This is a genomic window from Gemella sp. (assembly GCF_057272915.1).
Genome location: NZ_DBHIUF010000007.1, coordinates 57672 through 105811, shown reverse-complemented (window position 1 = coordinate 105811; position 48140 = coordinate 57672). Strand labels below are relative to the sequence as shown.

The following is a 48140-nucleotide window of genomic DNA, read 5'->3' as shown; positions in this document are numbered from 1 at the left end:
AAGAGGGAATTGAATACGGAATGGCACAAGGAATAGAACGAGGACGAGCAGAAGGATGAACTGAGGATATGAGACTGGGAATTCAACAAGCCATTATTAATTTACTACTTCCTAAGAATATGGAAAATTTAGATTTTTATAATTAGAAAATAAGAAAATATTATTAATGTGTTACGAAGTTTATGATAATAGATATGGTTAAGTGTTTATATTTGTGATAAAATATAATCGAAGGATTATAAAATAGGGGGGAGATATTTATGGAAAGGTACATATTTATTGTTATTGTAAGTCTTATTTTTGCTAGTGCGATAAAATGTTTGGTCGATAGTGAGAATAAGAAAGAGTTTCTATTTAGAAGAAGTTATTGTGCTAGTTGTCATCAAGAATTAAAAGCAGGCGACTTAATTCCAATCTTTAGCTATTTATATAAAAAAGGTCGATGCAGTTACTGTAATCAAAAAATTCCATTAGATGTATTTTTATACGAAATTTTTACTTTTATTACTATAGTATTATTTATTATTTTCCAAAATCATTTTATTTTTATTAGTTATATTGAAGTCAGTATATTTATTATTCTTATTTTTTTAGGAATAGAAGATGCGAAATCATTTGAAGTTAATGATGAGTTGTTTTATCTTCTAATTATTTTAAATTTATATTCTATATATATACACTATTATTTATTCAATTTTTTAGATTTTATTTGTCTTATTGTTATTTTTCATATATTATATATTTTCACAAGAGGTGGTTTAGGTTATGGCGATATAAAAGTTTTTTGTGTATTAGCTCTAAATTTAAACTTATTTGAAGGAGTGTATTTGTTAGTTTTCACATTTTTATATGCAGGATTCTTCGCTATTTGGTTAATTATTTTGAAAAAAGTTAAAAGAAAAACGAAACTACCGTTAGTGCCATTCATAGCGCTTAGCTATTTAACAATCATATTAATAAGGGAGGGATTATTATGGTAGTAGGCTACACTATTAAAGAGTTTAGTGAAGAAGATCGTCCAAGGGAGAAATTCAAAAAATTAGGAGCTCTAGCTCTCAGTGATAAAGAGATTCTAGCAATATTATTAAGAACAGGTACAAAAAATCAAAATGTGATTGAGCTTTCCGATATAATTCTAAAAGATATGGGAGGTATTACAAAGTTAAGAGATGCAACTTTAACAGAACTTATGAAACATAAAGGGATAGGTCAGGAAAAGGCGATACACATTCTGGCAAATATAGAGTTTGCAAGAAGAATATACGCAACAAATGTTCTAGATGTGAAGTGTGATAGCCCGCAGTCAATAGCAAATTATCTAAAATCATCTCTAGAGAATTTAACACAAGAAGTTTTCGTAGTATTAGATATTGATACGAAAGGTAATATAATCGAAAAAAGAGAAGTATTTAAAGGTAGCTTATCTATGTCAGTAGTCCACCCAAGAGAAGTATTTAAAGTAGCGATAAAAAACAGTGCTTCAAGCATTGTCTGTGTGCATAATCACCCAAGTGGAGATGCAACACCTTCTATAGAAGATATTAAAACTACTATTAATCTAATGGAAGTTGGAGAGATAGTTGGTATAGAAATGCTAGATCATATTGTAGTGGCTAAAAAAGGATATGTCAGTATTAGAAAAGTATTGAATTATTTAGCAGTAGAAAATATAGATTATAAATACGAAGATGTTACAGGTGAACAATTAAAATATATACTGAGAAAATATAAGGTTGTAGGGGAGTATTAAAAGGAGGAAGTGTAGAGAGTTTTTATTTTGTCTAAACTGATTGATTTTGACTAGTTAAAAAAGAAAAACCGTCAGTAATTAGTTACCAACGGTTACGATCACTAAGTTCTAGTTAAGATTTGCGATAGATATAATTAAGTATCTATGTTAGTAACTTAATTATAATATAAAATATCAAGTGGATCAACTTTTTAGTTATAAAAAAGAAAAGAGTACCTCGTATTGAGATACTCTTAATATGATATTGATGCTGATGTTTCACAGCGAATAATGATATTGTTGTGGATGTTTCACCACTAATTTATATTAATAGTATCTCATTTTTTTATTTATTTGTCAAATGTTAAAGTAAATCTTTCTTATTCTGTTTTCTATAAGATTCATTGATTCTTCTGAAATTGTAATATTTCCAGCACTTTCAAATTTTGAAACTGGTGTCAGTTTTCTTTTGTCTATAGTTTGTATCATATTCACACAAGCATAACTATCTTTATTTTTATATTTCTTATATTTTTCTATACCTTTAAAGTGTTGGTCTTTAGATTCTAAGAATTCTTTATTTCCTTTTTTTAATTTATATAATGCCTTGGTTATTAATTCTTCGGAATAGTTGTTTATATTTTTTTGAATATCGTCAGTCATAATTCCATCATTTGCTATTAATAATTTCGTTACATAATTTTTAAAATCATTAAGATTGTTAGGTCTTGAAGCATCGATTTCAGAAATATATTCCTTGGATTTTACTTCCCATTTAGATATCAACTCATCGATTTTATTAAGGTGATACTTAGAATTTTTAAAATAAATATTATCATAAGGATTTAGTTCTTGATAATATTTATTGTTTTTTGAAGACAGTGGAACTACTGTGATTGTACTCTTTGTAACCTTATCGTATTTATCTAATACAATAGCAAAATGGTTACCACTCAATTCAGAACCAATATTAACTCCAAATTTCACATACACAATTGTTCCTCGTTTAAACTTTGGAAAGAACTTAGTATTTTTCCCTTGAGCCTCTTTATAAAATTGTTTAGCTTTAAATAAAACTGATTCTGGAAGATATTTGAATTTATACTGATGATATTCCATGACACTTACAAATATTCTTTGAGCTTCTTTAAATATTGATTTCATTATTCCTTCCTTTCTAAAACTTCCTTCTTAACTCAACAACTCGTCCTAAAATTACTACTGGTTTTGTTACTACTTCTTCATTTGAAAAGTACATAGGTGAGTATTCTGAGTTATTAGATATTAGTATTATTCCATTATCAAGCTTTTCAAACTTCTTACAAGTGACCTCATCCCCATTTACTAGAGTGATCACCACATCTCCATTGTTAGCTGTTGATTGTTTCCTTACTATAACAGTATCTCCATGATTTATATCTGGTTTCATGCTGTCACCTTTAATTCTAAGTCCAAAGAATTCACCTTGGTTTTTCCACGATTGAGGTACTTCCTCATAGTCTAGGATTTCTTCAACAGCTGAAATAGGTATTCCTGCTGCAACTGTTCCTAATACTGGAATCTTTAGGCCTTGTGGGGTTTGAGGTCCAGTATTTTCTATTCTTTCATATCTAGGTACATTGTATCCTAATAACCATGCTTCTGTAATGCCAAATACTTTTGATAATAAGAAGATTTTTTTGTTATCTGGATTCGATTTACCATTTACATATTGAGATAAGTGACTTTTAGAAAATTTTATATTATATTTCTGTTGAAATGGTTTAGCTAAATTAAGAACATCTATTTGTCTTAATTTTTTTTCTTTCATTATTTGATTTATTCTTTCAGTAGAAGTCGCCATAAACTTCACCTCCTGTTAGATTCATAATATCATGATTTTAATAAAAGTTCAAAGAAATTGAACTTTCTTGTTAGAAATTAGAAAATGTTAGTATATAATAAAATTAAGTTCGAGTATTTGAACTTACAAAATAGAAAGAAGACAAAATGAAATTCAATTATATAAAATAATAAGTATAGATTTATTAATATGATAATTTTTTAAAACAAAATATAAAAATTGATTTTCTAGTAGAAATATAGTAGTATAAAGGAAGGTGATTCACTACCTATATTTCAAATGTGAACGTTAAGCTAGGAATTTTTCCTAGCTTTTTTGTATGGAATATTTTTAATGGGTGAAGAATTCTAGAATAAGGGTATTTGAGGTGCAAACAATTTGAAAAATTATAGAAAGATTAATATTTCAAAATCTTTGCTTTTCTACTTCATCTATGTTAAAATATAATCATAAAAGAGAGAGCCGTTTTAAAGACGGTGGCTTGTAAAATAGTTTTAAATAACCATCTAACCAACCAAAGCTAAAGATGGTTATTTTTTATTGTCTTTTTTTAACGCTACAATACAAACACTAACTACTGAAACAATCAATAGATTTATTCCAATAATCGTCTGTACAATTTCGTAAGCTGACAACTTGCTACTCCTTTCTTCAAGATTTTAGTGTATGCGAGCATAGCACCATCCCCTTTCATATTGAAGTAGCCACCACCTTTAATGAGAATTTTTAAACTCTCTAACTTCTCTCTCCAATTTTGATTATATCAAATTAAACGGTGATTATCAATAACTTATAAATATACGTAATATAATAAATTTAAAGGATAAATATAGTGTTACAGTGAATGTTAAAAAAATTCATTTACTATAGTTTTACTGAAGTTATTATATCAAAAAAGTGGTTTTGATGAGAAAATAATTTTGTAAATGTATATAGGTATAGAAAAGAGAAGACATGTATTTTTTTAGTTTCAGTTAAACGATTAGTTTTAGGTTAAATTCTTTTATATTTGAACTGGAATTTAATTTAAGAATTAATAAATTCTAAAAACAACCTTGAATTTTCAGAAAAAACATTGACTAGCAATTTTTTATTTGATATAATTTCTATAATTTAACAAACGTTAATTGGATTTTATGTTGAGTGGAAAGTTAATCTATAGATTGAATTATTTTAGAATATCAAATATTAAGAAAGAAATTGATTGGCTTCTATGAGCAATTGATTTCTTTTTATTGTATTTAGATTTTTAAAGGATATTTATAAAATGAAAACTGAACATTTAAATAGAAGGACTCAACTAAGGAGTGGGAAATATGAGGAAATTATTATTTGCGGTAGTTTTATTTCTTATTACAGTAGTCTCAGGGATTAATATTTATTTTTCATATCAAATTAAATATGTTGTTGATGCCCTTACTACTAAAAATGAGCAATTATTCTACAATCAAATTATATATTTATCTGTAATTATAATACTAATGCTTATATGTGAATATTTACGTCAAATTTTAGATACTATTTATCTAAATAAAGTTGGGTTTAATATTCATAGAACACTTGCGGGTAGTTTACTTAGTAACAAACTAGATACAAAGAGTAAAAATTTATTATCTACTGTAAATAATGATATTGAAATGGTAAAAGATCAATATTATAATACGATTTTTTCTTTGTATCAAGGAATGGTTTATTTTATTTTTGCTACAATAGCGTTGTTCAAATTAGATGTAACAACAGCATTTTGGGTTATAGGATTGTCACTATTTCCGATTGTAATTCCTAACCTATTCAAATCATATTTGAAAAATGTTCAAAACAGTATTTCTATACAAAAGGCTAGTTATAACGATAAACTTGAAGATTTTTTAGAAGGGTTATTAGTTATTAAGAATAGTGATTCGGCTAATATATTTTATGAAAAATTACTTAATGAATATAAAAAAATAAATAAACTTGTTAATAGAAAGAATATTTTAGCATCACTTGTAAATGTCTTAACAGGATTAGTATTTTATGCTACTATTATTGCTATTTTATATATAGGAGGTCGTCAAGCTCTGTTAGAAAATACTAGTGTAGGGGATATAGTATCTATTTTTACTATTTCTGCAGAGTTAGTAATGCCTGTTAATTTGATAACAGCTTCTATAGCTAATATAACATCGGTAAAAGATATAAAGAGGGAATTAGATTCTAAAGAGAAGTTTGAATATATAGATAGTCATAAAATTATCGATTTTAAAAATATAGAAGTTCGAAATGAAAGTTATAAATTTAATAATAGAGAAATTTTTAGTAATTTTTCAGCTAGGTTTGAAAAGGGTAAAAAGTATTTAATTCAAGGAGATAGTGGAAGCGGAAAATCGACGTTAGCATTACTATTAACGAAAAACCTTGAAGGATGCAACATATTTTTAAACGGAAAAAATATTAATAGTTATGAATATAACACAATTCAGAAAATAATAACTTATGTTCCTCAAGATAGCTTTATATTTGTAGGTACGATTATCGATAATCTTACTTTTTATAAAAATATAGAAGCGGATAAAATAATGACTTTAATAAAAGAAACTAGATTAGATGACAAAATTAAAGAAGCTTCTGATTTGATTAATACTACGTACGATAAGAAAAAATCAAATTTATCTGGTGGGCAAAAACAAAGACTAGCATTAATTAGGGCTATATTACAGGAAAAACAGGTTATAGTTTTAGATGAAACATTATCAGGATTGGATAAAGATACATACATCTTAGTTGAAAAATTACTATTAAGCATGAAAGATAAGACTTTAATTCATATTTCACACAGATCTTATCCAGAAACTTTGAGAATGTATGATGAGGTGTATGTAATGGGGGAAAGGGACTGAACTAAAAGTCCTAAATTCTAAAAAAGTTTATATGAGAACTCATAGACGCAGTGGTTTATTGATATTTAAATTTGCTTTATAAAAGCTTTTTAGATATCTAATAAACTTTTCGGAGATGACTCGATAAAATCTCTTTCTCCGAAATCACAATTTTTGAGTCACTCCCATAATATTTTAAAATATAGATATAGGAGAGTCTAATATGCTAAATAGAAATTTTAAGTTATTATGGTTATCACAGATAGTTAGTTCAATTGGAAATAAATTGACTATATTTGGATTTCCATTAGTAGGAATATTCATTTATGATACTACGGTATTAGAAACTTCTATGATTACAGTAATGTCGTTTTTACCGAGCTTACTTTTTGGAACAATAATAGGTGTTGTTGTAGATAGGGGGGATAAAAGGAAAATAGGGATTTTTACAAATATAATTTGTTTTGTTATTTCTATAATATTATTTGTATTTTCTATTTTTAAAATATTACCACTGTGGGGGTTTTACATTTTAATTTTCTTATTGAATACATTCTTATTATTTGGGAGTATATCTTTTTATAGTCAAATTCCTATGGTAGTAGAGAAAGAAAATCTAAAGAAAGCAAACTATAAAATGGAATTAAGTAATAGTATTATTGATACTGCTGCTCCAAGTGTTGGGGGAATTATATTTGGTTTATTTTCTGCTCCATTTATTTTTATAATAGATGGGATAACATTTGTGCTAGCAAGTTTTTGTCAGATATTACTTCCAGGTAATATAGAGAAAGATAGAGTAAAAACAAAAAAGAAATCGATAGTTCACATAAGAGAAGCATATAATTATGTTTTTAATAATCAAATATTATTTAAATTGGCGATGAGTTACTTTGTATTGGTATTCGGTATAGGTATTTTTCAGTCGATTCAGTTTTATTACTTAAGTAAGGTTTTAAATGTTGCTCCATATACAATTGGGATGATTATAAGCGTAGGGAATATAGGTCTTGTAGTAGCATCGATAAGTTCTTTAAAAATATCTGATACTATAGGAATGGGGAAAACTATAATATTATCATTTATTTTATATGCAGTGGGTTTCACTCTTTATTATTTAAGCAGTGAAGAGAGTACATTATCTTTATTTATTGCAACTATGTGTATAGGAGCAGCGATGCCTTTATATAATGTGAATGCTACCACAATAAGACAAAGCAATGTTGATTTATCAATGTTGGGAAGTGTTTCTGCTATTTGGAGAATTTTTGGAAGAGGACTTATTCCACTAGGAGCGACAATAGGTGGAGGTATTTCAACATATTTTTCGGTAGAAATTGCGATATTAATATCGGTTATTATAGTTTTATTAGGTTTGTGTATAGTATTATTTTCTGATGAATTAAAAAAATACACGTAACATTACATCACAAATATTTTGAATGTGTTTTATAAAATGGTATAATATAATCGAATAAGTATAAGTAATTATATTGTATTAGTTAATAAAATAATTTTAAAAGGGAGGAGGAGAAAAATGAATAAGCTTAAAGATTTAGGTTTGGTGGTATTGCAAGTTGAAGTAGTAGGCTTCTTATTTATAGCGATGAATAAATATTTAACTAACACTACAAGCTTTTTACCTGAAGCTTTCACTCAAGATAAAACAGATATTAAGGCATATAGTTTAGCTGCATTGGCGTTTATGATATTAGGTATTGCTCAATATTATGTAGTTGACTTATATGACAAAATCAACTGGAAAAAAGCGAGTGTAATTGAATACTTGGTAGAGGTAGCAGGAGTTTTACTAGTATTTATCTATTTACAATTTATAGATAATCTAGTTAAGTTTGCATTTCTATTTGTGTTAGTTTCATTTCTATTTATAATGAGATATTTATACTTTTATAAGAAATTTGCATAAGTTTATACTTTTGAGCAAAGTCTGGAGGAAAACACTGTTCAAAGTGTAGAAATTTTTAGTTTAAAATTTTAATTTGGAATGTAGGTATTCAATATAATTGTTGTGCTATTGTTGCTAGATTTTATAGGGGAAAATAAAAAAGCGGGGGTGACTTAAAAATCTTGATTTTTGAGTCACTCCCATTTTGTTTAATCTATTTAATAAATCATATTACTGTACTTTTAATTCTACACATTCTGTTAGTTGTTTTTTGATTTCTTCTTGTATATGGTGAGAAATCATTATTAAGGTTAACTTGTTGTCAGCTAAGATATTGTTTTCTATCTGTACTGCTGTTCTTTCATCTAATGCTGAGGTTGCTTCATCAAGAATTAAAATTGGATAATTTCTAATTAAAACTCTCGCAAGAACTAGTCTTTGCTTTTCCCCTCCTGATAGGATTTCTCCCATATTAGCTAGGTTGTGATTTAAGCCGTCAGGTAAAGCTTTAACTCTATCAGCTAAACAAACTTTTTCCAATATTCTCCATATTTCTTCATCTGAATAACTATCATCTAAAGTGATGTTATATCGAATTGAACCGCTGAAAATAGATGTTTGTTGACTCACATATCCAATCTCTTTTGAGAAGTTAATATCATCTTGTATTTCAAGAGGATTTCCATCGATTAATACTTTATCTTGGTTGGATTGTAATTTTCCTAGTAGCAACTTGATTATAGTAGATTTTCCAGAACCACTTTTACCGATTACGGCATATTTTCCACCTTTATTTATATTAAAGTTGAAATTTTTAATGACATGGTTATCTCCGAAACTATAATTAAAGTTTTTAAATTCAATATTTTCTTCAACGTGTGGATAAAGTGTTTCTTTAGCAGTTGATTTAGTTATAACGCTATTTAATATTTCTTTTGTACCGATTACCTTAATATACAGATCAACCAATTGATTGATAGAAGTAAGGTATATGCCTAGTATAGTAGATACCGAAGCTATCGTTCCTATAGTTAATTCATTTTTTAAAACTAAGTAAATCGCAAATATAAAAATTAATAATTCAAGTAACTTCTCGATACTTTGTAAAGTTAACTCAGCAAATGCCATTAATTTAGAAATACTATACTGTTGATCTTCTTTTTGAATTTGACTAGCTTTAACATTTTTTGAGAATAAATTTATCTTACCGATATTTTTTAAATCTTCATAACCTGTTAAATATTCCTTTAAAACTCCAGAGAATTTCCCTGATAAAATTGATAAATTTGTATATCCTACACTAATTTTATTACCGAACTTACCGCTTATTAAAAACATAGCGATTGATGATAATAGGGCGAATACAACAAATTTCCAGTTAATAAGCCATAAAAATACTACTGATGAGATAAATAATACAATAGCACTAAGTAAACCAGTTAATGGTGAGAATAAATACGCAGATAATAATTCAAGTTGATAAGTGTATTTAGTCATATGCTCACCAGAATCAACCTTATTAAATTCTGATTGAGACATAGTTTCTATGTTTTTACTAATTCTATCACCTAGATATATTTTCCATTGTTTAACTAATTGTGCAATTATAATTTTTAACCACGATCTAAGTAATTCTACTATTATTAAAATACAAATAATAACGCCAACTTTTGTCCATAGAGATCCTGTTTTGTATATTACAGAATCAACAATATCAACACGAGCGTATACAACATAAACAGTCCCTATTGATACTATTAGTGTTAAAATAAACATAATGGATAACTTTAATTTGTTCAATGTTATAACTTCTAAAATATTTTTAATCATATTGCTCTCCTTTGTATAGATTATATTTCTATAGAAGTTATTCAAAAATAGTGACTACCGAGACATCGATTTGTCAATTTCTCCATGAAGTTTCTTAGATCTCTAAAAGCTTTTATAAGGTGAGTTTAGACTACGAATACGAGTTCTCATATAAACTTTTTTAAGATTTAGTTATTTTTGAATCCCCTATAGTATTTATGTAACTTTAATTATACTGACTTTTTTTTTTGTGTCAAGATAATTAGAGTAAGTTTTCTGAAAAATACAATTAATTAAAATACAAAAAAAGATAAGAAATTTTATTGCTAATATAGAAAGAAATATTATATAAGAAAAAGAGATGGGAAATATTATTGTATTTAAATCAATTTTTAAATAAAAAAATGTCGATTTCATAATGTATAAGTATGGGATATTGATTCTTTAAATAAGAAAAATATTTTTATTTGGTAAAAATAAGTTTTATATGTGAAAATATTCACTTTCTATGTTCATTGTGATAAAATACAATTAAAGTAAACGGTTACTTTTGTTTTTTAAAAAAATTCAAATATCAAAGATAAAACAAAAGTACGGTTACATAAATAGTATAATAAAGGGAAGACCAATATATTTTATAAAGTTTAGTTTTATATGTGATGTGAAATATATGGAAGTAATTAATAGGTGAAAAATATGATAAATTTATTGAATATTAACAAAGAAATTAATAACAGAAAAATTATAGATAACTTAAATTTATTCGTGGAAAAAGGTGAATTTATTGTTATTATGGGGAAGAGTGGATCAGGGAAAAGTACCTTATTAAAAATTATTGCAGGTTTGTTAAAGCTAGATAGTGGTAAAGTAGTAATTGATAATAAAAATATTACTAGTCTTAACAATGAGAAACTAGCAGAATATAGATTAAAGAATATAGGGATAGTTTTTCAAGATTATCAACTCCTAGATATTTTTACTGCTTACGAAAACATTATTTTTCCTGCTAGAGTACTAAAAAAGGAAGATACAAAAACAATTAGAAATAAAGCAAATTATTTTATAAAAATGGCGAATTTGGAGAATGAAAAGGATAAAAATATAACTGAATTATCAGGAGGAGAAAAACAAAGAGTAGCATTTGCTAGGGCATTTATGAATACCCCTAAAGTTATCTTAGCAGATGAACCTACAGGAGCATTAGATTCAAAAAACGCAGCTAATTTGATAAAATTTATTCGTGAATCTATAAAAAAAATAGGACAGACGATGATAATGGTTAGTCATGATTCTTATGTTGCTGCATATGCGGATAAAGTATATTTTTTAAAAGATGGAAACATTATTTCAAATTTATCTTTTGACAAGACTAATATAGATATTGATTTAAGTAATCGAGTAGATTTAATACAAAGAGAGTTATTAAAAATTAACATTTAGTTTATGGGGGAGAAGATATGATAAAGAAATATATTTTAAATTCAATAAAATTTAATAGAAATAAAAGCAAAATTCTATTAATATCTTCATGTATAAGTCTAGTATTATTACTAGTTTTTACTCTTATATTCTTCAGTGTGAGTACTGGATTAAAAAATAAAAATAATCAGAAATTTGGAGAATATGATTTACAATTTGGGTACATCGAAAGAAATGTGTTTTTTGATAATGATAAGATAAGGGAGATTCCTATTCCATATGAAAAGTTTAATAAATTATTAGTTTTAGAATTAGAGGATAAATCAACAATTTATGGGCTTGAAAATAATTCTATGGAACTTGCAAAATATCAAACATTAAATGGAAATAAAGAGTTAAATAGTGGTGAAATAGTTATTAATAAAAATTATGCTGATAAGTATAAATTAGAAGTAGGAGATACTATGACTATATATAATAATAGTTATAAAATATCTGCAATTGTTTCTAGTAATATTCAGGATAGTTTATCGTTGAAAATATTTATTAATTTATCTGATTTACAGAAAAATAATAATTATAAAGATAAAGTTAATTTGCTTCAGTTAAAAACAAAAGCAAATAAAGAAGCTATAAAACAAATGTTAGAACAATATTTTAATGATAAAAAATTAAAATATGATAGTATGAAAGGTAAAGAATTAGATTATAAAAAAATAAGAATATATACTCCTTTATTTTATATTATGATAACAGGAATGTTTCTGACATATATAATATCATTATTTGGAATTTTTAAAATGAGAATAAGATCTCGTTTTTTTGAAATGACAGTCTTAAAGAGAATGGGAATTAGTCATAAGTATCTAAATAAAATATTTATAGGTGAAAACTTAATCTTAGCAACAGTAGGATCGGTATTAGGAATATTCTTATCAGGTGGTATATATTTACTTTCTAATAGTATTTTTAAGAAGTTAGATGTATCTTTTGAAATACTTTCATTTTCAACATTTGTTTTTTGTGCAGTTGTATATTTACTGTTAAATCAACTAATAGTTTTCTTAGTAACATATCTGTTGCTAAGAAAAGAGAAAAATAAATATGTAGACGATATTGAGGTTATTCATAAAAAAGATAGTATTATCAATACAAAATTAAGAAGAAAAATTTTATCCTTATTAATAATAAATTTATTATTCTTTGTAATGTCTAATGTATTAGATAATGAAAATTTTAAATATTTAACTGTAGCTATTTTAATAGTATCATTTTTTATAGTGTTTAAGTACTGTTTTGTAGGATTGTATAAATTGTCCGAAAGAGAAAAGTTCTTTGATATTTCATATCCAGTTAAATCATTTGCAAATAATTATAATAAATATGCTATGATAATGAAATTGATGGTTTTATCAATTGTTTTACTATTATTTAGTTTCAATTTTTTATCTATATTTTCTAATAAGGTTAAAGAAAATACTTTAAATCAGTTGCCTGCTGATTATATAATAACAAATGCTGATCAGAATAAAAGTGAGAATTTTGTTAATAATAATGATTTAAAATATATAGAGGAAAACATACAAAGCAATAATATAGTAGAAATATTATATACAAAAGACTATAGAATAGCTTCAAATGTTCCATATAGTGATGATTGGAAAAGATTAAGTGAAAAATCAAAGGTTGATATAAATGAAATAGAAATTATTAAATTAGACATAGAAAAAAGAGATAAACTAAGAACTTTTAATGTGATTTCAGGGAAAAAATTAAATAATAATTTTTTAGATAATGAGTTGATTTTGAATGAAAAGCTTAGGAGATTATTAAATCTACAGGTAGGTGATACTCTAGATTTAAAAGATTCTAGAACAGGGAAATTGGAGAAGTATGTCATATCCACAATAATAGACAATCAATTTTATCCTTATAATTTAGTAGCTATTGCACCTAAAACATCAAGAATAGAAACTTCTAATATCTTATCAGTAGAAGTCTATAATACTGACAACAATACTGATGTTATTAAGAATTATGTGAATTCTAATAGACATTTAGAAGGTCTATATACAAGAGATGTAATAAGTGAAAATTTACAGTTTTATAACTTTGTTTATTTTGGTTTGTTATTTTTAAATATCTTTATTTTAATTATATTTGTAATAAATCTATTTAATTCGATGATATTAAGTTTAGAAGAAAGAAAAGCTGAAATTCAGATATTAAAAAATATGGGAATATCTTTAGACAAAATAAGAACTTTTGTAATTGGAGAAATCTATATGAATTTCATAGGAGTTCTATTATTTTCATTACTAATTATTATATATATTTCATTAGTATTATCTCTAGCGATAGAAGTAAAACTAGTCTTAATGATTTATGGACTGTTATTAGCAAGTTTTATTATATTATTGATATTATCTAGAAGAATTGTAAAATAATAATATAAATTTTAAATATTATTTTGTTGATGAATCTTAAATATGAGAAATTAATACGGACTTTATAATAGAATTTCTTAGTTATTTGTTTTTTGATAGGTGGAAAAATAAAGGCAAGAGAGAAGTTAAACTGTTCAGGTGCGCTTGGGAGTGACTCAAAAATCGTGATTTCAAAGAAATCGATTTTTTAGTCACTCTCAATTATACTGACTTTTTTTTCGTGTCAAGATAATTAGAGTAAGTTTTCTGAAAATTATAAGTTTATATTGTTATCATCTTTTTTTCATACTATAATAAAGGTATAAATATAAGTTGGTGTTTTACACATTTCTCAAAATTTCCCTTATTAGTATGTTATTAAATTAAGTGGAATTAAAAGTAGGAGGTACTTATGAAAAAATATATTTTAAAATTTAAATATAGGTTCTTATTAATTTGTTTTCTTATATTGTTAAGACAGTTATTTCTTATGAAGAGTAACTTTTTAAATGCAGATGCTATAACTGTGCTTACTAATAGAAATCTACATAGTTTCTTTGAAATTATCTTATTCTTATCAGTTACGTGGATTGTTATTATAGTAATTGATAGGGTGGTAAAGGTAAGAGAGGAGATTTTTATTCAAGATATTGGAATAGATGTTAAGGATAATCTGTCTAGTAGCCTTATAGAATTAGATATTGAAAAGTATAAAGATAATTCATCTGGTGTTTATCAATCTTGGTTTAATAATGATATTCAAATGATTCAAGAAAAAGGTTTGAGAAATATATTTGCTATAATATACAGTCTTTCTGGTGTGGTATTTTCTCTTTATGCTCTATTGAAATATCACTGGATTATTTCTTTAATTACTATTATAGGAACAGGAATATTAATTTATCTTCCAAAAATTTTTAATAAAAAACTTCATAATATGGGAACAGAAGTTACTAAAGAAAATGAGAATTATGTTGCCTCGTTAGAGGAGACGATTCTAGGCTATGATACGTATTTCTCTCTTAATAAATTACAAATAATTCCTAAAAGAATAGCTAATATAAGTAGAATTTTGAAAAATGTATTTGTTAAACAAAGTAAATTGGAAAGTAATTATTATATGCTTAACTTTGGCTTAAATGTCTTTTTCCAAGTGTTATTAGTTTTTGTTACAGGGTATTTAGTTGTTAAAGATAATCTGGAAATCGGTGCAGTTGCAGCCGTAGGAATGTTTGCTAATCTTGTATTTGATGGTATGAGCCAAGTAGGTTATAGAATAGCATTTATTAAAGGGACAAAACCTATTTTCTCTAAGCATGATGAATTCATGTTAAATAATAAGGATACTCACTCACCTGTTGAATATTCTTTAAGAGAAACATTATTTAAAATTAAAAACTTATATTTCAGTTATGGTGATAGAAAAATCCTAAATAATGTGAATCTTGATATAAAAGAGGGAAATAAGTATTTAATAAGTGGAGATAGTGGTGTTGGTAAATCAACATTATTTAAAATAATTACAGGGCAATTAAGAAATTATGAAGGTAGTGTAGAGTATTGTAGTATCGATTTGAAGAAATTATCTACTAAACAAATATTAGAAAAATTGACTATAATTCAGCAAGAAAATTTTGTATTTTCAGGCACTGTCAAAGATAATATAACTATGGGAGAAGTAGTAGAGGACAGTGAAGTAGATAAATATTTAGAAAAAGTGGGCTTAACACAGAAAGACTTCTTATATTCAGCAGTAGAGGTTCATGGAAAAAATCTTTCAGGAGGACAACGCCAAAGATTGGCTATAGCTAGAGCATTATTTAATGGTAAAAAAATACTTTTAATTGATGAAGGAACATCTGCTTTAGACAAAGAATCAGCAAAAAGTTTAGTAGAAATGCTGTTAGGAAATAAAGAATTAACGATAATAATGATTAGCCATGACATAAGTGATGAACTAAGAGGAAAATTTGATAATATTATAAAATTGTAATATAAGTGAAAGTTAGTAAAAAATGATATAGATTAAATAAAAGAATGAAAATAGGGGAGTGACTCAAAAATCGATTTTCCGAAAATAAGATTTTGAGTCACTCCCATTTAATAAGGAGGACAAGTATGAGTTATAAGTTTATGAGTGATGCTTTAAATAATAATTTAATGCCTATTGGTAAAAGTGATTTTTTAAATTTATTTAAAGATTTAGAAATAGGAGAAGGTGATATCCTGATTGCACATGTTTCGCTTAGTAAATTCGGTTATATAATCGGTGGTGCAAGATGTATTTATGAAGCACTTATGGAAAGATTAGGAGAAAGTGGAACACTCGTTGTTCCAACACAATCTTTAGAAAATATGTCTCCAGAGTATTGGGAATATCCTAAAGTTCCTAAGGAGTGGATAGAAAAAATAAAACAAGAGAGTTTATCTTATGATGTTGATCTATCTAGTACACGAGGTATGGGAAAATTTAGCGAGTTTGTTATGAATTTAAAACATTCTGTTAGAAGTTCACATCCACTATATTCTTTTTCAGCAGTAGGAGAAAAAGCACAGGAAATTATAAAAGAGCATCCATTAGACGATGGCTTAGGATACAATTCACCACTAGGGAGATTGTATAATCAAAATGCCAAAATTTTGTTATTAGGAACTGATTTTGAAACTAATACAGCATTACATCTTGCAGAGTATTCATTAAATCGAAAAACAATAAAAGAAAGTGCTAAAGTGGATGGAGAGTGGCTAGAGTTCTCTAATATCGAATTAGATATATATGATGATTTTTTAACAGTTCAGAAAGAATTCTTGGACAATTGTAAGGAAAGTTATCAAATAAAAGAGATTCAGAAAATATCAGTTCTATGTATAGATTTAAAAAGTTGTGTAGATTTTGCGAAAGAATATTATAAGAAAAAGGAAGAAGTGAAGTAGAGGGGCATGATTTTATATTAAAATTTTCAAATTGTTACCACTTTATTTTCATATTATAATAAATATAGTAATTGTTTATATGTTATGAAAAATAAGGGAGAAATTTTTCGAAGGTGTATTTAAAAGCTATAAATTCACATATTATTAAAATTTTAGAATAAGACATGAGAGACTATGGAATAAAAAGGAATTGATTTATGAATAAATATATGAGTGTTTTAAAAAATGTTGATTTTATAAAGTATTTTTTTTCGATTAACTTCACAACATTAGCGCAATCATTTGTTAGTATAAGCATTATCTGGTTGATTTATGAAGAAACTAAAAATCCATTATTGATAGCTATTTTTGGTGTGTTGACTCAATTACCAGCTATAGTTTTTGGACCATTAATATCAAAAGTGTTAGACAGGTTTAATATTGGAAAAGCAATGTTCTTATTTTTACTACTAAGAGCTGGTATTTTTCTGATTATATTCTTATTACCGTTTAATGATAAGATATCTTTAAGTATTATAGGATTATTGATAGGCTTGAATAGCGTTATAGGAATTCCTTTATCAGCAGGAGGAGATATAATAATAAAAGAGGTGTGTGATGATGAACAATTAGTAACAGCTAATGCATTGATGATAATATTTTTCGACATCTCTTATATCTTTGGTTCGATTTCTGTTGCGATAATGGGAGTGCTAGGTAATAATAGAATAGCTTTCATAATAGGTGCTGTATTATTTTTCATTTCAGCGATAATAATAAGTACAATAAAAAGTGACGAGATATTTAGTAACAGTGAAAACAGACAGGAAAAATATACAATATTTAGTTCTATGAAGTATATTGTAAAAAATAGTGAGATATTCCTTATGACAATTAATACGACATTGTGGAATATGTTTACTTGGGGAAGTTTTATCGTTTTATTACCAATATATGTAGAACAAAATTTAAATAATGATAGTGTAGCGTATGGAATATTAAATTCTTTACAATCTGTTGGTATTATACTGGCTTCGCTTATAATAGGTTTGCAATTTATATCAAAAATTAAAATAGAAAAATTAATTTGCTTAGGTATTATAGTGCATTGTTTATTATTGATACTGTTTTATTTTAGTACGAATATTATTCTTTCAGTAATTATACTTATTATAGCAGGAATCGCTTCAGCACCAGTACTAATTTATAAAGCAACATTTTTTCAAAGAAAAATTTCTAGAAAAATAATGGGGCAAGTATTATCATTAATCCTAGTTTTAGGAAGTGTCTTGTATTCTCTAGGAGGCATAATTATAGCGTTTCTGATAGAAAAATTAGGAAAAGAATATTTTTCATATATAAATTTATATTCTTTAATTATCATTATAGTAATATCACTAATGAGTCTTAAAAAAATATCGTAGATTTATCTGTTATAAATTAAAAAATACTTTTACAGATTGAATTAAAGGTATTTATTTGGTATGAGAGAATGATATAATTATATCTGTAAATAAGTACAACAGAAAGGGGAAAATAATTATGGATCCTATGATTGAAAAAATGTTTAATGATAATTTACTAAATTTTAAAGTTATTGTTGAACTAGTAGATTATTTAAGGGTTAAGTACGGTGAAGAACCGTCATTTACATTTGCTTGTTTTAAAAATGGGTTAAATATAGAGCAAACTGAAGATTTGCTTATTTTCTATTCAGACATTACTGATGAAATAGCAGCCGAGGATATACATTTATTAGATAGAAATTTATTAATAGAAAAAACTAAAGAAAAAATTCCAAATTTGACAGATGATAATAAAATTGGAGAAATAGTAGACAGTTACATTAATTGTTATTTTTTGTTAAAAGATGAATAAATTATAGTATCAGATTAAGTTATTACTAAATCAAGAGTCTGTTTTTTGAAATTAAAGTGAGGAAGAATAGATTTAATAATTTAAAATTAGTATATATGTTGTTAACTATGAAAAAGGATGATTAGAAATTATGAAACTAAAGAAAGATTTTTTTGAAAAATTATTAATTTATATATTTCCGATTATTATAGTAATAGATATTATTAATAGATATATGATAAATAATTACATGTTATATATTTTAAATAATATTATGTATGTAGGATATTTTATAGTGATTCTTGTGTTTCTTTTCAATAAGAATAAGAATAGAAAAAGCAAAGAAAAGAGTAAAAAAACAATAAAAGGAGAGATTGTATAATCAAATTAGACATTTGGTGTATTTTATTCCTCCAAGGGAGTGACTCAAAAATCGATTTCTCCGAAATTACGATTTTTGAGTCACTCCCTTTTTTTATGCCTATTAGAATAGCAATTTTGGAAAATTTCCATGTTGTTTTTTTCTATAAAAGAATTAATTTATCTTGATTTTTAGCTGAGGAAATGGTATATTTAGTGTATGAAAGTGTATGATTATAAATAAAGAGGGAATGATATTTATGGCTACAAAAAGTTTTACAGCGGATATTAAATTTAATAGAAAAAATGCTGATAGTTTAATAAAAGCTTTAGAGTCTACAAAAAAAGCAAAAACTGTTGAGGTTTCTAATGTAGAAACAATAAAAGATTTAAGTTTAATTAAAAAGATGTTTTCTTCTAGAAAGGAAAAAGAATGTCTTTAAAAATTATAGGGTTGCAATCATTACTAAAAGCACTGGATAAAGAAACTGTCCAAGAAATACTAAATAAATTTGAAAGTATTCCTAATACAGAAACTGGAAAAGTTAATGATGTGGAATACTTTTTACATTCTAAAGCTATTCAATTTGAAAAAATTGCAATTTCTACCACTCATTTGATATTTAGCGAACACAAAGGAAATGACGTATTAGTAGGATATTTTTCAGTAGCAAATAAACCTCTGACTATGTCGAAAAGAAATTATAGTAACTTATCATCTTCTCAAAAAAGAAAATTATGTCAGGGAGGAAGAAAGACAGAAAGTGGCGGTTATGTTTTAAACAGTTATCTCATAGGACAAATTGGTAAGAACTATTCAAAAGAAGCATTATAAACAAGAAGTATAACAGGAAACATGATTCTAACCTTAGCGTATGATATATTATTGCAAGCAAAAATGATAGTTAATGCAAAATACGTTTGGTTAGAATATGCTGACACACCTAAGCTTTTAGATTTTTATAAGTCTTTTGGTTTTTCAGAGATAAAGGATTATACATCTGAAAATAATCTAAAGCTATTATTAATGAAATTAGAAGAACAAAAAAATTAATTCAATCTTTATATTTATGGTGCTGACCCAAAACTCCTAAATTTTAACAAGGTTTATATAAAAATGCATAGACGCAGTGGTTTATTGATATCTAAATTCGCTTTATAAAAGCTTTTTAGATATCTAATAAACTGTGCGGGGGTGACTCGACAAAATCGATTTCTTCGAAATCACGATTTTTGAGTCACTCCCTTTTTTATTTCCGCTTATAATAGAGATTTTTAAAGATTTCCGTTAAAATAAAAAAGTTTAAAAAAACTCTTGACGTTATACCTTGTGCAAGGTATAACGATAAATGTAAAGGAGGTGAGGTAGTGAGTAACAGAAGAAATGAAAAAACAGACTCTCACAAAGACAAGATGCTTGGGTTAGCAACTGTGTTAGCTATCTTAGAAATAGTAAACACAATTCTTGAAATCTTTGAGAAAGTCTACAAATAGACCATTAGGGAACGGAGCTTATAAAAGCTCCTAGTACCTAAATGTTATTCACATTATATCATGAAAAAAGAAAAAATACAAACTATGATTATAGTATTAGGTATATTTACCGTGATAATTTCAATTATCTTAAAACTTATTTAGGAGGTTTTACAATGATAGATAAAGCGATTAAACAAATAGAAGAATTATTCAACAGTGACTTAACTGATTATAGAATTTCAAAAGATACAGGATTAACGCTTAGCGTTATTCAAAATTACCGCAGTGGTAAGTATGAATTAGAAAATATGACTTTAAAAGTCGCAAATAAATTAATTAGATATTCGGAGGAATTAAAAATGAGAAATTAGTATTTCAAGTGGATTTTAGAAGTGATGAAGATAGATTATATCAATTTTATATGAGGGGAAAAAAAGGGGGAAAGCCTCTTGATACTCTATAAAATCTACTATTTTTTGACTATTTTCTATTATAATTAAATTACAGCAAAATATACTTAAATTGCTGTTAAATTAACGTTTATTAATATTAAATATCATGAAGTATATTATGTCTAGAAAGTATGAGGTTTCAGACGTTAATGAGAGATTTTATTGCACTAGTACCTCGATTCCAATAGATGATAATTTTATGAAATTCATAGATAAATTGCCGTATTCAGAAGATGTTAAGAGACTAGCTGGAACAAACCATCATATTAATAAAACAAGAGGGAAAAAACTATCTAGTGTAAGGAAGAGTATATATTCATTAATGTTTTCTATATCTATATTTCAAGAAGCTGATGAATTGACATTATTTAAGGACAAAATTAAAGTGGAGTTGGAGAAACTACGTTCATCATTACCAGAAAGGTCTTATGAATTTATAAAAAAAGAGATGGGGTTAAATTTTGATTGGTATATAAAATTAGTAAAATAAGAGGAAATATTATGAAAAAGAGTTAAAAGACAATAGAAATAAATTACGCAATTCTGACCTCATCTCCTGATTTAGTGAGATGGGGTTGTTTTTTTATTGTTTCAAAAATCACCGAATTCGCTAGCGAAAATAATTTCCTTATCACAAATTAAAAGAAAAATAAACGTAATATTCAGAAAATATTGACTTTAAGAGAAAAACACGTTAATATAGTAAAAAACAAAAGAATAGTTTCTAGAAAAATAGTAGAATTTAATGAAGAAAGTCATCGTGAATCGGATAATAAATTAGTAAAATAAGAGGAAATATTATGAAAGAGATAATTAGTGTTGAGAGTCTTAGTAAAGATTACATAATAAAAAATAGAGTTAGCTTTTTTAATACAGAAAAGACGATTAAACAAGCGTTGAAGGATATAAATTTTAGTATTAAAGAAGGAGAAATTGTAGGATACATAGGAAATAATGGAGCCGGGAAATCTACAACAATAAAATTACTGTTAGGAATACTGGCTAGTACAAAAGGGTCGATAAAAGTATTCGGTAAAGATCCGTTTGTAAATAGGCAAAAAAATGCTAAAAACATAGGTGCGCTATTTGGACAAAAATCACATTTATGGTGGGATTTACCACTAATTGATTCTTTTGAGTATTTATCAAAAATCTATGAAGTAGATAATAAAGAATGGTTAGACTATTTGATAACAGAATTAAATGTAACAGAGTACTTATATCAACCAGTAAGGCAACTATCTTTAGGACAAAGAATGCGTGGGGAGTTTATAGCTAGTATTATTCATAAACCTCAACTGGTGTTCTTAGATGAACCGACTATCGGTTTAGATATAGAAACAAAGAAGAAAATTATGGAACTAATACTAAAAATAAATGAGAAGTATAATACTACTATCATACTAACAACTCATGAAATTTCGGATATTGAAAAAGTATGTAAGAGAATGATTTTGATAAGTGATGGCGAAATTAATTATGATGGTGAAGTGAAGAGCTTCAAGCAAATTTTTAATAAATATAAAAAATTAAAAATGTACGGAGAGAATATAGTAGATTTAGATGAAGAAGGAATATTGCCTTTACGTACAAATATCGATTCTAAAGAATTTGTTTTTGATGAAACTAAATTTAATGTGTTAGATATAATAAAACTACTACCGAATGAAAGTATTATTACACAAACTGAAGTATTAGACTTAAATCTACAAGAAGTATTGCTTGTGAAGGATAAGACGGGTGATAAATATGAATAGATTTTTTGCTTATACTTTATATCAATACAAAAGTTTATTACAATACAAATTTAATACGATAATGCAGATAATTGCATCACTTTCTATGGTATTAATACAGTATAGTATCTGGATATATGTTGAAAAATACAATTCCAAAAATATTGATGAAATAATAACTTATGTATTGTTTGCGATTATTTTACAAATAGTTTTACCTATAAGAATAACTACCAATTTTGTATCTGAGAAGATTTTAAAAGGTACTATTATTAATTATTTGAATAAGCCTAATAGATTAATAGTCATAACATTTTTCACTACTTTAGGCAATTTTCTCTATAAATTAAAATTCCAAGTACTGCCGATTTTAGTTATTTATATTTTATTGTTTTATAATTTAATATTTAGAACCATATCTCTTAAGAGATTTGTACTTTTTATATTCGTGTATATTTTGAGTTATATTGTTGCTTTTTTATTAGGTTATATTATTGCATTGTTATCAACAGTATTTATAAGAATAAACGGTGTATCTGAATTAGTTAATGCTCTTCTTATTATTTTCGGTGGAGGATTGCTACCTTTAGATTTATATCCGAAACTATTATTAAGAATATCAGAGGTAACTCCATTTTACGCTGTAATGTATGCACCTATTTCTATTATTGTACATGATAATGATTTAGAAAAAGTCTTATTTATTCTTGGTGTACAGATGTTTTGGTTAATCATATTATTGATAATTTCAAAAAGACTATCACAATATGTATTTAACAAGTTCGATATAATGGGAGGTTAATATGAAGAAACATTTATATTTATATGCAGAGTTTTTTAAAATGGATATAAAAAGGATATTGAGTTATAAACTAGATTTTATTATAGGAAATTTTGGTTATTTACTAGATACTCTTACAACATTATTTGTATTACTTATTACGCTTAATTATACAGAATTAATCGGTGGTTTTTCTTTATATCAATTATTGTTTTTATATGGTTTTCTAACATTAACATCGGCGTTATGGGAATTTTTCTTCGTTACAACTTTAGAAGTTCCATATTTAATTCAAACTGGGGAACTTGATTTGTTTTTATTAAGACCACTTAATATTCTTTATCAATTTATTATTTTCCAATTAGATGAGGAAGCTTTATTTGAGTTAATTACAGGCATAGTAATTGTGATTTTTTCATTATATAACTTAGATATTGATGTAAATTATTTATTTATAATAAAATTCATTTTATTTACAATATCTGCAGTTTTAGTAAGAGAGGCTATATACTTAGCACTAGTATCAATTAGTTTCTTTTCGATAACAAATGATGGTATAAAATCAGTTTTATGGCAATTGTATCAATTAGCAAATTATCCAGTTAATATTTATCCGTTTTTTATTAAAGTAGTACTAATAATTATTCCATTCGCATTTGTGGGATATTTTCCAGTGGTAAATTTAATAAATTCACATGATAGTTTTAATATAGAAACATGGTTTTTAATATTATTTGGACCGCTTCTACTTATACTAATCTATAAAACAATATGGAATTTCGGATTAAAAAAATATCAAAGTACAGGATCATAATGGTTAATAAGGTTAGAGAGTTATAAGAAATAAGAACAAAGTGAATCATATAGGAGGTGTTTTTTATAGAATTTAATGTTAAATTAGTGAGGAGTTTGTATTTATGTTTGAATTTAATTTTGAGTGTTTTATATTCATACATAACGGTGAAATTTATATCTGTATATAATTTTCCTATATATTTTATTTTGTTAATAACTACTTTGATAGAAATATTTATTTTTCTAGATACTAGTTATTTCAGGATTTTAACTAGTATAAAAACAAAGTATTTTTATTATATTTTAATAGTTTTTTCAGTAGTAGTGTTTATTCTTAAAAACAACATAGATTTATACTACGTATTAACATTTTATTTTGTTTATTACTTATTAATATCAATAGTTCTGCTTAATTACAATTTATTTGTAATAGAGGAAAGTAAGTCTATCAAAGCAGGAGTGACAGATATATCCTTATATAGTAACTTGTCTAAATTGCTTGGCTTTTCTTTAGGAAGTTATATTTATAAGGTGAATATTGATGAATATTTAATAGTATTTATAATTATGTTTGTTTTATTTTCAAGTTTCAAAATAAATAATTTTAAAAATGAAACTGAGAAAAATTCTGAAAGATTAGTTTTTAATAAATTGAAAAGAAAATATATTATTATCAATACAGCGTTATTATCAGGAGCAGCAGTGTTTTTTATACCGTTGTTTATAAAACAATTAGCGGCTAGGAATTTAATACAGTATTCTAGTATTATATTTTTTGTACCAGGACTAACAGTAGTTTTATTTTTAATACTTACTAAGAAATACGATATAAATTTAAATAGAATACTTATATCTTACATAATTTTTGATATAGTATTCTTCATATTGGTTATATATGAAGTGTTTTTACCATTGCAAGTGATATTATTATCATTAATAGTGGCACTTGGGGTGTCAATCAGTATAAAATTAAGGACTAATTTCATAAAAATTAATGATAAAGATTATAGAAAAAGTATAGTACAAATTTTTCGAATAAGTGCACCTGTATTTACTATTATTTTAAGTTTTGTAGGATTATACGTTGAAAATATTGCTTATTATATTTTGCTAATAAATGCAATTTCGGCTATTCATGTGTTGTATGTGAATTTAAGAAATGGAGAGCACACTTTATTAGATTAAGGAAAAGCTTTTAGAAAAAATTTTAAAAATGAAAAATTAATGAAACAATGTACACTTAGTTTTTTTAGAAATAGCTTGGTGTACATTTTTTGGTTCAATTTGAAAAGTAATACTATAGTGTTACCCCAAAAGTCCTAAAATTTAATAAAGTCCATATGAGAACTCATAGACGCAGTGGTTTATTGATATCTAAATTCGCTTTATAAAAGCTTTTTAGATATCTAATAAACTGTGCGGGGGTGACTCGACAAAATCGACTTCTCAGAAGTCTCGATTTTTGAGTCACTCCCATTTATTAACTAGAAATAACAAGTGATAATTTTGAAAGCGTTTTTTTTTTTTTTATTTTCATATTGCTTTCATATCGTTTTTATATTACAATAAATCTATAAAGCTTTATAACCTCATAAAATAAGGAGGACAAAAAAATGGTATTAGATATTGGAATTTTATAGTTTATAATGTAAATAATAATAAAGAGAATCATCATTATTTTTTGAGTTTCTTATGATCTTAAAAATTGTTGTTTCTCATTATAATTTGGATAGAGGAGAGGAATCAGCTATTTTAACAGACGATAATGATTTTATAGTATTTGTTAAAGTAGACACTCGATTAATAAGCCACTCATTCAAGAAGACGCACTTTATTGTGTAAGCTACATGTAAACTACATATTAAAGAGTTAAAGGGACTGACAAAAAGGTCCTAAAATTTAACAAAGTGTCTATGAGAACTCATAGACGCAGTGGTTTATTGATATCTAAATTCGCTTTATAAAAGCTTTTTAGATATCTAATAAACTGTGCGGGGGTGACTCGACAAAATCGATTTCTACGAAATCACGATTTTTGAGTCACTCCCTTTTCTAAAAAGTAATTAGAAGTAAAACGTAATATCGGAAGGAGGGAGTTAAATGGTAAAACTTTTAACAGTAAAAGATTTAGCATATAAATATAAAAATTCTAGTGATTACGCGATTAAAAATATTTCTTTTTCTGCGGAAAAAGGAGATATGATTGCACTTATAGGTAAAAGTGGTTCAGGGAAAACTACGATAATTAATTCTACATTAGGATTGTTTTCTAATATCGAAGGTGAGGTATCTTTCGGTGAAGGAGTGTCTGTTCGAGATGTGGATTATTGTATGCAAAATCAATCAGTAGATTGGTACTTAAATGTATACGACAATATTTATATGGGGCTATTATATTCTCAAAATACTATTAGTAGGAAAAGTGTAGATGAGATTATTGATGTTCTAGGTTTAAAAGGTAAGGAGAAATCTGATTTAACAGAATTATCTGGTGGACAATTGCAGAGAGTACAAATAGCAAGAAGTCTAGTATCTAATTCAAAAATATTATTTTTAGATGAACCTACTACAGGATTAGATGTAGTATTATCAAAAAATATATTAGAATATATAAAGACTAACAATAAAGAACATGCTGTTTTTATATCTTCTCATGATTTAGATCTTATAGAAAAGTATTGTAATAAGATAATTTATATAAATGACGGGGAATGTTTATACTTTGGGGAAATGAGCACTTTCTTAAGAGAATATAATAAAGAAACAGTATACAATATTTCTTACAATGGTGAATTAAGTAAAGATATAATAGAGAAATATAAAGATACTATTACAATCGTTGATGATAAAAATTTAAAAATTTTCTTGGAAAAAGAAGAGGAAATTTCAAATGTATTAAAACTATTATTGGCAGAAAATATTACAATAGGAAGCTTGCAGAAAGAAGAAATTACCTTGAAGAGAATATTGGAATTGGAGGAGTAATTATATGAAAAATGTAATTAAGAATTTTTGGGCAACATCGTATATAGAATATAAGGCGATTGAAAATAATAAGCAGATTATATATACTCAGCTTATGGTTCCAATTTTGTACTTTGTATTCTTTGGATTTGGGATAGGGAACTCTTTTTCAAGTTTGGCTTTTAAAGGAGAAAATGTTAGCTATATTGAATATATTTTCGTTGGAATAATTGGAGTAATACTAAATTCTCAGATGAATCAGTCGGTTTATAGGGTGAATTTAGACAAAAAATGGGGACTTCTAGCGTATAAAAGAATAAAAGGGACATCAGCTATTTCTTATTTTCTAGGAAAATTAGTATTTCCATTAGGAATCACAATAGTGCAGGTATTACTAATTTATTTTTTATCGTTCTTTTTAGGAATAAAAATACAGATAGTTCCTTTCTTAAAAGTATTAATTATTGTAATTATTAGTCTAGCATTTTGGTTTTCTCTTGGGGTTATTATCTCATTAGGAACTGTATCGTATAGAACTAGAGACCTTATCTTGGGAACATTATTACTACCGATAATTTTTGCTGCACCGACTTTTTATAGTTTAGACAATTCTAAGGTGCTATATTATATATCAAAACTTAATCCGTTAACTTACCAATTAACGAGTATGAGAACTGTAATTTTTGATATGGAGCTTGATATAAATACTTATGTTACAATATTCTTAAGTCTAATAATGTTTGTCTTAGCAATAAGCGTGATAATAAGATCAGAATTATTAGGTGATGAGAGATAAGAGAATGTACACTTAGTTGTGATAGAGACGACTAAGTGTACATCTGTTTTATATGAAATGCATTATCGAGATTTTCGTATTGATACCATTGTATTTTCATATTAAAATAATGGTGTAAAGTTTAATAACACTATAAAAATAAAATTATACAGAATATGAAATTTCCACATACATAATAGGAGGTATTGATAATGGACAGTATATTAGGATCTATAGTTGCAACTATAACTATTGCTTTTCTTTATTTTATGTTTAGAAGGAATTCTCAACCTATTTTCAAACAGAATAAACAACAATTATTAGTAGGATTAATACCAATTGTTGTATTTTGTATATTCTTTCCAAAGGCTATCAAAATAGCCATAATTTTTTTAACAGTTGAGATTATTTTATATATAATAGATTATCTCAATGAGAAGAAAAATTCTATAAAATAAGATTATATAATTCAAAAAGTAAAAAGGGAAGTAATATTTATCTAGTTTTTAAAAGGAATTTATGCTTTTTTCATAATAATTTTACTATATCTTTTTAAAGTATTTTCTATGTTTTTGATAAAGATTTGTATTATAATGTTCATATGAATAAATTCCTTTCTGTAGTGTTGTAACTTATAGTTTAAAGGAATTTATTATTTTTTTTACCTTTTCCGTAATAATTATACTATATCTATTGACATTTACCACTTGAGTTTTATCTGAATTATGGTATAATAAAAATATAAAAAGAGTCTAGCGCTAACTAGACTCCAATGTAGAACCGTTTAAGACGGTAGCTTATATTTGAATTAAATTAATAACTCGTCCTACTCGCCAAAAGTGGGGACGGGTTATTTTTTGTTTTGGTCTTTAAAGATTTTATAGCACAAACCAATTAATGCGATAACAAATGTACCGAACATAAATAGAATCTGCACAACTTCAAAGGCTGACAACTCAGGCTACCTCCTTTCTTGAAAGATTTTGGATATATGCCCATAGGCATCACCTACTTTCCTAAAAAAGAATAGCCACCGTCTTCACTCTTCTACATACCTATTATTATACAATAAAAAAGATTATTTTTCGACTGATAGAGCAACCTATCGTAGATTTTCAAGTCTACGGTAGGTTTTTTTTATTGATGGGGGTTCATTTTAATAAAAATCTTTTGTCTATAGATATAGGAAGAGTGGAGAATTTTTTTAAAGTCGGTACTCAAGATAAATCCAATTGTCCTATATCTACTAGGGGGATAAAACTATGAATTACAACAAAAAAGAAGAAATCAAAAAACTTAGAAAGAATGGTTTAGGATATAAACGTATTTCAGTTATTACTGGGTTGTCGCTTAATACTGTAAAGTCTTATTGTAGACGGTGGGATATAGAAAAAGAAACGAATGAGGATGTTAATAGATGTTTATTATGCATCAAATAAAAGGTAAAGTAGAATCTCAAATGAAAATATTAGATGAAATACGGGCATACAGTGGAACATTGACACTTAGCGGATTAGTGCAATTAGTAGAGAGGATAAATACAAGAGAAAATAACAAATTATCTCAAGCAACAGGTAAAATCCCCATTTTTAAATTTGAAAAAGAAAAAGATTCCTTATTATCATTACCACCTGAAAAAATAAGGAATCGATACAGAATCAAAACTAAAACCTAAAAAGTGAATAGTGTCGGTATGATTACAGTAGATACTAAGCAATATTCTGTAGGTCGAAAATATATTGGACAAAATTATAATATCAAGTTATTGATTCGAATATATACATATACTCTAACACAAAACTTATTGAAATGCACGAGATAAGTAATATAAAAATAAACTATAATCCTGAACATTATAAAGAAGGTTTAAAAAATAAATTTTCAAATAAAGAAAAAACAGAAATAGAGGAAATGGCTAAACAAAATCTTAATAGTATAGGAGGAGTATATAAAAATGAAAATAACTAGCACATATGAGAGAATAATAAATAATCTAAATTTTTTAAAGAGTAAAGAGTCATTAGCTGTGCTTGATCAAACATTAGAACAGGTAAATAAAAATAATCTTACCTTTATAGACGGATTTCTATACTTTACACAAGCACAGGTAGAAAAGAAAAAGCAAAATCTTATTCAACATTCTGTGAAAGTAGCAGAATTTCCTAGTGTAAAAACTTTATCGGAGTTTGACTTTGACTTTCAAGAATCAATAAATAAACAACAAATATATGATTTCAATTCATTGAGATTCATAGATAAGAAAGAGAACATAGTATTTTATGGAAATAGCGGTGTTGGAAAAACACATTTAGCTATTTCTATAGGAGTAACTGCAGCTCAGAATAGGAAATCCACATACTTTATTAAATGAGCACGTCTGATAGAAATATTAAAAAAAGCTCAGTTAGAAGGTAGACTAGAAGAAAGATTAAAGAAATTTTGTGGTTATAAATTATTAATAATAGATGAATTAGGATATCTTCCCATAACCAAAGAGGAATCTAAATTGTTCTTCCAATTAATAGATAGACGTTATGAAAAACATAGTACAATAATAACTACAAATATAAATTTCTCACAGTGGGATGATGTATTTGGCGATCCATTAATCGCTAGTGCAATAGTTGACAGATTACTACACCATTTACATGTAGCTAAAATAACTGGAAATTCTTATAGACTAAAAGATTTTTTCCAAAAAGCAGATGAATAAAATGTACATTTTTATTTTGAATTTTTTTGACATATTTAGATTGACATTTACAATATTTTATGTTTAGAAGAAATTCTCAACCTATTTTCAAACAGAATAAACAACAATTATTAGTAGGATTAATACCAATTGTTGTATTTTGTATATTCTTTCCAAAGGCTATCAAAATAGCCATAATTTTTTTAACAGTTGAGATTATTTTATATATAATAGATTATCTCAATGAGAAGAAAAATTCTATAAAATAAGATTATATAATTCAAAAAGTAAAAAGGGAAGTAATATTTATCTAGTTTTTAAAAGGAATTTATTTTTTCCGTAATAATTTTACTGTATAAAAATTTGACGTAAATTATTTTTTTCGATATAATAAGTATAGAAGAAGTCGGAGAGTAATACCGACTCTAAAAAGAAAATACTCTCAAGTTGATGTAGTCGTAGGAGTCGCGACTCTAAAAAGAAAGGCTCTTTTTTTATACAGTAAAGGAAGATAGATTATGTCAAATATAAATAAAAATAGTTTATATTTTCATTTATTAACTGAAGATTATTTTAACATATATAATAGCTTAGATGAATTTCAAGAAGATGTTTCAAGAGGACATGGCGTTATGATACTTGGTATTAATGATCTTTTAATTGCTATTCCATTACGCTCGGGTATTTCAGAAAATTTAAAAAATGCAAGACATATTTTTCCGTATACAGTGTATGAAAAAAGTGATGGGAGAAAGTGTTTAAAAGCATTAGATTTCAGCAAACTAACTATTATTAAAGAAGAACATATAGACTATTCAAGAGTTTATCATTTTAAGGATATAGAGGAGAAGAGATTTTATTTAAGTAATTCAAATCGTATTTTTACAAGAGTAAAAAATTATGTCCAAAAATACATAGATATTTGTAACAAGATAGAACAAAATAAGTTAATAACCAAACGAACTTTACAACCATATCAATATAGTACGCTTAGGAATTTTCATTCTGAATTAGGTGTAGTTATCACAAAAGAATTATTTATCAGTCAATTAGTAAAATAAATCAACTAAGCATTGGTAATAGCCCCCAAAATTTGTCTGAATTTTGAGGGCTATTACTCTAGTTAACTAGTCTTTTTCTTTATTATATATTTAATGATTATATATGATAGCGATATAAAAATAATATATTTTAAATTTGTTATTTTTATATTAATTATGTAAAGGATATTTATGATACTTGTAAAAATTAGTAATAAAATTATATCGATTTTCTCAGTTAATATGTTTAATTTATTATTATTTGAATCTATTACTATGTAGAATATTCCGATAAGTGTGCATATAAGTAAATAATTTATTATGAATGTGTTCTTTATTATTACATAATTTATTATATTGATAATTGTAATAAATTTAAAACAAGTTAATATGTTTTGTGTCACTGTTATCTCCATTTTTTATTTAGGTATTTATCAATGAGACTTTAAAATTATGATTTCATTGAAATTAATTTTTTAAAGTGTCTCTCAATATTGATTAAGTTAATTATTTATCTTTTTTTTCTATTTTTTTTTAGATTTTTCTATTTTTTTGTAACAAAGTATGATAGTGTTGCTGATAGCAGGGTTGTTATTATAACGAATATTGCTATTTCTATATATTTTTCAGTATTCATTTTGTTATCTCCTATATATTTTATTATTAATTTATTTGATGTTGATAATATTTAGCTTTGTTAAAGTAAACAATAATTTCATTATATAATCCAGCCCCTATTGTCACCCAAATAGATGTTTTTAAAATTTATTATGCTATGAATTTGTAGATTTAACTATACTTTAATTACATAGAAGATATAGGGGGGACTAAAAGACTAGTAGAAAGAATAGTATGTACAAATTTAAAGTTTTTATTTATGAAGTATACCTCCGCTTATGAATCTAAAATATAATATATGTTTGTAATTACATATAAATCAAATTGTATTTCTATTATTAACGCTTTTATTGTAACATGTTTTTGTGTTAAAGCCAATTAAAGACAATAAAACATATATTTTATAGGAGATTGTATAATTAGATTAGACATTCAAAAATAAATAGGGATTAGTATATATAATTAGATATAATATTCTTGTATTAAAAAAAACTTTATTAGTTTTCTTTAATATTAAAATTCGAAATTTTCAAATTATTGATTTATATTATAAGTTATTAATATATTTTTATTATTTTTCAGATATTTATTCTTTTTTTCAGAAAAAAGAATTGACTATATAATGTATCAGTGCTAATATAGATTCATATTTTATTTATGGCCTCTGGAATGATATCATATAAAGTGTTTTCGGAACTCAGGGGTTTGGGAAATTGAAAGATATAATTCAAATCAACTTACTCACATGGGAGGTGAATAATTTTGAAATTACTAAAAATATTTCCTAAGAATTTTATTAATTTAATCTTAGGGCGTTCGGTATTGAATATAGCAGATAGCTTTTATATGGTTGCGGTAACGATTGCTTTGGTAGAAGTATATAATATAGAAGCAAGTACTTTAACGTCGTTTGCTTTAATAGGAATGATTCCATCGCTAGTCGCATTTTCATATAGTTATTTTTTTAATAAGATAAAAAATACAAAGTTTTGGATTCTCTGTTTCCAAATTATGCATATTATCTTAGTCAGTCTTTTAATAATTGCATTAGTTAATAAAGCTCATATTGCTTTTATATTTATTTATAACTTTCTATTCAATTTAGTAAATTGTGTTCTTACTTCGTTAAATGTAAAAGTGACACCAGAAGTTCTTGATAATGATAATAATTTGATTAAAAAATCAGTTGATATTCAATACTTCACTTCAAACTCGTTAGATATACTTAGTAATTTCGTTGCATCGCTGTTACTTGGTTTTATCACTTATTTATCACTTATGCAACTAAGTATTCCAATCTTTTTAGCGGGAGTATACTTCTTTACAAAGTTAAACCTGAATAAAAATATTCAGACTACCGAAGAAACTGAGGAAACAGAAGAGGTGGTTGAGGCTAGTATAGTCGGCAATATAAAGACATTGTTTTCACGAAATGCAGCGTCAAAGATAATTGTTATCGAAGCATTTCTTAGTGGTGCTACTGACTTACTTTTAAAACTGCTTCCGCTTTATCTTATTAGTATAAATATTGATGTAAAATGGTTAGCTTTAGTTCTTTCTGTATGGCGTGGTGCGGACTTAGTAGGAGCAATGGTTGCACCTTTTGTAAAAGTTCCTCCAAAAAATTTCTTTTATATGGATTATTTGATATCAGGAACTAGCTTTTTATTAGTATTTATAATAGATAATAGTTATCTGAAATTATTGTTTTTCTTTATCACCTTCGTCGTAATAGGAGTTTCTGGAAACTTCTTTGAGAAAATGATTTATGATGATTATGAAGGAGAAGATTTTGGAGCTATTCACACTATCATAACTAGTTTTTATTCAGTATTTGGCGTCTTGTTTTTATTAATACCTTTCGTTTATGACAATATAAAAGTTCTTGGAGTATCCTTGAACATATTAACAATACTGTTTGGCTTGGGAATATTTGTTTTATTGAAATTCGAAAAACGTTAAAAGGAGCAAATATTTCATAAGTATTTAAAAGAAGAAATAGAATGAGGAACAAATAATAATAATTCATAAAAAAAGAATTGAAATTCATTTGAAAAGTGGCTGACCAAAAGGTCCTAAATTTTAACAAAGTGTATATGAGAACTCATAGACGCAGTGGTTTATTGATATCTAAATTCGCTTTATAAAAGCTTTTTAGATATCTAATAAACTTTGCGGGGGTGACTCGACAAAATCGATTTCTACGAAATCACGATTTTTGAGTCACTCCCTTTTCACTATGAGAGAGTAGTGTAATCTGATATAATGTATAGAAGCAAAAGATAAGATTATAGATTTTTTTAAATCTCCTAAAGGAGTTTTTGTATGATAAAATTAGTTGTTACAGAAATAACAACGTAAAGTAGAATATAAATAAACGTTATTGAAGTCTCTCTATTAAGGGATTTGAATATAATTAGTTGTTGAAAAGTCTAGGTTGGAATTATTTTAGGAAATGGAGAAAGTGATGGATAATATAATAGATGTAAAAGGTCTAAAAAGAAGTTTTAAAACTCCGAAAAATGGTGAATTTGAAGCTATAAAAGGAATAGACTTTTCAGTGAAAGAAGGAGAAATTTTTGGTTTACTTGGACCTAATGGTGCGGGTAAAACAACAACAATAAAAATTTTGACTACGATGCTTGCTCCAAGTGAAGGAGAAGCAAAAGTATTCGGGTTTGATACTTTTTCGGAAGCTAAAAAAGTTAGAGAATATATTAATTTTGTTTTTGGTGGTGAGAGGAGTCTTTATTGGAGACTTAGTGCAAGAGATAATTTGGCATATTTTGCAGATTTATACAAAATTCCTAGTAAAGATCAAAAAGAGTTAATTGAAAAATTAATAGCTCAAGTGGGGTTAAGTGAGTTTATAGATAAAAAGGTAGAAACTTTCTCCAAAGGAATGAAACAAAGACTTCAAATTGCAAGAGCATTATTAAATAATCCAAAAGTAATATTTTTAGATGAACCTAGTATTGGATTAGACCCAGTAGGAGCAAAAGAATTAAGAGAATTAATAAAAAAACTGTCTAAAGAAGGAGTAACTATTTTACTAACAACTCATTATATGCCAGAAGCAGAAGAACTTTGTGATAGAATTGCAATAATAAAAAAAGGTAAGTTACTGGCTATAGACGATGTAGTAGGTCTCCAAAATTTAGTTTCTAACGAAAGAAAAGAAGAAATAAAAGCAAAGAAAGAACGCGAACAAGAAGAGAAAAATAAAAAGAATTTAGAAATAACGTTAGAAGATATTTATATAGAGCTATTGGGGGATGCATAATATGTTAAGAGCGATATTAATGAGTGCCAAAGTTCAGATGAAACAATCGATAGCACGCCCAATGTTTAGATTTTGTATTTTTATTAGCCCGATATTAAGTGGAATTTTACTCGGGATGATTTATCAAAATCGTAGTGTGGAAGATTTTATGTTATATGCTTTTATAGGAGCGGGAATTACTACTTTTTGGGGAAGTATTTGTTTTTCATCAGCCAGTGATATGGATAGAGAAAAATGGCTAGGAACTATGCCAATGATTTTCACCTCACCGATAGGTTTCGAAAATATCATTTTTGGAAAAATTTTAGGGAATACACTTTGGGGAATTTTTAGTTTTGGACTTAATATGCTGACGGTAAAAATTTTATTTAATAAATCTATCCAGTTTGCAAGTTTTAGTTATTTTGTATTAATAACAATCTTAATGATAGTATCTATGATAGCTGTCGGTTTTATGATGGCAGGATTATTTACTTTATCTAGAAAAATAAGTATTCTTATGAATGTTATTGATTATCCGATAATAATGCTAACTGGGATGGTCTTTCCTATTTCAATTTTCCCAAAATTTATTCAATATATTTCATACTTATTGAGTCCAACATGGGCGATGGAAGGTTATAAATTAGCTGTTCAAGGTGGAAGTAATGAAGAATTATTGAGAGTAGCTTTTACACTGGTGATTATTATAATTATTTATTTTATTATTAGTATATTTTCATTTAGAAAAATTAAGAAACTATGTGTTATTAATGGGACTTTGGAGGTGTTTTAATATGGAAAATGTGTATAGATTTTTTAGAAGAGTTAGTTTTTCATATAAAATGTCTTCGGTATTAAATGATTGGCGTGCTTTCTTTACTATAGATTTGTTAATTCCACTAATGCAAATGATGTGTTATTCACTAGTAGGATACTATGTTTATGGTGCGGAAAATATTGAAAAATGGGTTATAAGTAATGCGATAGTAACTAGTGCATTTACGGCAATTTATAGAGTTGGTCTTCAGTTAGCGAGGGAGAGGGCAAGTGGGACACTGTCTCTAATGTTAGCGACTAAAACGAGTATTTCAGAAATATTAATTTCAAGTGCAATCTCAACTATGTTACTAAGTTTTGTATCGGTAGTTTTTGGAGTTAGCGTACTTAGTTTATTATTAGGACTAGCTTGGAATGGACAAAAAATATTGGAGTTTGTTTTTATTTTAATATTAGCAATATTTGTAGCGACTTGTTTTGGATTTTTTATCTCGTGTTTAATATTATTAACGACAGAAATTCACCTAGTAACGAATACTATAGACAAAGTGCTTTTAATATTTACAGGAGCGAATTTTCCAGTTAGTAATTTTCCATATTTAGTAGAGCAATTTTGCTATACTTTACCTCTAACACGATCTATACTTTTAGCGCAAAAATTAATAGGTGGAGAGAGTATAATAAGCAACATATATCTAATTAGAGGAGAGTTAGTGTTAGCTTTTGTATTTTTAATATTAGGAATAGTGTTGTTGAAAAATATGGAGAAAGCTGCCATAAAAGGAAGCAAATTAGATTTACTGTAAGTAAATATAAGTCTCAGAGTAGAAATGCTTTGAGTCTTATTTTTTATGTTAATTTTAGAAAAAACTTAATATTAGAGTGATTTAATGAGGAAAACGGAGGGGGCTGCCCCAAAAGTCCTAAATTTTAACAAGGTTTATATGAAAATCCATAGACGCAGTGGTTTATTGATATCTAAATTCGCTTTATAAAAGTTTTTTAGATATCTAATAAACTGTGCGGGGGGGACTCGACAAAATCGATTTCTTCGAAATCACGATTTTTGAGTCACTCCCTTTTCACTATGAGAGATTAAGGTTATCTGATATAATATATTGAGTAAACAAGGGTTAAACAGATTTGTAGAATATGATTAAATTAAGGATAGAACAAATCGTTAAATGATGCACCCCCTAAGAGGGTTTTGCACCCCCCCTAGTGATAAAAAAAGGAGCTTTTGTATGATAAAATTAGTTGTTACAGATATTGATGATACACTATTAAATAGTGATCGTGAGATTTCTAAGAAAAATAGAGAAGTAATTGGAGAGTGTAAGAAACAAGACATTAAAGTTATTTTAGCATCAGGTAGACCTGATTTTGGAATGATGAGTATAGTAGAAGATTTACAACTTGATAGTTATGATAACTACTTACTTTCGTTTAATGGAGCTAGAATTGCTAATCTTAAGACGAATGAAGTAATCTATGAGAAGTTTTTATCTCCTGAGAGAATTAAGTTCTTAATAGATGTTGCTTTGGAGAATGATTGTGATATTCTTACTTACCAAGGTGGGAAAGTTCTTACGAATCGTGATAATGAATATGCAAGAATTGAATCTAGTTTAGTAGACGCTGAGTTAGTTATTAGTGAAAATATGAAAGATGATATTAAAGAAGGTGCGGCTAAGGTAATAATTCTTAAGCATCCCGATGAAGCTATTGCAGCGAAAGATAAACTGGCGCTTGAATTAGGTGATGAGTATGAGGTTGCTATGTCTAAACCGTTCTTTATCGAGATTAATGATAAAGATATTTCTAAAGGAGTATCTTTAGATTCATTATGTAAAAAACTTGGTTTAACAAATGAGAATGTAATGGCATTAGGTGATGGGCTTAATGATTTAAGTATGATTGAGTTCGCCGGTATGGGAGTTGCGGTTGATAATGCAAATCCTACTTTAAAAGAAGCGGCGAATTTCATTTCTAAGTCAAATGATGAAGATGGTTTCGCTTATGCTATTGAAAAATTTGTTCTTGGTAAAGATGTGTAGGTAGAAAGAGGTTCTGATGAAAGTAACTTTGATTTGTGTAGGTAAAGTTAAGGAGAAATTTTATAGAGACGCTATAAAAGAATATGAAAAACGTCTTGGAGCATATATTAAGTTAAATACTATAGAAATTTCTGATGAAAAAGTAAAGGTAGAAAATGATTCAGAAATAGCTCTTGCGATGGAAAAAGAGGGGAATAACATATTATCAAAAATTAAAGATAATCAATATGTTATTACTTTGGAAATTTTAGGTAAGAATTTATCGAGTGAAGAATTTGCATCAAAAATTGATAATTTAATGCTTACAGGTAAGAGTGATGTAGCATTGGTAATCGGTGGAAGTTATGGTCTTTCTGATAGCGTGAAAAAGCGTAGTGATTTTGCATTATCGTTTAGTAGAATGACGTTTCCACATCAAATGATGCGTGTTGTTTTACTTGAACAAGTGTATAGAGCTTACCGTATAATAACAGGCGCAAGTTATCATAAATAATTGTAAAGGATGAGGTTGTATTTTCAGACAATTTCATTCTTTTTTTGCTATTAAATTATAAAGATTTTTAGTATAATAAAGGTGAAGGAAATAAAGGAGGGAGAATTTGTGAATATATTTAAAATGACAACTAGTCAGAAAGATAATGTTATTTCTAAAGAAATAATTATTGCACTTAGAAAAAAAGGGGGAAGTGATACAAAAAGAGCGATAGTAGAGTATCTTAGAAAAAATTCTGAAGTTATAACTGAAGAATATATTGATTTTCGTCGTATTTCTGAGAAGAGTAATAAAGAATATTCACCTTTTGAGTTTTTTATTAATTTTAGTTTGAATTATTTAGAAAGAGCGGAATTTTTAAAGAAAGAAAATAAAATATACACTCTTACGGATAAAGGGCGAGAGGCTAACCTTGAAGTTTTAGATTTTTCTGCTATATATAAAGAAATTAATAAGGAAATTAAACGGAACAAAGAGGTCGTTGATATTGAAGAGGTAATTACGTTCGATGAGAAAGAAATTGTAGAAGATCAATGGAGAGTCGAGCTAATTGAGAAATTAAAAAAATTTAGCCCAGCAAAATTTGAGATGTTCGCAAGAAAACTCGTTTCGAAGATGAATGTTGAAATGGATGAAAAGATAGGGATTCAAGTTTCTAATGATGGTGGATTAGATGGGTTTGGATATATAACAAGTGATGATTTTCGAACTGCGAGAGTTGCTATTCAGGCTAAAAGATGGGAAGGTAATGTTCCTTCTCCTGAAATAGATAAGTTTAGAGGGGCAATGGATAAATATAATGCTGAGTTTGGAATATTTATCACGACATCGAAATTTTCAAAAGTTGCCATAGAAGCATCTCGTTTGGGAACTAGAGCCATTACTCTGATTGATGGAGATATCATTGCTGATTTAGTAGCTAAATATGAATTATATGTTAAACCTGTAACAACTTATGTGTTAGATGAATTTTATGATAGTGAATAAGGGGGAATTATTTATGTTTAATTTAGATGAATACATGCTACATCAAGTGTTAGCTATAGTTGGAATAGTATTATTTATATTTGTTTTTGTTGGGTATATTATCACAGCTATTTTTTCAAAAATTATGTTTGATATACTTGGGGTTAGGTCAGGACTCGCGTTTATACCTTTCTATAATACTTATAGAATTTATAAAGAGTACAAAGGACGTGTATGGAAAAATAATTGGGGAATAGCTTATTTACTAACTTTTGCGATTCCATCTGCTGTAATTGGGGTCTTATTGCTATTACTGATAGATTTACGATTTACTACTGATGTTTTTAAGGAACAGTATGCTGGTTTGCTAATTACTGGACTCGTATTATTAGTGGTCGGGGGATTAGTAGTTTATATATTTAACTTTATTATGTTATTTATAATGTACTTACCAATTTTCGATACAAAAGGTAGAAGAATAGTATTATACATTCAAGCTGGATTAACAGTATTATCTATGTTTAGTGCATTTATTTTCCAGGGGAACACTACCTTAGCGAATATTTTTTCAGTAGGTCAGTTAATATTCTCTATTGTCTTTATGGTTGTCTACTTTGTTGCTGCGACAGATATTAGAGCTAGAATTAGAAGTGGAGAATATGTACTTCAGGAGAAGTTAGATTATAGGACTTTAAACAGTTATGAAATAAATTCTATTTTAAAAGCTCGAGGTAGAAGATTAGTAGTTCCTAATATGAATAATAGCTTTAGCGATTATCCAAAGAATAATAACGAAGAAATAAATAGAATTGAATATGTATAAAGTAGGAAATTCAGGTGATTTAGAAATGATGTTTAAATTACCTGGATTTTTTATGTTAGATTTCAAAATTTCTCGGTGTATTTTTTGTAAATATGAGAAGAATTGTTCATTTTGATTAGATTTATGTTAGATTTTCTCACGTATATTTAGAGATATTGTATTTTATACAGTATAATAGAAAACGTAATAAAATAAATTTAATGAGGAGTTGACTCTTAATGGATAGATTTTTAGAATTGTTAAATACCGTTAACGACTTTATGTGGACTTATTTCCTAATTGGGTTAGTGATGGTATCTGGTATTTATTTTACATTTAGTACGAAGTTTGTACAATTTACTTATATTAAAGAAATGTTCAGACTTATTACAGAGAAGCCTAAAGTTGGAGAAGACGGAGAACAAAAAGGGGTTTCAGCATTTCAAGCATTCACTATTTCAGCTGCATCAAGAGTAGGTACTGGAACAATTGCCGGGGTTGCTATTGCGATTGCAATGGGTGGACCTGGATCAGTATTTTGGATGTGGGTGATGGCTCTATTTGGAGGAGCTTCATCATTTGCCGAATCAACATTAGCTCAAGTATATAAAGTTCGTGATAAAAAAGGTGTTTATCGTGGGGGACCTGCTTACTATATGGAAAAAGGTCTTGGACAAAAATGGATGGGTGTACTGTTTGCTATTGTTATTTCAGTAACTTATGGTATAGCATTTAACTCAGTTCAAACTAATACTATTGCACAGGCTTTACAAGTTTATAATGTAAATACTCATATCGCAGGAATTGCACTATTAATTCTTACAATTTTCGTAATCTTTGGTGGTGTAACAAAAGTTGTTAAAATTACTCAATGGTTAGTTCCTGTAATGGCAGTAGCGTACTTATTTATCGTATTAGTTATTATGGTTATTAACATTGACAAATTACCTAGTGTTCTTGTTCAAATCGTTAGATCAGCATTTGGTCTTGAACAAGTAGGTGGTGGAGTAATTGGTATGGGAACATCAATTCTTTTAGGAATTAAACGTGGTATGTTCACTAACGAAGCCGGTTTAGGGTCTACTCCTAACGCTGCGGCAACAGCTGATAGTACTCACCCAGCCAAACAAGGATTTATCCAAACTCTAGGAGTTTACTTCGATACATGTTTAGTATGTACAGCAACAGCATTCTTAATCTTACTATACCCTGGTGTTGAATATGGTGCTGGTAAGTTACAAGGAATTCAACTTACGCAAGCTGCTTTAACTTCACAAGTAGGAAGCATTGGAACAATCTTTTTAATCGTAGCTATTTTCTTATTTGGATATAGTTCTGTAATTGGTAACTACTACTACGGAGAAACAAACATTCAATACTTACTTCCTAAGAAATGGGCAGTAAATGTTTACCGTGTTATTGTATGTATCTTCGTATATGTAGGAAGTATCATGGACCTAAACTTAGTTTGGGGATTAGCCGATGTAACAATGGGTATTATGAGTTTACTTAACTTAATCGCGATTATCGGTCTTTCTGGTGTAGTTTATGTAGTATTAAAAGACTATGTGAAACAACATAAACAAGGAAAAGATCCAGAATTCTATTTAGATAACTTACCAATTAAAATAGATAACGCCACAGCATGGAAAAATAGAAAAGAAGATTAATATTAAAAAAAGCACTTCTATGATGGAATTAGATTTCTAATCATTGAAGTACTTTTTTATAATGTATAGATAGTTATATTCTCATTTCACTTGCATTATAAAAAAAAGTGTGTTATTATATTAAACATATTTTAATTATAAAATATATGCGATGAGCCGATAAGTAGAAGTTCTTGCGTACCGTAGGATACAGAAAAGAAATCAGTGGTTGAGAGATTTCTCCTAGGCAGGACTTTGAAGTAGCCGGTGAGCATTTAGAGTGAAAGTAAGTAGCTTTAAACGTGGTTAGAGCGTTAATCTTATTAAGTGCTAATTTATATAATTAGAATAAAGGTGGTACCACGGAAACTTTCGTCCTTATGTAAGGATGGAGGTTATTTTTTTTACCTAGAAAAAATATCACCAATATAACTAGTAAAAGTAAAAATAATTAATAATAAAATAAAAATTTAGGAGGAATAGTCATGACTGAAATGTCTACAAAATATAATCCGACCGAAGTAGAAAATAATCGCTACAACTGGTGGTTGGAAAAAGAAGTTTTTAAAGCTGATAATAAAAGTAAAAAGAATCCATATACAATCGTAATTCCACCACCAAACGTAACTGGTAAATTACACATTGGGCATGCTTGGGATACAACTCTACAAGATATGTTAACACGTTACAAACGTCTTAAAGGATTTGATGTACTTTACCTTCCAGGAATGGACCACGCTGGTATATCTACACAAGCTAAAGTAGAAGCTAAAATGCGTGAAGAAGGATTAAGTCGTTATGACTTAGGTCGTGAAAAATTCTTAGAGCGTGCATGGGAATGGAAAGAAGAGTATGCTGGATATATTCGTGCACAATGGGCTAAACTTGGATTAGGTTTAGACTATTCAAGAGAAAGATTTACATTAGATGAAGGATTAAATAAAGCAGTAACGAAAATTTTCGTAGATCACTACAACAATGGAACAATCTACCGTGGTGAGAAAATTATCAACTGGGATCCAGTTCAAAGAACTGCATTATCTAACATCGAAGTAATTCACAAAGACGTAGAAGGTGCATTCTATCACCTTAAATATTTCTTAGCTGATGGAAGTGGAGATTATCTAGAAGTAGCAACTACTCGTCCTGAAACTCTATTTGGGGATACTGCGGTTGCTGTTCATCCTGAAGATGAAAGATATCAAAAATATATTGGTAAAACAGTTCTTTTACCAGTAACAAATAAAGAAATTCCTGTTATTGCAGATGAATATGTAGAAAAAGATTTCGGAAGTGGGGTAGTTAAAATAACTCCTGCTCATGATCCAAACGACTTTGAAGTTGGAGAACGTCATAACTTAGAACGTATCATCGTTATGGATGAAGGTGCTGTTATGAATGAACATGCTGATAAGTATAACGGTATGGATCGTTTCGAATGTCGTAAAGCTCTTATCGCTGATTTACAAGAAAGCGGAGTATGTTTCAAAATTGAAAAACACCTTCACTCAGTAGGTCACTCTGAGCGTAGTGGTGCTGTTGTTGAACCATATCTTTCTAAACAATGGTTCGTTGATATGAAGCCACTTGCTGATAAAGTATTAGAAAATCAAAAAGATGCAGATAGAAAAGTTAACTTCTATCCACCTCGTTTTGAAAATACGTTAAACACTTGGATGGAAAATATCCAAGACTGGTGTATTTCACGTCAATTATGGTGGGGACACCGTATTCCAGCATGGTATCACAAAGAAACTGGTGAAGTTTATGTTGATATAAATCCACCAAAAGATGTTGAAAACTATGTTCAAGATGAAGACGTTCTTGATACTTGGTACTCTTCAGCATTATTCCCATTCTCTACATTAGGATGGCCAGATTTAGAAAGTGAAGATTTCAAACGTTACTATCCAAATAGCTGTCTAGTAACTGGATATGACATCATCTTCTTCTGGGTTGCTCGTATGGTATTCCAAGGATTAGAATTTACAGGTACTCGTCCATTTGAAGATTGTTTAATCCACGGTTTAGTACGTGATGAACAAGGTCGTAAGATGAGTAAATCACTTGGTAATGGTGTAGATCCAATGGAAGTAATCGAACAATACGGAGCTGATAGCTTACGTTATTTCTTAGCTACTAACTCAACACCAGGTCAAGACTTACGTTACTCAACTGAGAAAATTGAAGCAAGTTGGAACTATATCAATAAAATTTGGAATGCTTCTCGTTTCGTAATCATGAACCTTGAAGGTTTCGAATATAGTGATATTGATTTAACTGGAGAAAAAACATTAGCTGATAAATATATCTTAACAAAACTTGCTAAAACTATTGAAGATTTCGAAAGATTATTCGAAAAATATGAGTTTGGTGAAGCAAGCCGTATTCTTTACAACTTTGTATGGGAAGAATTCTGTTCATGGTATATTGAGATTGCTAAGATTTCATTAAATGGTGAAGATGAAGCTGCTAAGAAAACTACTAAATCTATTTTAGTATATGTACTTGATGCTTCTCTAAAAATGTTACATCCATTTATGCCATTCGTAACTGAAGAAATTTGGCAACACATTCCTCACACAGGAGATAGTATTGTAACTAGTGAATTTGCTAAAGTTGATGCAAGTCTAGTATTTGAGAAAGAAACTGAAGATATGCAATTCATCCAAGATGTAATCACAGCAGTACGTAACATCCGTAGCGAAGTGAATGCACCAATGTCTCGTGAAATCCCAATTAAGATTAGATATTCACAAGATAGCGTAAAAGAAGTATTATTAAATGGTAGTGCGTATTTAGAGAAATTTGCTCGTCCTAGCGAACTTATTATCGAACGCGAAGTAGAAGCAAGTGAAACTGACATCAGTCGTATTTTACCAGGTGCTGAAATCTATGTTTCATTAAGTGACTTAATCGATGTAGACAAAGAAAAAGAACGTCTAGGAAAAGAATTAGAAAAATTACAACAAGAATTAGATAGAGTAAATAAAAAACTTTCTAATGAAAAATTTGTCGGTTCTGCTCCAGAAGCGGTTGTAGCTAAAGAAAAAGAAAAACAAGCAACATATCAAGAACAATATGATAGTGTTAAAGAAAGAATAGCTGCATTAGATAATTTAAAATAGTATAAAATAAAATAGATAGTGATTTGAAAATCGATACGATTTTCGAATCACTATCTTAATTTATGAGAAAAGGGAGCGACTCAAAAATCGTGATTTCGTAGAAATTGATTTTATCGAGTCGCCCCTGTACAGTTTATTAGATTTCAAAAAAGCTTCTATAAAGCTATTTTTAAAATCAATAAACCACTGCGCCTATGAACTTTGTTAAATTTTATGACTTTTGGATTAGTCCTTTTTAGTCATCTTTATTATTCTTTTTTCTCCATATTAGGAAGAAAATTATCGCGATTATTATGACTATACCAATGTATGCACCATAATTTTTAACTGCTTCACCTGTGTTAGGAAGGGTATTTAGTGATAGTAGATTCATGTTAAATCCTCGTTACACTATTTTTCGTCTTGATTTTCAGGTGTGTTGTTTAATACTTCTGTTTCAACTCGTTCTTTAACAGATTCTAAAGTTTCAGTTGATTTATTAGCGAAATCTTCAACTTTTTCTTGAACGTGTGATTCATCTACATCTTTTTTAATGTTAGAAACTTGATCTTTAATTTTTTCAAAAGATTCTTTTGCTTTTTCTTTATAAGCTTCTACAGAAGGTTTGAATTCTTCAACGATTTTCTTTGCATCACCTAGATTTTCTTTAACTTCTGCAGTGTATTCTTTTACGTTAGATACATGTTCTTTAATATCTGTTACATTATTAGATAATTCTTTTCCGTAATCAACAGCATCATTGTATTTGTTCTCTAAAGCATTCTTAGCTTTTTTAAGATTTTTTACTAAATCATTGTATAAGTAGATTGCAGCTTCTTCAACACCATTTTTCTTAGTGTAGCGAATCATGCAACGTGTGTAACCATAGTAATCTTTAGATTTTTTCTTAGCGTACTCAGCGTGTTCTTCAACTTTATTTGGATTTTTTGAATAATAGTTAGCAACGGCTATTCCTGTACCGATTGCAAATAGTTTTGATAATTTTGACATACAATTTTTCCCCTCAATTTATTATTAGATTAATTATAACACATAAATATTTAAATTTAAATAAATATAGACACCTGGTAACTCTATTTTAATAATTTGGTAATAAATAGAATTAATCTCACGTATAATGGATGTTTTATTAGAAAAATATATTACATAATTCGTAAATGTTACACATTAATTAATGGTAACGCTTGAATTAATGTGTAACATATTGTATAATAAAAAATATGATACAAGAAGGAGGAGCAATGAAACTTACTGAAAGACATAAAGCTATAATTGAAATAGTAAAGAATTTTGAACCTATTACAAGTGATGAAATAGCAGAAAAATTATCATTAGGAAAATCTACTCTAAGAAATGATCTAGCTGTCTTAGGGATGTTAGAAATTTTGGAAGCAAAACCAAATGTAGGTTACTATTATAATTATAACTTTTCATTAGGAGAACAACGTGAAGAGATAAGAAGTAAATTGGTAAAAGATGTAATGGGGATAGCTATTACTGCTAAAAGTACAGCAAATTATTCAGACGTATTATCAAAATTATTTATTTATGATGTAGGGACTATTTTTATTGTTGATGAGAATAATCACCTTGCCGGTGTCACATCTAGAAAGGATATGCTGAAATTATCTAGAAATGCTGACGGACAAAATCTTCCTGTAGTATTAGCGATGACACGTGTACCGAATGTAATATACATATATGAAGATGAATTAGTGACAGATGCATTAAGAAAATTAATTTTACATGAGATTGATTGTTTGCCTGTTGTAAGGGATGAAAAAGATGGTAAGATAATCGTTGGGAAAATATCGAAAACTACATTAATTAAGTTATTATTGGAAATACTGGAGGGATAATATGTTAACTGTACATATAATTTCAGATTCAATAGGAAATACTGCAAAGGATGTAGTTGACGCAGCACTTGTGCAGTTTTCTTATGAAAATAAGCAGTGTAAAGTATTAAAGAACTCAAATGTTTGTACAAAAGAAAAAATCGATTGCATTATGACCAATGTTAATAAGGGAGATGTAATTGTTCAGACACTAGTTGATGGTACTTTAGCAAGCTATGTTAGAGAAAAAGGGCTAGAAAAAAATATAAAAGTTATAGATCTTTTAAGCGAAATGCTAGGTACTTTTGAAGAGAAATTAGGAGTGAAAGCTGAAGGGAATCCTGGTTTAAATAGAAAGATGGGAAGTGAGTATTTCAAGAGAATTGATGCATTAGAGTTTGCTGTGAAGTATGATGATGGTAAGGATATTAATGGACTTAGGGAGGCTGATGTTATCATTTTAGGTGTATCGAGAACCTCTAAAACACCATTAAGCTTATATTTAGCAAATAGAAATATTAAAGTTATGAATGTTCCTATTATTCAAAACTTGATACTTCCAGAACAACTATATGAAGTGAAAAGAAAAGTAATTGGTTTAACAAATTCAGTAGAGCAACTTAATAAGTTGAGGGAAGAAAGATTGAAGTCTCTAGGAGTATTAGGGAATTCAGATTATACAGATGAAATCCAAATTTTCGAAGAGTTAGAATATG

At 27.4% G+C, this 48140-nt stretch carries 46 protein-coding genes, 1 pseudogene and 1 other annotated feature (1 of these 48 only partly in view); of the genes and pseudogenes, 40 read left to right on the top strand and 7 right to left on the bottom strand.

The features are described 5' to 3' along the window. Positions 1-260 precede the first annotated feature (260 nt). Positions 261-980: a prepilin peptidase gene (locus ACO6OL_RS04595; RefSeq protein WP_485502286.1), complete on the top strand. Its 720-nt coding sequence runs from the start codon at positions 261-263 to the stop codon at positions 978-980. Beyond that, positions 974-1750: a RadC family protein gene (gene radC / locus ACO6OL_RS04590; RefSeq protein ID WP_485502285.1), complete on the top strand. Its 777-nt coding sequence runs from the start codon at positions 974-976 to the stop codon at positions 1748-1750. Before ACO6OL_RS04595 ends, radC begins: the two co-directional genes overlap by 7 nt. Before the next feature lie 336 nt (positions 1751-2086). On the opposite strand, the gene ACO6OL_RS04585 is transcribed toward radC, so the two are convergent. The 3 genes from ACO6OL_RS04585 to ACO6OL_RS04575 form a co-directional block, all read right to left on the bottom strand. Beyond that, the gene (locus ACO6OL_RS04585) at positions 2087-2893 is read right to left on the bottom strand and encodes a type II toxin-antitoxin system PemK/MazF family toxin (RefSeq protein WP_314161218.1); all 807 of its coding nucleotides are present in this window, start codon (positions 2891-2893) and stop codon (positions 2087-2089) included. A 13-nt stretch (positions 2894-2906) separates the two neighbouring features. Further along, complete coding sequence (locus ACO6OL_RS04580) at positions 2907-3572, bottom strand: LexA family protein (RefSeq protein WP_314161217.1); 666 nt, start codon at positions 3570-3572, stop codon at positions 2907-2909. A 530-nt stretch (positions 3573-4102) separates the two neighbouring features. Further along, complete coding sequence (locus ACO6OL_RS04575; protein WP_485502284.1) at positions 4103-4207, bottom strand: putative holin-like toxin; 105 nt, start codon at positions 4205-4207, stop codon at positions 4103-4105. A gap of 681 nt (positions 4208-4888) precedes the next feature. Between ACO6OL_RS04575 and ACO6OL_RS04570 the strand changes: the two genes are divergently transcribed. From ACO6OL_RS04570 to ACO6OL_RS04560, 3 genes are all read left to right on the top strand, one after another. After that, the gene (locus tag ACO6OL_RS04570; RefSeq protein WP_485502283.1) at positions 4889-6451 is read left to right on the top strand and encodes an ATP-binding cassette domain-containing protein; all 1563 of its coding nucleotides are present in this window, start codon (positions 4889-4891) and stop codon (positions 6449-6451) included. A gap of 202 nt (positions 6452-6653) precedes the next feature. Beyond that, on the top strand, positions 6654-7850 hold the full coding sequence (locus ACO6OL_RS04565; RefSeq protein WP_485502282.1) for an MFS transporter: 1197 nt from the start codon (positions 6654-6656) through the stop codon (positions 7848-7850). Positions 7851-7967: 117 nt separating this feature from the next. Next, a complete protein-coding gene (locus tag ACO6OL_RS04560; RefSeq protein WP_485502281.1) occupies positions 7968-8357 on the top strand; it encodes a hypothetical protein in 390 nt (129 codons plus the stop codon). A 210-nt stretch (positions 8358-8567) separates the two neighbouring features. Here the strand turns inward: ACO6OL_RS04560 and ACO6OL_RS04555 are convergent, their stop codons facing one another. Then, a complete protein-coding gene (locus ACO6OL_RS04555; protein WP_485502280.1) occupies positions 8568-10166 on the bottom strand; it encodes an ABC transporter ATP-binding protein in 1599 nt (532 codons plus the stop codon). A gap of 675 nt (positions 10167-10841) precedes the next feature. Between ACO6OL_RS04555 and ACO6OL_RS04550 the strand changes: the two genes are divergently transcribed. The 19 genes from ACO6OL_RS04550 (at position 10842) to ACO6OL_RS04460 (ending at position 28557) form a co-directional block, all read left to right on the top strand. Next, complete coding sequence (locus tag ACO6OL_RS04550) at positions 10842-11585, top strand: ABC transporter ATP-binding protein (protein WP_314159992.1); 744 nt, start codon at positions 10842-10844, stop codon at positions 11583-11585. Between the two features lie 17 nt (positions 11586-11602). Continuing rightward, a complete protein-coding gene (locus ACO6OL_RS04545; protein ID WP_314159991.1) occupies positions 11603-14011 on the top strand; it encodes an ABC transporter permease in 2409 nt (802 codons plus the stop codon). Positions 14012-14402: 391 nt separating this feature from the next. Then, positions 14403-15983, top strand: a complete 1581-nt coding sequence (locus ACO6OL_RS04540) for an ATP-binding cassette domain-containing protein (protein WP_485502279.1) — start codon at positions 14403-14405, stop codon at positions 15981-15983. 125 nt (positions 15984-16108) lie between these two features. Then, the gene (locus ACO6OL_RS04535) at positions 16109-16924 is read left to right on the top strand and encodes an AAC(3) family N-acetyltransferase (protein WP_485502278.1); all 816 of its coding nucleotides are present in this window, start codon (positions 16109-16111) and stop codon (positions 16922-16924) included. A gap of 197 nt (positions 16925-17121) precedes the next feature. Continuing rightward, positions 17122-18327 carry an MFS transporter gene (locus ACO6OL_RS04530; RefSeq protein WP_314159988.1) on the top strand — a complete coding sequence of 402 codons (1206 nt, stop codon included), beginning with the start codon at positions 17122-17124 and terminating at the stop codon, positions 18325-18327. Positions 18328-18445: 118 nt separating this feature from the next. Next, entirely contained in the window at positions 18446-18781 is a 336-nt protein-coding gene (locus ACO6OL_RS04525) for a hypothetical protein (protein WP_314159987.1), read from the top strand. Positions 18782-19380: 599 nt separating this feature from the next. Beyond that, complete coding sequence (locus ACO6OL_RS04520; protein WP_485420931.1) at positions 19381-19563, top strand: hypothetical protein; 183 nt, start codon at positions 19381-19383, stop codon at positions 19561-19563. Beyond that, positions 19554-19955, top strand: a complete 402-nt coding sequence (locus ACO6OL_RS04515; RefSeq protein ID WP_485502277.1) for a hypothetical protein — start codon at positions 19554-19556, stop codon at positions 19953-19955. The genes ACO6OL_RS04520 and ACO6OL_RS04515 overlap by 10 nt, the downstream gene beginning before the upstream one ends. Before the next feature lie 21 nt (positions 19956-19976). After that, the gene (locus ACO6OL_RS04510; protein WP_485502276.1) at positions 19977-20174 is read left to right on the top strand and encodes a hypothetical protein; all 198 of its coding nucleotides are present in this window, start codon (positions 19977-19979) and stop codon (positions 20172-20174) included. 314 nt (positions 20175-20488) lie between these two features. Continuing rightward, positions 20489-20614: a hypothetical protein gene (locus ACO6OL_RS04505; RefSeq protein ID WP_485502275.1), complete on the top strand. Its 126-nt coding sequence runs from the start codon at positions 20489-20491 to the stop codon at positions 20612-20614. A gap of 155 nt (positions 20615-20769) precedes the next feature. Next, positions 20770-20967 carry a hypothetical protein gene (locus ACO6OL_RS04500; protein ID WP_314159984.1) on the top strand — a complete coding sequence of 66 codons (198 nt, stop codon included), beginning with the start codon at positions 20770-20772 and terminating at the stop codon, positions 20965-20967. 280 nt (positions 20968-21247) lie between these two features. Continuing rightward, positions 21248-21538, top strand: coding sequence for a hypothetical protein (locus tag ACO6OL_RS04495; RefSeq protein ID WP_485502274.1), 291 nt, complete (start codon positions 21248-21250; stop codon positions 21536-21538). A 310-nt stretch (positions 21539-21848) separates the two neighbouring features. Further along, positions 21849-22805 carry an ABC transporter ATP-binding protein gene (locus ACO6OL_RS04490; protein WP_485502273.1) on the top strand — a complete coding sequence of 319 codons (957 nt, stop codon included), beginning with the start codon at positions 21849-21851 and terminating at the stop codon, positions 22803-22805. Then, positions 22798-23586 (top strand): ABC transporter permease, encoded by a 789-nt coding sequence (locus tag ACO6OL_RS04485; RefSeq protein ID WP_485502272.1) that lies wholly within the window; start codon positions 22798-22800, stop codon positions 23584-23586. Before ACO6OL_RS04490 ends, ACO6OL_RS04485 begins: the two co-directional genes overlap by 8 nt. Position 23587: 1 nt before the next feature. Continuing rightward, the gene (locus ACO6OL_RS04480; protein WP_485502271.1) at positions 23588-24379 is read left to right on the top strand and encodes an ABC transporter permease; all 792 of its coding nucleotides are present in this window, start codon (positions 23588-23590) and stop codon (positions 24377-24379) included. A gap of 440 nt (positions 24380-24819) precedes the next feature. After that, the gene (locus tag ACO6OL_RS04475; RefSeq protein WP_485502270.1) at positions 24820-25545 is read left to right on the top strand and encodes a hypothetical protein; all 726 of its coding nucleotides are present in this window, start codon (positions 24820-24822) and stop codon (positions 25543-25545) included. Between the two features lie 915 nt (positions 25546-26460). Then, entirely contained in the window at positions 26461-27345 is an 885-nt protein-coding gene (locus tag ACO6OL_RS04470; protein WP_485502269.1) for a metal ABC transporter ATP-binding protein, read from the top strand. A 4-nt stretch (positions 27346-27349) separates the two neighbouring features. Beyond that, the gene (locus ACO6OL_RS04465; protein WP_485502268.1) at positions 27350-28120 is read left to right on the top strand and encodes an ABC transporter permease; all 771 of its coding nucleotides are present in this window, start codon (positions 27350-27352) and stop codon (positions 28118-28120) included. 191 nt (positions 28121-28311) lie between these two features. Then, positions 28312-28557, top strand: coding sequence for a hypothetical protein (locus ACO6OL_RS04460; RefSeq protein WP_485502267.1), 246 nt, complete (start codon positions 28312-28314; stop codon positions 28555-28557). Positions 28558-28949: 392 nt separating this feature from the next. On the opposite strand, the gene ACO6OL_RS04455 is transcribed toward ACO6OL_RS04460, so the two are convergent. Beyond that, positions 28950-29054: a putative holin-like toxin gene (locus ACO6OL_RS04455; protein ID WP_485502266.1), complete on the bottom strand. Its 105-nt coding sequence runs from the start codon at positions 29052-29054 to the stop codon at positions 28950-28952. 307 nt (positions 29055-29361) lie between these two features. Here ACO6OL_RS04455 and ACO6OL_RS04450 point away from each other — a divergent pair, with 307 nt between their 5' ends. From ACO6OL_RS04450 to ACO6OL_RS04385, 14 genes and pseudogenes are all read left to right on the top strand, one after another. After that, positions 29362-29538 carry a hypothetical protein gene (locus ACO6OL_RS04450; protein WP_314159973.1) on the top strand — a complete coding sequence of 59 codons (177 nt, stop codon included), beginning with the start codon at positions 29362-29364 and terminating at the stop codon, positions 29536-29538. After that, entirely contained in the window at positions 29517-29774 is a 258-nt protein-coding gene (locus tag ACO6OL_RS04445) for a hypothetical protein (protein WP_485502265.1), read from the top strand. The genes ACO6OL_RS04450 and ACO6OL_RS04445 overlap by 22 nt, the downstream gene beginning before the upstream one ends. 279 nt (positions 29775-30053) lie before the next feature. Beyond that, positions 30054-30812 (top strand): annotated as a pseudogene (gene istB, locus ACO6OL_RS04440) (IS21-like element helper ATPase IstB). Positions 30813-31309: 497 nt separating this feature from the next. After that, complete coding sequence (locus ACO6OL_RS04435) at positions 31310-31852, top strand: hypothetical protein (protein ID WP_485502264.1); 543 nt, start codon at positions 31310-31312, stop codon at positions 31850-31852. Positions 31853-33211: 1359 nt separating this feature from the next. Continuing rightward, positions 33212-34411 (top strand): hypothetical protein, encoded by a 1200-nt coding sequence (locus ACO6OL_RS04430; RefSeq protein WP_485502263.1) that lies wholly within the window; start codon positions 33212-33214, stop codon positions 34409-34411. Between the two features lie 505 nt (positions 34412-34916). Then, positions 34917-35732 (top strand): ABC transporter ATP-binding protein, encoded by an 816-nt coding sequence (locus ACO6OL_RS04425; RefSeq protein WP_314159968.1) that lies wholly within the window; start codon positions 34917-34919, stop codon positions 35730-35732. A gap of 1 nt (position 35733) precedes the next feature. Further along, a complete protein-coding gene (locus ACO6OL_RS04420; RefSeq protein WP_314091965.1) occupies positions 35734-36507 on the top strand; it encodes an ABC transporter permease in 774 nt (257 codons plus the stop codon). Between the two features lies 1 nt (position 36508). Beyond that, positions 36509-37297, top strand: a complete 789-nt coding sequence (locus ACO6OL_RS04415) for an ABC transporter permease (RefSeq protein ID WP_485502262.1) — start codon at positions 36509-36511, stop codon at positions 37295-37297. A gap of 438 nt (positions 37298-37735) precedes the next feature. Next, complete coding sequence (locus tag ACO6OL_RS04410) at positions 37736-38548, top strand: Cof-type HAD-IIB family hydrolase (protein ID WP_314159965.1); 813 nt, start codon at positions 37736-37738, stop codon at positions 38546-38548. A 16-nt stretch (positions 38549-38564) separates the two neighbouring features. Next, the gene (gene rlmH / locus ACO6OL_RS04405; RefSeq protein WP_048803186.1) at positions 38565-39041 is read left to right on the top strand and encodes a 23S rRNA (pseudouridine(1915)-N(3))-methyltransferase RlmH; all 477 of its coding nucleotides are present in this window, start codon (positions 38565-38567) and stop codon (positions 39039-39041) included. 108 nt (positions 39042-39149) lie between these two features. Continuing rightward, positions 39150-40028 (top strand): restriction endonuclease, encoded by an 879-nt coding sequence (locus ACO6OL_RS04400; RefSeq protein ID WP_314159964.1) that lies wholly within the window; start codon positions 39150-39152, stop codon positions 40026-40028. 13 nt (positions 40029-40041) lie between these two features. Next, positions 40042-40830 carry a hypothetical protein gene (locus ACO6OL_RS04395; protein ID WP_485502261.1) on the top strand — a complete coding sequence of 263 codons (789 nt, stop codon included), beginning with the start codon at positions 40042-40044 and terminating at the stop codon, positions 40828-40830. A 218-nt stretch (positions 40831-41048) separates the two neighbouring features. Further along, positions 41049-42479, top strand: a complete 1431-nt coding sequence (locus tag ACO6OL_RS04390; protein WP_485491322.1) for an alanine/glycine:cation symporter family protein — start codon at positions 41049-41051, stop codon at positions 42477-42479. Between the two features lie 142 nt (positions 42480-42621). Then, positions 42622-42841, top strand: a binding site (T-box leader). A 102-nt stretch (positions 42842-42943) separates the two neighbouring features. Then, the gene (locus ACO6OL_RS04385; protein ID WP_485502260.1) at positions 42944-45586 is read left to right on the top strand and encodes a valine--tRNA ligase; all 2643 of its coding nucleotides are present in this window, start codon (positions 42944-42946) and stop codon (positions 45584-45586) included. A 235-nt stretch (positions 45587-45821) separates the two neighbouring features. On the opposite strand, the gene ACO6OL_RS04380 is transcribed toward ACO6OL_RS04385, so the two are convergent. Further along, a complete protein-coding gene (locus ACO6OL_RS04380; RefSeq protein ID WP_485502259.1) occupies positions 45822-45959 on the bottom strand; it encodes an LPXTG cell wall anchor domain-containing protein in 138 nt (45 codons plus the stop codon). Positions 45960-45976: 17 nt separating this feature from the next. Further along, on the bottom strand, positions 45977-46576 hold the full coding sequence (locus ACO6OL_RS04375) for a hypothetical protein (protein ID WP_485502258.1): 600 nt from the start codon (positions 46574-46576) through the stop codon (positions 45977-45979). 251 nt (positions 46577-46827) lie between these two features. On the opposite strand from ACO6OL_RS04375, the gene ACO6OL_RS04370 reads away from it, so the two are divergent. Both ACO6OL_RS04370 and ACO6OL_RS04365 read left to right on the top strand, forming a co-directional pair. After that, positions 46828-47445: a CBS domain-containing protein gene (locus tag ACO6OL_RS04370; RefSeq protein ID WP_485502257.1), complete on the top strand. Its 618-nt coding sequence runs from the start codon at positions 46828-46830 to the stop codon at positions 47443-47445. 1 nt (position 47446) lies between these two features. Further along, positions 47447-48140, top strand: the 5' portion of a protein-coding gene (locus ACO6OL_RS04365) for a pyruvate, water dikinase regulatory protein (RefSeq protein ID WP_485502256.1). It continues 116 nt past the right edge of the window; the window shows 694 of its 810 coding nt (coding positions 1-694); its start codon is at positions 47447-47449; the stop codon falls past the right edge of the window.

Coding starts and splice junctions, on each gene's coding strand:
- ACO6OL_RS04595 (WP_485502286.1), top strand. CDS start 261: ATGGAAAGGTACATATTTATTGTTATTGTAAGTCTTATTTTTGCTAGT.
- radC (WP_485502285.1), top strand. CDS start 974: ATGGTAGTAGGCTACACTATTAAAGAGTTTAGTGAAGAAGATCGTCCA.
- ACO6OL_RS04585 (WP_314161218.1), bottom strand. CDS start 2,893: ATGAAATCAATATTTAAAGAAGCTCAAAGAATATTTGTAAGTGTCATG.
- ACO6OL_RS04580 (WP_314161217.1), bottom strand. CDS start 3,572: ATGGCGACTTCTACTGAAAGAATAAATCAAATAATGAAAGAAAAAAAA.
- ACO6OL_RS04570 (WP_485502283.1), top strand. CDS start 4,889: ATGAGGAAATTATTATTTGCGGTAGTTTTATTTCTTATTACAGTAGTC.
- ACO6OL_RS04565 (WP_485502282.1), top strand. CDS start 6,654: ATGCTAAATAGAAATTTTAAGTTATTATGGTTATCACAGATAGTTAGT.
- ACO6OL_RS04560 (WP_485502281.1), top strand. CDS start 7,968: ATGAATAAGCTTAAAGATTTAGGTTTGGTGGTATTGCAAGTTGAAGTA.
- ACO6OL_RS04555 (WP_485502280.1), bottom strand. CDS start 10,166: ATGATTAAAAATATTTTAGAAGTTATAACATTGAACAAATTAAAGTTA.
- ACO6OL_RS04550 (WP_314159992.1), top strand. CDS start 10,842: ATGATAAATTTATTGAATATTAACAAAGAAATTAATAACAGAAAAATT.
- ACO6OL_RS04545 (WP_314159991.1), top strand. CDS start 11,603: ATGATAAAGAAATATATTTTAAATTCAATAAAATTTAATAGAAATAAA.
- ACO6OL_RS04540 (WP_485502279.1), top strand. CDS start 14,403: ATGAAAAAATATATTTTAAAATTTAAATATAGGTTCTTATTAATTTGT.
- ACO6OL_RS04535 (WP_485502278.1), top strand. CDS start 16,109: ATGAGTTATAAGTTTATGAGTGATGCTTTAAATAATAATTTAATGCCT.
- ACO6OL_RS04530 (WP_314159988.1), top strand. CDS start 17,122: ATGAATAAATATATGAGTGTTTTAAAAAATGTTGATTTTATAAAGTAT.
- ACO6OL_RS04525 (WP_314159987.1), top strand. CDS start 18,446: ATGGATCCTATGATTGAAAAAATGTTTAATGATAATTTACTAAATTTT.
- ACO6OL_RS04520 (WP_485420931.1), top strand. CDS start 19,381: ATGGCTACAAAAAGTTTTACAGCGGATATTAAATTTAATAGAAAAAAT.
- ACO6OL_RS04515 (WP_485502277.1), top strand. CDS start 19,554: ATGTCTTTAAAAATTATAGGGTTGCAATCATTACTAAAAGCACTGGAT.
- ACO6OL_RS04510 (WP_485502276.1), top strand. CDS start 19,977: ATGATTCTAACCTTAGCGTATGATATATTATTGCAAGCAAAAATGATA.
- ACO6OL_RS04500 (WP_314159984.1), top strand. CDS start 20,770: ATGATAGATAAAGCGATTAAACAAATAGAAGAATTATTCAACAGTGAC.
- ACO6OL_RS04495 (WP_485502274.1), top strand. CDS start 21,248: ATGAAATTCATAGATAAATTGCCGTATTCAGAAGATGTTAAGAGACTA.
- ACO6OL_RS04490 (WP_485502273.1), top strand. CDS start 21,849: ATGAAAGAGATAATTAGTGTTGAGAGTCTTAGTAAAGATTACATAATA.
- ACO6OL_RS04485 (WP_485502272.1), top strand. CDS start 22,798: ATGAATAGATTTTTTGCTTATACTTTATATCAATACAAAAGTTTATTA.
- ACO6OL_RS04480 (WP_485502271.1), top strand. CDS start 23,588: ATGAAGAAACATTTATATTTATATGCAGAGTTTTTTAAAATGGATATA.
- ACO6OL_RS04470 (WP_485502269.1), top strand. CDS start 26,461: ATGGTAAAACTTTTAACAGTAAAAGATTTAGCATATAAATATAAAAAT.
- ACO6OL_RS04465 (WP_485502268.1), top strand. CDS start 27,350: ATGAAAAATGTAATTAAGAATTTTTGGGCAACATCGTATATAGAATAT.
- ACO6OL_RS04460 (WP_485502267.1), top strand. CDS start 28,312: ATGGACAGTATATTAGGATCTATAGTTGCAACTATAACTATTGCTTTT.
- ACO6OL_RS04450 (WP_314159973.1), top strand. CDS start 29,362: ATGAATTACAACAAAAAAGAAGAAATCAAAAAACTTAGAAAGAATGGT.
- ACO6OL_RS04445 (WP_485502265.1), top strand. CDS start 29,517: ATGTTTATTATGCATCAAATAAAAGGTAAAGTAGAATCTCAAATGAAA.
- ACO6OL_RS04435 (WP_485502264.1), top strand. CDS start 31,310: ATGTCAAATATAAATAAAAATAGTTTATATTTTCATTTATTAACTGAA.
- ACO6OL_RS04425 (WP_314159968.1), top strand. CDS start 34,917: ATGGATAATATAATAGATGTAAAAGGTCTAAAAAGAAGTTTTAAAACT.
- ACO6OL_RS04420 (WP_314091965.1), top strand. CDS start 35,734: ATGTTAAGAGCGATATTAATGAGTGCCAAAGTTCAGATGAAACAATCG.
- ACO6OL_RS04415 (WP_485502262.1), top strand. CDS start 36,509: ATGGAAAATGTGTATAGATTTTTTAGAAGAGTTAGTTTTTCATATAAA.
- ACO6OL_RS04410 (WP_314159965.1), top strand. CDS start 37,736: ATGATAAAATTAGTTGTTACAGATATTGATGATACACTATTAAATAGT.
- rlmH (WP_048803186.1), top strand. CDS start 38,565: ATGAAAGTAACTTTGATTTGTGTAGGTAAAGTTAAGGAGAAATTTTAT.
- ACO6OL_RS04395 (WP_485502261.1), top strand. CDS start 40,042: ATGTTTAATTTAGATGAATACATGCTACATCAAGTGTTAGCTATAGTT.
- ACO6OL_RS04390 (WP_485491322.1), top strand. CDS start 41,049: ATGGATAGATTTTTAGAATTGTTAAATACCGTTAACGACTTTATGTGG.
- ACO6OL_RS04385 (WP_485502260.1), top strand. CDS start 42,944: ATGACTGAAATGTCTACAAAATATAATCCGACCGAAGTAGAAAATAAT.
- ACO6OL_RS04380 (WP_485502259.1), bottom strand. CDS start 45,959: ATGAATCTACTATCACTAAATACCCTTCCTAACACAGGTGAAGCAGTT.
- ACO6OL_RS04375 (WP_485502258.1), bottom strand. CDS start 46,576: ATGTCAAAATTATCAAAACTATTTGCAATCGGTACAGGAATAGCCGTT.
- ACO6OL_RS04370 (WP_485502257.1), top strand. CDS start 46,828: ATGAAACTTACTGAAAGACATAAAGCTATAATTGAAATAGTAAAGAAT.